The sequence below is a fragment of the Orlajensenia flava genome, from assembly GCF_004801905.1.
Taxonomy (GTDB): Bacteria; Actinomycetota; Actinomycetes; order Actinomycetales; family Microbacteriaceae; genus Orlajensenia; species Orlajensenia flava.
Genome location: NZ_SSSN01000012.1, coordinates 1 through 57,287 on the forward strand (window position 1 = coordinate 1; position 57,287 = coordinate 57,287).

53 protein-coding genes and 2 tRNA genes (1 of these 55 running past the window's edge) are annotated in these 57,287 nt (G+C 68.9%); 40 read left to right on the forward strand and 15 right to left on the reverse strand.

Features of this window, described 5'->3' with window-relative positions; all coding sequences use genetic code 11:
• Positions 1–748 (forward strand): aspartate kinase (locus tag E6C70_RS13885; RefSeq protein WP_136425155.1); only part of this gene is annotated, 748 nt, incomplete at its 5' end.
• A gap of 30 nt (positions 749–778) precedes the next feature.
• Positions 779–1,846 carry an aspartate-semialdehyde dehydrogenase gene (locus E6C70_RS13890; RefSeq protein ID WP_136425156.1) on the forward strand — a complete coding sequence of 356 codons (1,068 nt, stop codon included), beginning with the start codon at positions 779–781 and terminating at the stop codon, positions 1,844–1,846.
• Positions 1,847–2,017: 171 nt separating this feature from the next.
• Here E6C70_RS13890 and phoA read toward each other — a convergent pair whose 3' ends face one another.
• Positions 2,018–3,547, reverse strand: coding sequence for an alkaline phosphatase (phoA, locus tag E6C70_RS13895; RefSeq protein ID WP_136425157.1), 1,530 nt, complete (start codon positions 3,545–3,547; stop codon positions 2,018–2,020).
• Between the two features lie 180 nt (positions 3,548–3,727).
• Here phoA and E6C70_RS13900 point away from each other — a divergent pair, with 180 nt between their 5' ends.
• The gene (locus E6C70_RS13900) at positions 3,728–4,396 is read left to right on the forward strand and encodes an SGNH/GDSL hydrolase family protein (RefSeq protein ID WP_136425158.1); all 669 of its coding nucleotides are present in this window, start codon (positions 3,728–3,730) and stop codon (positions 4,394–4,396) included.
• A 1-nt stretch (position 4,397) separates the two neighbouring features.
• On the opposite strand, the gene E6C70_RS13905 is transcribed toward E6C70_RS13900, so the two are convergent.
• The gene (locus E6C70_RS13905; protein WP_136425159.1) at positions 4,398–5,006 is read right to left on the reverse strand and encodes a MerR family transcriptional regulator; all 609 of its coding nucleotides are present in this window, start codon (positions 5,004–5,006) and stop codon (positions 4,398–4,400) included.
• A gap of 94 nt (positions 5,007–5,100) precedes the next feature.
• Between E6C70_RS13905 and E6C70_RS13910 the strand changes: the two genes are divergently transcribed.
• The 9 genes from E6C70_RS13910 (at position 5,101) to E6C70_RS13950 (ending at position 14,553) form a co-directional block, all read left to right on the forward strand.
• A complete protein-coding gene (locus tag E6C70_RS13910) occupies positions 5,101–5,514 on the forward strand; it encodes a hypothetical protein (protein ID WP_136425160.1) in 414 nt (137 codons plus the stop codon).
• A 70-nt stretch (positions 5,515–5,584) separates the two neighbouring features.
• Positions 5,585–6,025 (forward strand): VOC family protein, encoded by a 441-nt coding sequence (locus tag E6C70_RS13915; protein ID WP_136425161.1) that lies wholly within the window; start codon positions 5,585–5,587, stop codon positions 6,023–6,025.
• Between the two features lie 74 nt (positions 6,026–6,099).
• A complete protein-coding gene (locus E6C70_RS13920; RefSeq protein ID WP_268895967.1) occupies positions 6,100–7,626 on the forward strand; it encodes a malate:quinone oxidoreductase in 1,527 nt (508 codons plus the stop codon).
• A 311-nt stretch (positions 7,627–7,937) separates the two neighbouring features.
• Positions 7,938–9,575: an ABC-F family ATP-binding cassette domain-containing protein gene (locus tag E6C70_RS13925; protein ID WP_136425162.1), complete on the forward strand. Its 1,638-nt coding sequence runs from the start codon at positions 7,938–7,940 to the stop codon at positions 9,573–9,575.
• 57 nt (positions 9,576–9,632) lie between these two features.
• Positions 9,633–10,643 (forward strand): Rv2578c family radical SAM protein, encoded by a 1,011-nt coding sequence (locus E6C70_RS13930; RefSeq protein ID WP_136425163.1) that lies wholly within the window; start codon positions 9,633–9,635, stop codon positions 10,641–10,643.
• A 122-nt stretch (positions 10,644–10,765) separates the two neighbouring features.
• Entirely contained in the window at positions 10,766–12,061 is a 1,296-nt protein-coding gene (locus E6C70_RS13935) for a sensor histidine kinase (RefSeq protein ID WP_136425164.1), read from the forward strand.
• Positions 12,058–13,242: a hypothetical protein gene (locus tag E6C70_RS13940; RefSeq protein WP_136425165.1), complete on the forward strand. Its 1,185-nt coding sequence runs from the start codon at positions 12,058–12,060 to the stop codon at positions 13,240–13,242. Before E6C70_RS13935 ends, E6C70_RS13940 begins: the two co-directional genes overlap by 4 nt.
• On the forward strand, positions 13,229–13,897 hold the full coding sequence (locus E6C70_RS13945) for a response regulator transcription factor (protein WP_136425166.1): 669 nt from the start codon (positions 13,229–13,231) through the stop codon (positions 13,895–13,897). The genes E6C70_RS13940 and E6C70_RS13945 overlap by 14 nt, the downstream gene beginning before the upstream one ends.
• A 47-nt stretch (positions 13,898–13,944) precedes the next feature.
• Positions 13,945–14,553, forward strand: a complete 609-nt coding sequence (locus E6C70_RS13950; RefSeq protein ID WP_136425167.1) for a thymidine kinase — start codon at positions 13,945–13,947, stop codon at positions 14,551–14,553.
• Here E6C70_RS13950 and E6C70_RS13955 read toward each other — a convergent pair.
• Positions 14,489–15,007: a VanZ family protein gene (locus E6C70_RS13955; RefSeq protein WP_168770967.1), complete on the reverse strand. Its 519-nt coding sequence runs from the start codon at positions 15,005–15,007 to the stop codon at positions 14,489–14,491. The genes E6C70_RS13950 and E6C70_RS13955 overlap by 65 nt on opposite strands.
• A gap of 163 nt (positions 15,008–15,170) precedes the next feature.
• Here E6C70_RS13955 and E6C70_RS13960 point away from each other — a divergent pair, with 163 nt between their 5' ends.
• On the forward strand, positions 15,171–16,067 hold the full coding sequence (locus tag E6C70_RS13960; RefSeq protein ID WP_136425169.1) for a hypothetical protein: 897 nt from the start codon (positions 15,171–15,173) through the stop codon (positions 16,065–16,067).
• A 1-nt stretch (position 16,068) separates the two neighbouring features.
• On the opposite strand, the gene E6C70_RS13965 is transcribed toward E6C70_RS13960, so the two are convergent.
• Genes E6C70_RS13965 through E6C70_RS13975 form a run of 3 tightly spaced genes read right to left on the reverse strand, consistent with a single transcriptional unit; the run spans position 16,069 to position 19,220 of the window.
• Entirely contained in the window at positions 16,069–16,734 is a 666-nt protein-coding gene (locus tag E6C70_RS13965) for a hypothetical protein (RefSeq protein ID WP_136425170.1), read from the reverse strand.
• Entirely contained in the window at positions 16,731–17,879 is a 1,149-nt protein-coding gene (locus E6C70_RS13970; protein WP_136425171.1) for an Ig-like domain-containing protein, read from the reverse strand. Before E6C70_RS13970 ends, E6C70_RS13965 begins: the two co-directional genes overlap by 4 nt.
• A gap of 24 nt (positions 17,880–17,903) precedes the next feature.
• Positions 17,904–19,220 carry a UDP-glucose dehydrogenase family protein gene (locus E6C70_RS13975; protein ID WP_136425172.1) on the reverse strand — a complete coding sequence of 439 codons (1,317 nt, stop codon included), beginning with the start codon at positions 19,218–19,220 and terminating at the stop codon, positions 17,904–17,906.
• Positions 19,221–19,430: 210 nt separating this feature from the next.
• Here E6C70_RS13975 and E6C70_RS13980 point away from each other — a divergent pair, with 210 nt between their 5' ends.
• From E6C70_RS13980 to E6C70_RS14030, 11 genes are all read left to right on the forward strand, one after another.
• Positions 19,431–20,489: a glycosyltransferase gene (locus E6C70_RS13980; protein ID WP_136425173.1), complete on the forward strand. Its 1,059-nt coding sequence runs from the start codon at positions 19,431–19,433 to the stop codon at positions 20,487–20,489.
• Entirely contained in the window at positions 20,486–22,021 is a 1,536-nt protein-coding gene (locus E6C70_RS13985) for a lipopolysaccharide biosynthesis protein (RefSeq protein WP_207670150.1), read from the forward strand. The genes E6C70_RS13980 and E6C70_RS13985 overlap by 4 nt, the downstream gene beginning before the upstream one ends.
• The gene (locus E6C70_RS13990; protein ID WP_136425174.1) at positions 22,018–23,286 is read left to right on the forward strand and encodes a polysaccharide pyruvyl transferase family protein; all 1,269 of its coding nucleotides are present in this window, start codon (positions 22,018–22,020) and stop codon (positions 23,284–23,286) included. Before E6C70_RS13985 ends, E6C70_RS13990 begins: the two co-directional genes overlap by 4 nt.
• A complete protein-coding gene (locus tag E6C70_RS13995; protein WP_136425175.1) occupies positions 23,286–23,837 on the forward strand; it encodes an acyltransferase in 552 nt (183 codons plus the stop codon). The genes E6C70_RS13990 and E6C70_RS13995 overlap by 1 nt, the downstream gene beginning before the upstream one ends.
• Positions 23,830–24,948 carry a glycosyltransferase gene (locus E6C70_RS14000; protein ID WP_136425176.1) on the forward strand — a complete coding sequence of 373 codons (1,119 nt, stop codon included), beginning with the start codon at positions 23,830–23,832 and terminating at the stop codon, positions 24,946–24,948. The genes E6C70_RS13995 and E6C70_RS14000 overlap by 8 nt, the downstream gene beginning before the upstream one ends.
• Positions 24,945–25,931 carry a glycosyltransferase family 2 protein gene (locus E6C70_RS14005; protein WP_136425177.1) on the forward strand — a complete coding sequence of 329 codons (987 nt, stop codon included), beginning with the start codon at positions 24,945–24,947 and terminating at the stop codon, positions 25,929–25,931. The genes E6C70_RS14000 and E6C70_RS14005 overlap by 4 nt, the downstream gene beginning before the upstream one ends.
• Positions 25,932–26,155: 224 nt before the next feature.
• On the forward strand, positions 26,156–27,226 hold the full coding sequence (locus tag E6C70_RS14010; RefSeq protein WP_168770968.1) for an acyltransferase family protein: 1,071 nt from the start codon (positions 26,156–26,158) through the stop codon (positions 27,224–27,226).
• Positions 27,227–27,327: 101 nt separating this feature from the next.
• Entirely contained in the window at positions 27,328–28,284 is a 957-nt protein-coding gene (locus tag E6C70_RS14015) for a glycosyltransferase (protein ID WP_168770969.1), read from the forward strand.
• Entirely contained in the window at positions 28,281–29,390 is a 1,110-nt protein-coding gene (locus E6C70_RS14020; protein WP_136425180.1) for a polysaccharide pyruvyl transferase family protein, read from the forward strand. Before E6C70_RS14015 ends, E6C70_RS14020 begins: the two co-directional genes overlap by 4 nt.
• Positions 29,387–30,454 (forward strand): glycosyltransferase family 4 protein, encoded by a 1,068-nt coding sequence (locus E6C70_RS14025; RefSeq protein WP_136425181.1) that lies wholly within the window; start codon positions 29,387–29,389, stop codon positions 30,452–30,454. Before E6C70_RS14020 ends, E6C70_RS14025 begins: the two co-directional genes overlap by 4 nt.
• Positions 30,451–31,002 carry a YdcF family protein gene (locus tag E6C70_RS14030; protein ID WP_136425182.1) on the forward strand — a complete coding sequence of 184 codons (552 nt, stop codon included), beginning with the start codon at positions 30,451–30,453 and terminating at the stop codon, positions 31,000–31,002. Before E6C70_RS14025 ends, E6C70_RS14030 begins: the two co-directional genes overlap by 4 nt.
• Here the strand turns inward: E6C70_RS14030 and E6C70_RS14035 are convergent.
• The 3 genes from E6C70_RS14035 to E6C70_RS14045 are packed head-to-tail and all read right to left on the reverse strand — an operon-like array spanning position 30,957 to position 34,800.
• Positions 30,957–32,501 carry a hypothetical protein gene (locus tag E6C70_RS14035; RefSeq protein ID WP_136425183.1) on the reverse strand — a complete coding sequence of 515 codons (1,545 nt, stop codon included), beginning with the start codon at positions 32,499–32,501 and terminating at the stop codon, positions 30,957–30,959. The genes E6C70_RS14030 and E6C70_RS14035 overlap by 46 nt on opposite strands.
• 1 nt (position 32,502) lies before the next feature.
• A complete protein-coding gene (locus E6C70_RS14040) occupies positions 32,503–33,843 on the reverse strand; it encodes a tyrosine-protein kinase domain-containing protein (protein WP_136425184.1) in 1,341 nt (446 codons plus the stop codon).
• A 39-nt stretch (positions 33,844–33,882) separates the two neighbouring features.
• Positions 33,883–34,800: an alpha/beta hydrolase gene (locus E6C70_RS14045; RefSeq protein ID WP_168770970.1), complete on the reverse strand. Its 918-nt coding sequence runs from the start codon at positions 34,798–34,800 to the stop codon at positions 33,883–33,885.
• Positions 34,801–35,083: 283 nt separating this feature from the next.
• Here E6C70_RS14045 and E6C70_RS14050 point away from each other — a divergent pair, with 283 nt between their 5' ends.
• Together E6C70_RS14050 and E6C70_RS14055 are read left to right on the forward strand one after the other, a co-directional pair.
• Positions 35,084–36,490, forward strand: coding sequence for a sugar transferase (locus tag E6C70_RS14050; protein ID WP_168770971.1), 1,407 nt, complete (start codon positions 35,084–35,086; stop codon positions 36,488–36,490).
• 41 nt (positions 36,491–36,531) lie between these two features.
• Positions 36,532–36,711, forward strand: a complete 180-nt coding sequence (locus E6C70_RS14055) for a hypothetical protein (RefSeq protein ID WP_136425187.1) — start codon at positions 36,532–36,534, stop codon at positions 36,709–36,711.
• A 19-nt stretch (positions 36,712–36,730) separates the two neighbouring features.
• Here E6C70_RS14055 and E6C70_RS14060 read toward each other — a convergent pair.
• From E6C70_RS14060 to E6C70_RS14070, 3 genes are all read right to left on the reverse strand, one after another.
• A tRNA-Pro gene (locus E6C70_RS14060) sits at positions 36,731–36,804 on the reverse strand.
• A gap of 101 nt (positions 36,805–36,905) precedes the next feature.
• Positions 36,906–37,886: a metallophosphoesterase gene (locus tag E6C70_RS14065; protein ID WP_235833514.1), complete on the reverse strand. Its 981-nt coding sequence runs from the start codon at positions 37,884–37,886 to the stop codon at positions 36,906–36,908.
• Positions 37,886–40,438 (reverse strand): transglycosylase domain-containing protein, encoded by a 2,553-nt coding sequence (locus E6C70_RS14070; RefSeq protein ID WP_235833520.1) that lies wholly within the window; start codon positions 40,436–40,438, stop codon positions 37,886–37,888. Before E6C70_RS14070 ends, E6C70_RS14065 begins: the two co-directional genes overlap by 1 nt.
• Before the next feature lie 123 nt (positions 40,439–40,561).
• Here E6C70_RS14070 and sp36 point away from each other — a divergent pair, with 123 nt between their 5' ends.
• Positions 40,562–40,786, forward strand: a complete 225-nt coding sequence (sp36, locus tag E6C70_RS14075) for a Sp36 family protein (RefSeq protein WP_136425188.1) — start codon at positions 40,562–40,564, stop codon at positions 40,784–40,786.
• Entirely contained in the window at positions 40,786–41,256 is a 471-nt protein-coding gene (locus tag E6C70_RS14080) for a RidA family protein (RefSeq protein ID WP_136425189.1), read from the forward strand. Before sp36 ends, E6C70_RS14080 begins: the two co-directional genes overlap by 1 nt.
• Before the next feature lie 142 nt (positions 41,257–41,398).
• Here E6C70_RS14080 and acs read toward each other — a convergent pair whose 3' ends face one another.
• Entirely contained in the window at positions 41,399–43,348 is a 1,950-nt protein-coding gene (gene acs / locus E6C70_RS14085; protein WP_136425190.1) for an acetate--CoA ligase, read from the reverse strand.
• A gap of 454 nt (positions 43,349–43,802) precedes the next feature.
• On the opposite strand from acs, the gene E6C70_RS14090 reads away from it, so the two are divergent.
• The 5 genes from E6C70_RS14090 (at position 43,803) to E6C70_RS14110 (ending at position 46,810) form a co-directional block, all read left to right on the forward strand.
• Positions 43,803–44,954: a TadA family conjugal transfer-associated ATPase gene (locus E6C70_RS14090; protein WP_235833527.1), complete on the forward strand. Its 1,152-nt coding sequence runs from the start codon at positions 43,803–43,805 to the stop codon at positions 44,952–44,954.
• A 35-nt stretch (positions 44,955–44,989) separates the two neighbouring features.
• Positions 44,990–45,865: a type II secretion system F family protein gene (locus E6C70_RS14095; protein ID WP_235833533.1), complete on the forward strand. Its 876-nt coding sequence runs from the start codon at positions 44,990–44,992 to the stop codon at positions 45,863–45,865.
• Positions 45,866–45,970: 105 nt separating this feature from the next.
• Entirely contained in the window at positions 45,971–46,153 is a 183-nt protein-coding gene (locus E6C70_RS14100) for a DUF4244 domain-containing protein (RefSeq protein WP_136425192.1), read from the forward strand.
• Between the two features lie 13 nt (positions 46,154–46,166).
• Positions 46,167–46,481 carry a TadE family type IV pilus minor pilin gene (locus tag E6C70_RS14105; protein WP_136425193.1) on the forward strand — a complete coding sequence of 105 codons (315 nt, stop codon included), beginning with the start codon at positions 46,167–46,169 and terminating at the stop codon, positions 46,479–46,481.
• Entirely contained in the window at positions 46,478–46,810 is a 333-nt protein-coding gene (locus E6C70_RS14110; protein WP_168770972.1) for an Rv3654c family TadE-like protein, read from the forward strand. The genes E6C70_RS14105 and E6C70_RS14110 overlap by 4 nt, the downstream gene beginning before the upstream one ends.
• Before the next feature lie 44 nt (positions 46,811–46,854).
• On the opposite strand, the gene E6C70_RS14115 is transcribed toward E6C70_RS14110, so the two are convergent.
• Complete coding sequence (locus E6C70_RS14115) at positions 46,855–47,091, reverse strand: hypothetical protein (RefSeq protein WP_136425195.1); 237 nt, start codon at positions 47,089–47,091, stop codon at positions 46,855–46,857.
• A gap of 118 nt (positions 47,092–47,209) precedes the next feature.
• Here E6C70_RS14115 and topA point away from each other — a divergent pair, with 118 nt between their 5' ends.
• The 4 genes from topA to E6C70_RS14135 all read left to right on the forward strand — a co-directional run bounded on the left by topA (position 47,210) and on the right by E6C70_RS14135 (position 53,435).
• The gene (gene topA, locus E6C70_RS14120) at positions 47,210–50,014 is read left to right on the forward strand and encodes a type I DNA topoisomerase (protein ID WP_407921041.1); all 2,805 of its coding nucleotides are present in this window, start codon (positions 47,210–47,212) and stop codon (positions 50,012–50,014) included.
• Complete coding sequence (gene tmk, locus E6C70_RS14125; RefSeq protein WP_136425197.1) at positions 50,011–50,631, forward strand: dTMP kinase; 621 nt, start codon at positions 50,011–50,013, stop codon at positions 50,629–50,631. The genes topA and tmk overlap by 4 nt, the downstream gene beginning before the upstream one ends.
• A gap of 93 nt (positions 50,632–50,724) precedes the next feature.
• The gene (locus E6C70_RS14130; RefSeq protein ID WP_136425198.1) at positions 50,725–51,906 is read left to right on the forward strand and encodes a DNA polymerase III subunit delta'; all 1,182 of its coding nucleotides are present in this window, start codon (positions 50,725–50,727) and stop codon (positions 51,904–51,906) included.
• Positions 51,903–53,435, forward strand: coding sequence for an alpha/beta hydrolase (locus E6C70_RS14135; RefSeq protein WP_136425199.1), 1,533 nt, complete (start codon positions 51,903–51,905; stop codon positions 53,433–53,435). Before E6C70_RS14130 ends, E6C70_RS14135 begins: the two co-directional genes overlap by 4 nt.
• Positions 53,436–53,498: 63 nt before the next feature.
• On the opposite strand, the gene E6C70_RS14140 is transcribed toward E6C70_RS14135, so the two are convergent.
• A tRNA-Thr gene (locus E6C70_RS14140) sits at positions 53,499–53,571 on the reverse strand.
• A 93-nt stretch (positions 53,572–53,664) separates the two neighbouring features.
• Here E6C70_RS14140 and E6C70_RS14145 point away from each other — a divergent pair.
• The 3 genes from E6C70_RS14145 to E6C70_RS14155 all read left to right on the forward strand — a co-directional run.
• Positions 53,665–54,648 (forward strand): Gfo/Idh/MocA family protein, encoded by a 984-nt coding sequence (locus tag E6C70_RS14145; RefSeq protein ID WP_136425200.1) that lies wholly within the window; start codon positions 53,665–53,667, stop codon positions 54,646–54,648.
• 62 nt (positions 54,649–54,710) lie between these two features.
• Positions 54,711–56,141 (forward strand): D-alanyl-D-alanine carboxypeptidase/D-alanyl-D-alanine-endopeptidase, encoded by a 1,431-nt coding sequence (locus E6C70_RS14150; RefSeq protein WP_235833534.1) that lies wholly within the window; start codon positions 54,711–54,713, stop codon positions 56,139–56,141.
• Between the two features lie 135 nt (positions 56,142–56,276).
• On the forward strand, positions 56,277–57,287 hold the 5' portion of the coding sequence (locus E6C70_RS14155) for a M20/M25/M40 family metallo-hydrolase (protein WP_235833535.1). 213 nt of this gene lie beyond the right edge of the window; 1,011 of the gene's 1,224 nt are visible here — the first part of the coding sequence; the start codon lies at positions 56,277–56,279; its stop codon lies off the right edge, out of view.

A 57,287-nucleotide genomic window follows, 5' to 3' on the forward strand; every position in this document is an offset into this window, starting at 1 on the left:
CGGCGTCTTCACGGCCGACCCACGAGTGGTGCCGAAGGCCCGCAAGCTCGACCGCATCACGAGCGAAGAGATGCTCGAGCTCGCGGCATCCGGCGCCAAGGTGCTTCATATCCGCGCGGTGGAATATGCCCGCCGTCACGGCGTCACCCTGCACGTGCGCTCGTCGTTCAGCTACACCGAGGGCACCATCGTCTACGACCCCCAAGCGTCCCCCGAGGGAGAAACGTTCATGGAAGAATCCGTCATCGCCGGCGTCGCCGCCGACCTGAGCGAAGCCAAGATCACCGTCGTCGGCGTGCCCGACATCCCGGGCGCCGCGGCCAAGATCTTCAAGATCGTCGCCAACACCAACGCCAACGTCGACATGATCGTGCAGAACGTCTCTGCGGCGGCGACGGGCCGCACCGACATCTCCTTCACCCTTCCGAAGGCCGACGGCGAGAAGGCCATCACCGCACTGCGCAACGCGCAGGAGGGCGTCGGCTTCGAGAACCTGCAGTACGACGACCAGATCGGCAAGCTCGCGATCGTCGGCAACGCGATGCGCAGCGCATCCGGTATCTCGGCGAAGTTGTTCGAGTCGCTCTACGACGCGGGCATCAACATCGAGATGATCTCGACCAGCGAGATCCGCATCTCGGTCGTCACGCGCGCGGCGAGCATCAACGACGCCGTACGCGCCGTGCACACCGCGTTCGGCCTCGACGGCGAGGGCGACGCCGTCGTGCATGGCGGCACCGGACGCTGAGACACTGGTAGCACGAACGAGAGGCAGCACGTGAGCAACGCAGCAGGACTCAACATCGGCGTCGTCGGCGCGACCGGGCAGGTCGGTGCCGTCGTCCGGCGCCTGCTAGACGAGCGAGACTTCCCGGTCGCCAGCATCCGCTACTTCGCCTCCGCGCGCTCCGCCGGCAGCACCCTGCCGTGGAAGGACGAGCACATCGTCGTGGAGGATGCCTCCACCGCTGACCCCACCGGACTCGACGTGGCGATCTTCTCGGCCGGAGCGACCCTCTCACAGGAGCAGGCGCCCCGCTTCGCGGCAGCGGGCGTGACGGTGATCGACAACTCCAGCGGTTGGCGGATGGACCCCGCGGTTCCCCTCGTCGTGAGCGAGGTCAACCCCGAGGCGATCGACATGGCCCGCAAGGGCATCATCGCCAACCCCAATTGCACGACGATGGCCGCCATGCCGGTGCTCAAGGCGCTGCACGACGAAGCCGGTCTGGAGCGTCTCATCGTCTCGACCTACCAAGCCGTGTCGGGTGCCGGTCTCGTGGGCGGCGACGAGCTCCTCGAGCAGGCGCGCGCAGCCGTCGAGCAGGACACCATCCTGCTCGTCCACGACGGCGGCGCCGTCGAGTTTCCCGCGGCCAAGACCTTCCCGCGCACCATCGCATTCGACGTCATCCCGCTCGCCGGCTCCATCGTCGACGACGGCGACTTCGAGACCGACGAGGAGAAGAAGCTGCGCAACGAGAGCCGCAAGATCCTCGACCTGCCCGGTCTGCTGGTGAGCGGCACCTGCGTTCGCGTGCCCGTCTTCACGGGACACTCGCTGTCGGTCAACGCCGAGTTCGCCAACCCGCTCTCGGTCGAGCGCGCCCAGCAACTGCTCTCCGACGCGCCCGGTGTCGCACTCGTGGACGTGCCAACGCCCCTCCAGGCGGCCGGCACCGACCCGAGCTACGTCGGCCGCATCCGTCAGGATCCGGGCGTGCCGGACGGACGCGGGCTCGCCCTGTTCATCTCGAACGACAACCTGCGCAAGGGCGCCGCGCTGAACGCCGTGCAGATCGCCGAGCTCATCGCGGCCAAGCGACTCGCGGTGCAGCCGGCCTGAGCCTGACCTACCCCTGCCTGGCCGAGCTCAGCCTGACCGCGCCTCTCGCTCGCGGGTCTGTCCGCCGCGCAATTCAGGAGCGGAGGCGAGTCGCGGCCCCGGGAAGGCCCCGGGCATCCGCGACACGCGGCTCCGCTCCTGAATAGTGCGCGCGAGGCGCTCAGTGCCCGCTCAGTGACCGGAGCCCTTCCACCCCTTCTGGTTCCACGGCTTGCCCGATCCGGGGCCGTGGAGCACCGGCCAGCCGACCTTCACGCGCGTGTCGAGCTTGAGCGCGTTGGCGATCGTGAAGAAGGTGTCGGTCTGGTCGGTCAGCCCGAGCACTCCGATCGCACTGGGGCCGTAGGCCGCGATGCGCAGCTGGGTTCCGGTGTGCTGCTGCGAACCGCCGGCGGCCGCCGTGCCGTACGAGATGCGCAGCGGCGTTCCATCAGCCGTCGTCAGCGTGGTGCCGAGGCCGGGAGTGGCGCCATCCACGATCTGGCTGGAGTGGGCGTGGTCGGCCGTGGTGATGACGAGCGTGTTCCGGTCGGCCTTCGCGAACGCCAGCGCGGCCTGGACGGCCTCGTCGAAGTCCTGCGTCTCGCCGATCTGGCCGCAGGCGTCTGCCGCGTGGTCGCGCTTGTCGATGGACGCCCCTTCGATCTGGAGGAAGAAGCCCTTCTTGGCCTTCTTGTCGTTGAGCAGCGAGATGGACTTCGAGGTGAGGTCCTTCAGCGTCGCCCCGGCACCGAGGTAGTCGGGGTTGGGCTGGCAGGTCTCGCCGGTCGGAGCACCCGATCCGCCGATGGATGCCGACGAGGCCGCGAACCGGGTGGGCAGGTTGCCGGAGGCGAGCAGCCCCAGCACCGGCTTGTCCTGGTTGGCGATGGTGACGGATGTCAGGGCGGCCTTGTCGGTGACGACCTGGTAGCCCCGGTCGCCGGCTTGGTCGAGCAGCGTCATCCCGTTCCACTCACCGGCCTTCGCCGTCTGGGCGAACGTGGCCGAGCCGCCGCCGATCGCCAGGTCGGGACGGGTGTCGAGCAGCTGCTCGGTGATCGAACCGGCGCCACCGGCCACGAGCGCGTCAGCGCCGCAGGTCGGGCTGTCGGGACCGTAGCAGCTGCGGGCCGCGACATGGGCGAGCTGCACGGCGGGGGTGGCATCCTGGATCTCCGCCGTCGTCACGTCGCCCGTGCGCAGGCCGCTGGCCTTGGCCAGTTCGAGCAGGTTGCTGTGTGCGGCACCGTGGATGTCGACGCCGATCGCGTTGTCATACGTCTTGGTGCCCGTGGCCCAGGCCGTTCCGGTCGAGGCCGAGTCTGGGTCGTAATCGGGCTTGCCGGCGTTGGGGTCGCCGTCCTTGTAGAGCGAGTACGTCGTGTACTGGCCGGTGATGGGGAGGGCGTCGATGCCGGGCAGCGTTCCGCCCGCGCCGTAGAGGTAGTCGCGGGCGATGGTGATCTCGCTGTCGCCCATGCCGTCGCCGATGAGGAGGATGACGTTGCGGGCGGGGATCGGCAGCAGCGACGAGGCGATCGCCTTGGCGTCCTTGAGGCCGAGGTTGACGTTTCGAGCGGCACCGCCCGGCTGGTCGGGGGTGGGCGCGGATGAGCCGCTGGCCGCGAGGCCGGTTCCGGCGACGAGCGCCACGGCCAGGCCGAGGCCGCCGATGATCGCGCCGCCGCGCGCGAGGCGGCGGGAATTTCCGAGTGACATGTCTTCTCCACTGAGCGAGGTCCGCCATAGGGCGTTGCCGTGAGATCCACAGGCGATCCATAGGTCAGCAGCCGCAAGCCAAATCCCCGTGAACGGATGACCGACGCACGATGAATGCACCCCGAATGGGGGGTGCGGGCGTGGGCCATCCGCCTGCGGAGTCGGGTACGAACAGGAGGTATGCGCATCCTCTCCCTCGTCGTCACCGCCCTCGTCACGGTGGGCCTGCTGGCCGGTTGCGCATCCGTCGACCCGGCTGCGCCGAGCAGCGCAGCGCCCTCGGTCGCGGGCGGTCCCGTCGTCGCGTTCTACGGCGACTCGTACACGCTGGGCACGGGAGCGAGCGATCCGGCGAAGCGCTGGTCGAGCATCATCTGCCGCGAGCGGGGGTGGAACGAGGTCAACCCGAGCACCAACGGACTCGGCTTCGTGAACAATCGGAGCCTGCAGAGCGTCGACGAACTCGATACCGTCATCGCGGCGCATCCGAACATCGTCATCGTGACGATGGGGCTGAACGACAACTTCTCCATGCCCGAGCATGCTGCCGACATCCAGAGCGCCATCCGCGTCGACTTCTCGCGGCTCGCGAAAGAGCTACCGAACGCCCGCATCGTCGTGGTCGAGCCGTTCTGGTACACCGACGAGCGGCCGACGTCTCTCGGCGAGATCATCGGCTGGGTTAAGGCCGGTGCCGCCCGCATCGACGCCGACTACCTATCAGGCGCCTCGCATTGGATCGAGGGGCATCCGGAGTGGATGGCCTCCGACGGACTCCATCCGAACGATGCCGGGTACGCGGCGATGGCCGATAAGATGGACGCGGCCCTGGAGACGATCGCGCTCTGAGTCAGCCCAGCGTGCGGGCCGCGACGTCCTGATGGGCCAGTCGTCTCAGTGCGAGGATGATCGGCTCGTAGAGGGCCGTTCCCAGAACCGCGTACTCGATCGAGGACGATGGCGCGCCCTGCGGCATCCGTGCCACATCGAATTCCGCGATCGCCCGCAGGTGCGTGCCGTAGACGTCGATGCGTTCGTCGTCGATGGCCACGCCGGCCTCCTCGGCCGCGCGAAGGGCGTCCTCCAACTGCGCGACGGCGGCGTATCCGGGGTCGTAGAGCTGGCCCAGCCGCTCGAGCACCGCGCGCGCTCGGGGGTGGTCCGTGTGCAGTTCGGGGTCCGGGTAGGGGGGAAGGGCGGCGACCGCTCGGCCGAGGGTGTCGTAGAGGTCGGGTTGCGGCGAGTCGATGATGGCGAGGATCTCGCGCGTTCGGTGCACGCTGAGCCCCGCGGAGCCGGTGAGGGCGCGGATGACCCGGAGCCGGCGCAGGTGCTCCTCGGTGTACGAGGCTCCCGTCGACGACGTGGCCGCGCCGGGCGCCAGGAGGCCCTCCCTCAGGTAGTACTTGATCGTCGCAACGGCGACGCCCGACTCTGAGGCCAGTTCGGAGACGCGCACAGAACTCCCTTGACGCTGGATAGTGAAGCTATCTAATATCTAGATAGTACAACTATCCAACCCGCCTCGCCGCACAACACGGAAAGGATCGGCCATGTCGTCCTCCAGCGTCACGCTCGCCGGAATCCTGCTGCTCGCGCTCGTCACGGTCGAGTCAGGCGGGTACTTCCTCACCAAGGTCGTCCGCGGCCGCGTTCCCGCCAATGCCCTCCAGACCGGCTTCTTCCGCGCCGGTCATGCCCACGCCGCGGTCCTGCTGGTGCTCGGCCTCGCCATCCTCGGGGTGATCGATCAGACGCACCTCACCGGCTTCTGGATGTGGGTCGGGCGCACGGCCGTGCCGATCGCCGCCATCCTCATGCCCGCCGGCTTCTTCCTCTCGGTCATCGGGCGGGACCCGCAGAAGCCGAGCCGCCTCATCGCCCTGCTCTGGGTGGGCGTCGTCGTCCTCACCGTCGGTCTCGTCACGGCCGGCGTGGGTCTCATCATCGCCGGTGCGAGCTCCTGAGCCGGCCGGACTAGGCAGTACAGGCGATCCCGGCTAGCGTCTGTGCAAGCCGTTCACCTCGAGGAGCCCCATGACCATTCCCCAGCGCTATTCTCTCGTCACACTGGGGGTCGCCGACGTCATCGCGTCGACAGCTTTCTACCGGGCGATCGGCTGGGTGCCGTCGAGCCATTCGGCCGAGGGCGACGTGACCTTCTTCACCACGGCCGGCGGGGTGCTGGGGCTCTGGAAGACCGGAGAACTGGCGGCGGAAGCCGGCGTATCGACGATGCACGCCAGCGCGCCGGCCTTCCGCGCGGTCGCGCTGTCCATCAACCTGGAGTCGCGCTCCGCCGTCGACGACGCCTGCGCGGAGTGGCTCGCGGCCGGGGGAGCGGTCAGCAAGGCGCCGACCGAGACCGAATGGGGCGGGTACAGCGGGTACGTCGCGGACCCCGACGGAAACCTCTGGGAGCTCGCCCACAACCCGTTCTGGCCGCTCGACGAGCGCGGCCTCCCGGTTCTCGGATAGCGCGCGCCGCCATCCGTTCTCAGCGTTCGATGCTCCGGCCGAAGGCTCGACGGTGACGGTTTAGACTGGAGACCGTGACTTCTCCCGCCCCCATCGACGTCGTCCTCATCGGTGGCGGCATCATGAGCGCTACGCTCGCGACCATCATCACGCAGGTGCAGCCCGACTGGACGATCCGCGTCTACGAGCGACTCGGCGACGTCGCCCAGGAGTCCTCGAACCCGTGGAATAACGCCGGCACCGGCCATGCCGCCCTGTGCGAGCTCAACTACATGCCCGAGGGAGCTGACGGGTCGGTCGACCCGGCCAAGGCCATCAGCATCAACGAGCAGTTCCAGACCAGTCGCCAGCTCTGGGCGCACCTCGTCTCGATCGGCGCCCTGCCCGACCCGAAGCGCTTCATCAACACGACGCCGCACATGACGTTCGTGCACGGCTCCAGAGACATCGAGTACCTGGAGCGTCGTTACGAGGCGCTCAAGGACCAGCCACTGTTCGAGGGGATGCAGTTCAGCAGCGACCCCGCGAAGATCGCCGAGTGGACGCCGCTGATCGCGAAGCAGCGCGACTCCCGCCAGCGCATCGCAGCCACCCGCATCGACTCTGGCACGGATGTCGACTTCGGCTCGCTCACGCGCCTGCTGTTCTCGGATGTCGAGCGTCACGGCGGAGAGATCCACTTGAACCACCAGGTCACCGGGTTGAAGCGTCAGAAGGATGGCACCTGGCGCGTGAAGGTGCTGCACACGGTCGGTCGCAACAGCGCGACGGTCAACGCGCGGTTCGTCTTCGTCGGAGCCGGCGGCGGGGCGCTCGCGCTGCTGCAGCAGTCCGGCATCGACGAGATCAAAGGGTTCGGCGGTTTCCCGATCAGCGGGCAGTTCTTCAAGACCTCCAACCCCAAGGTTGTCGCCCAGCACCAGGCCAAGGTCTACGGCAAGGCGGCGGTGGGAGCTCCGCCCATGTCGGTGCCGCACCTCGACACCCGCGTGGTCGACGGCGAGGCGTCCCTGCTGTTCGGCCCGTACGCCGGCTTCACCCCGAAGTTCCTGAAATCCTCGACCTGGTTCGACCTGCCGTTCTCCATCCGCTGGCACAACATCTGGCCGATGCTCGCCGTCGCCGGTCACAACTTCGACCTCATCAAGTACCTCGTCGGCGAGCTCCTCGCCGGTCGTCGCAAGAAGATGGCCGCGCTGCGGGCGTTCATGCCGAGCGCGAAAGATGCCGACTGGGAGCTCATCACGGCCGGCCAGCGCGTGCAGGTCATGAAGAAGGACGCGAAGAAGGGCGGCGTGCTGCAGTTCGGCACCGAGGTCATCACCGGAGCGGATGGCACCATCGCCGGGCTCCTCGGCGCGTCCCCGGGAGCCTCGACGGCCGCGCCGATCATGCTCGACGTGCTCCAGCGGTGCTTCCCCGCCGAGTTCCCCGGCTGGGAGCCGAAGCTGCGCGAGATGGTCCCGCACTTCGGCGTGACGCTCAACGACAAGCCGGAGCTGGCCGCTGAATCGCTCGCGCATACCGCATCCGTCCTCGGCCTGCCAGCCCCCGCAGCGGCGATCGGCGCGAACGAGCGGCGCGAGGCCGTCACCGCCTGACGTCTGCCGCTGCTGGACGGCCGGCGACCGGGCGTGCTAGCGTCGGCGTCGCCATGAAGTAGAACCGCCGATCCGTCCCGCGCCCGAGGCGCCGTAGACGTTCGGCCTCCCCCCGGCGGATGCATCGGTCGCCCGCGCATATGCGTATTCAGCGACAATGATCATCCGCGCCGCGTCCCGATCTCGACGCGGCCGTGGGGTGGTGACGAACGATCGCGGCGAGTGCCCGGCGGGATTCACCACCCGCTGTAGCCGAGTTCGCGCGCATCCGCGTCGTCGATCGGCTCGCGGCGGGCCGAAAAGGCGGTCTCATGCGACCCATCCATTCCGATCACCTCCGCGTCGACGGACTCTCGCACTCCTACGGCGACCGCCGCGTGCTCTCCGATGTGGGTCTCGCCGTCGGCGCCACCGAGCGCATCGGGCTCATCGGCGAGAACGGCGCGGGCAAGTCCACCCTCCTGCGCGTGCTGGCGGGCACCGAGACACCGGATCGCGGCATCATCACGCGGCCCCTGCGCACCGGGATGCTCTGGCAGGAGCTCCTCTTCGACCCCGGTGAGACCGTCGGCGCCGTCTTCGAGGACGCGCTCGCCGACATCCGTTCCATCGAGCGCGAGCTCGAGTCGGCGGCATCGGCAATGCACGCCGACGATACGACAGCAGCCGAGCGGTATTCCGCCGCGCTCGAGGCCGCTGAGCGCGCTGATGTCTGGGGGGCGGATGCGCGCCGAGACGCCCTCCGAGATGGTCTCGGGGTGTCGGCGATCGGTCTGCGGCGACGGCTCGGGGAGATCTCGGGCGGGCAGCGCAGCCGGGTGGCGCTCGCCGCGTTGCTGCTGCAGCGACCGGATGCCCTGCTGCTCGACGAGCCGACCAATCACCTGGACGACCAGGCTGCGGCTTTCCTCGAGGTGCAGTTGCGCGCGTGGGTCGGGCCGGTCCTCATCGCGAGTCACGATCGAAGCTTCCTCGATTCGGTTGCGACCGGGCTCGTCGATCTTGATGCCGCACGATCGCTCCACGACGGACGCGGCGCATCCGTCACGGTCTTCGGCGGCGGCTTCAGCGACTACCGTTCGCACAAGGCCGAGGAGCGCGAGCGCTGGCAACGGCAGTACGACGATGAGCAAGAGAGACTGGGCGTGCTGCGGCGGACGGTGGCTGTGACCGCTCGCACGGTGGCGCACGGCCGAGGTCCTCGCGACAACGACAAGTTCATCCAGGGATTCAAGGGAGCCCGCAACGATCAGGCCATCGCGCGGCGGGTGCACAACGCGGAGCAGCGCCTGGCGAGCCTGGAGCGTGACCAGGTCCGCAAGCCGCCCGCCGTGCTGCGCTTCGCCGGCATTCCCACCGGATCCCAGGTGCTCGCCGACGGGGTGCTGCTCCAGCTCGCCGGCGTCGCCGTCGCCGGGCGGCTCGCCGCCGTCTCGCTGCGGGTCGAACCACGCTCCCGGATGCTCGTCACGGGCGCCAACGGGGCCGGAAAGTCGACACTGCTCGGCGTTCTGGCCGCGCGCCTCGAGACGGATGCCGGCACCGTGCATCGACGCAGAGGGTTGCGGGTCGGACTGCTCGAACAGGACGTGCGGTTCCCCGACCCGACCCGCTCAGCGCGGGAGCTGTATGCGACGACGCTCGGTGAGCGGAGGGTCGAGCAGGTCCCGCTGTCGAGTCTGGGGCTTTTGCCGCCTCGGGATGAGAACCGCCCGGTGGGCGCCCTCTCCGTCGGTCAGCAGCGTCGTCTCGCCCTGGCTCTCGTCATCGCCCGGCCCCCGCATGTATTCCTGCTCGACGAGCCGACGAATCATCTCTCGCTCGGACTGGCGACCGAGCTGGAGGAGGCGCTCGAGAGCTATCCCGGTGCGGTCGTCATCGCCAGTCACGATCGGTGGCTGCGGAGGCGCTGGTCAGGGGAGGAGCTCGAGCTGATCGGCTCGTCGTGAAGGCGGACCTGTGGATCGGAATGGCGCAGACATTCGAAACTATGTTCTAATGGAGATATGCGATGGAGTGGTCAGGAACTCGGAGTCGAGAACGACGCGGCACTGCCGGGACTCGTCAAGCTGAACAATCTGGTGCGTTCGGTGCAGACCCCCGAATTCGCCGGCATCACCTTCCACGAGGTGCTCGCGAAGTCAGCCCTCAACAAGGTCCCCGGTCAGATGCGAATTCCGCTGGAGTGGACGGTGAATCCGTATCGAGGATGTTCCCATGCTTGCGCCTATTGCTTCGCGAGGCCGACGCACACCTACCTCGACCTGGACGGGGGCGACGACTTCGATCGGCAGATCATCGTCAAAGTCAATGTCGCCGAGGTGCTGCGCAAGGAGCTCGGGCGTCCGAGTTGGCAGCGGCATCCGGTGGCTCTCGGCACCAATACCGATCCGTACCAGCGTGCGGAGGGTCGCTACTCCCTCATGCCCGGCATCATCGGCGCCCTCGCCGAGAGCGGAACGCCGCTGAGCATCCTCACGAAGGGCACGCTCCTGCGTCGCGATCTGGGCCTACTGGCGGATGCCGCGACTCGGGTTCCCGTCGACATCGCCATGTCGATCGCGGTGTACGACGACGAGCTCCAGCAGTCGGTGGAGCCGGGGACGCCCTCGACGACCGCGCGGCTGGCGACGGTCACGGCCGTGCGCAACGCGGGTCTCGACTGCACGGTGTTCATGATGCCGATCCTGCCGTTCCTCACCGACACGAAAGCGCACCTCGACGAGGCCATGGGCCGGGCGAAGGCGGCGGGCGCCACCGGGGTCGCGCACTCCGCGCTGCACCTCAAGCCGGGGGTGAAGGAGTGGTTCATGCTGTGGCTGGAGCGCGAGCATCCCGAACTGGTGCCGCGTTATCGCGCCATGTACAGAACGACATACGGGCCGAAGGAGTACCGGGAATGGCTGGCCGAACGCGTGCGTCCCATCCAGCGCGCCCACGGACTCGACCGCATCCGCACCTCGCCGGCTACGGGCGGTGTGCTGTCGCAAGCGGATCCCGAACCCACCCTGTTCTGAACCAGCCCCTCTGTGCTCTCGCGACCGACGCGCCCGAAACGTCCCCAATCGGGGTACATTTCGGCGCAGCCGGGGGGCAATCGGGCTCGTCCGGAGTGGAATAGCCGGGGGAGGGGCGAAATATGGCGCTCGGTCTACCGGATCATCTGGCTGACGACACCCTCAATCGCGCCCTGGCCAGGGCGGCTCACCTGTTCGGATCGGTGTGTCTCATCGGGGCTCTCGTAGCAGCCATAGCGCTGAGTGCCGCGCGCCCGACCGAGGCGCTCTGGCCCACGGTCATCGCGCTGGTGCCGATGGGACTCCTGCTGGCGACCCTCGCCACCAATCGCACATCGCTCGCGGCGACCGGCTACCTCGTGATCGGCGGATTGTCTAGCTTCGTCTACACCGTGACGATCTTCGGCGACCGGACGGCCTTCCCCTCCAGCAGCATGTTGATCGTCGCCCTTCCGGCGATGGCGCTCGTGATGGTCGGAGCAACAGGAGTCGGCTCGGCCCGAGGCGTTCTGTGGGCCACCGGCGGACTGCTGGTGGGCGAAGGGGCCATCATCGCAGCGTGCCTCGTGACGGGGCAGACGTATCGCCTCGACTGGTTCGTTCCGCTCACCTACCTCTTCCTCGTGAGCGTGCTGTTCCTCGAGGCGGTCAACCGACGCGTGAATCGTGCGGCGCAACCGTCCATCCTGCGCGCCGCCCGGGACAACAACGCGTTCGCCCTCCGCCGCGATCTCGAGGCCCGCGCCACCTCGCTCATGCATGACACCGTCCTCAGCCACCTCATCAGCATCGCCGCGGCGGAGCCGGGACCGCTCGACCCACGGATGCGCTCGCTCGTCTCACGCGACCTCGACGGGCTGGTCGGCGGAGACTGGCTGGTCAGCCAGGAGGCCGCGTATGCGGCGTCCGCGCAGGAATGGGCCGCGACGCCGTTGGCCGACTCCATCGATGCGGCTCGGCTGGGCGGCCTCCGGGTCGACGTCGCCGGCGACCGGCAGGTCGTCGCCATTCTGCCGTCGGACACCGCCGCCGCGCTCGGGCTGGCCGTGCGCCAGTGTCTCGCCAACGTCGAACGGCATGCCGGCGTCGATCGGGTCGAGATCGCCATCATGGCGACGGATGGCGAGGTCTCCGTCATGGTCGCCGATGCCGGCGCCGGTTTCACGCCCACCGAGCAGACCTCGCACATCGGCCTGCGTCACTCCATCCGCCAGCGCATCGTCGACGTGGGCGGCGAGGTCCAGGTGTGGTCGAGCCCCGGCGAGGGAACCTCGGTCATGCTGACCGTTCCCCGCACCACCGTTCTGCGCACCGGGACCGCATCCGTCGCCGCGATCACCGGCGTCCACCCGGGCGGTGCCGGCTCGATCACCGGCCCGCTCGATGCCGGGGATGCACGACAAGACGTCGGCCTGTGAACCCGTTCACGCGTGTCTCCTACTCCCGTCCGTCCGGGTCGTCCTGGTTGGTCAGCCCGCAACGCCTCGATCCGCTCGGCACGCTCGCGGCGTGGCCGTTCACGGCAGCGGCGAGCGTCGTCGCCGTCGGGTACGCGGTGGTGGCGACCGTCGTGCAGTGGAACCAGGTGGTGGACCCGGCTGCGGCGATCGGCGCGGTGGTGGTCGTCGCCATCACATGGGCGCTCGTGATCGCCGGCGCTCGCCCGGCTGGCGCGCCGATGCTGGCCGGAACCGGCATCGCCGCCGTCATCCTGGCCTTCTGCGCGGCCATCCTCGAGACCGCCAGCCGGTTGGGGCGCAACGAACTGCTGCAGGACGACTTCGGGCCCCTTCTGCTCGGACTCCTGCTCGTCACGCTGTCGCCCTACCGCCCGGCGGCGAGCATCGTGGTCGCCGCCGCGGCGTCGGCCGTGGGACTGAGCCTGCTCGTGTGGCCTCAGGCCGCTTCGCTGGCGGTGCAGGTGCCGTTCGCCGAGTACGTCGTCGTGGTGACGGTGCCGGTGCTCGCCCTCGGCCTGGCCGGGGCGGCGTTCGGCGAGCAGTTCGCCCGCAGCGTGCAGTTGTGGCAGCGAACGGCCACCCGAGCGGTGCTGGCCGCCGACCTGGATGAACGGCGTGGCGTCGCGCGATCCGTCCAGCAGGAGCAGGTGACCCTGCTCTCTCGCGACGCACTGCCGTTCCTGCTGCGGGTCGTCGCTGCGGATGAGGTGAGTACGGCCGACGTCGATCGGGCGCGTGAGCTCTCCCGCGCCCTGCGTGGAACCCTCGTCGAGGAGCTCGATCGCAGTTGGCTCGATGACCTCGTCGAACGCCAACGCTCCCGGCGCTCGCAGGTGCCGCTCGTGACCGATCCTGCCGGTCGCGCGTCGACGATGGGCGCGGAGCAGCGGGCGGCGTTCACCGCGCTCGTGCTCGGCCTGTGCGATCACCCTGATGTCGACGCGGTGTCCGTGTCCATCGATACGACGACGGATGACCGCAGCCGGGTGCGGGTGAACGCGTCCACGGCCCTGCGCGGGCGCGGCATCAATCGCCTGGTGAAGCAGTACGTCAGCGTCATCCGCGTTCTCTTTCTGGGGGTGCGCTGCAACTGGGCCGAAACAGACCTGACGGTACAATTCGACTATGTCGGGTCGTGAGGCGGTCTGGGGAACTCACCCCGTGCGCGTCGGCCTGCTCGACGACCACGAACTGCTGCTCGACTCGATGTCGAGCTGGATCCGTGAGAACGCGCCCGACTTCCGTCTGTCGCTGACCGCCCCGCGATGGGTCGACTTCGTGCGCAGCGAGGCCTTCCCGGTCGACCTCGTCATCATGGATTTCCAGCTCGTCGAGCCGGTCTCGATCGAAGCGCGCATCCGCACCTGTCGTGCGGCCGGCTGCAAGGTGGTGGTCATCAGCGCCCTCGACACCGATGATGCCCGCGAGCGCGCCACCGTTGCGGGAGCGATCGCCTTCGTGGGCAAGAGCGTGCCGATGAAGTCGATGATCGGCACCGTGCGGGCGGCCTTGCGGATGCCGGAGCCGAACGGCGACTCCGTTCAACTCGCTCCCGGTAGTGGACGGGTGAGCCCGGTGAACGGTCCTCACCTGAGTCTCGGCGAGACGCAAGCCCTGCGGCTCTACGTGAGCGGGCTCTCCACGGCGGAGGTGGCCGCGCGGATGCACGTCAAGTACGAGACGGCCAAGACCTACCTCCGCCGGGTGCGGGAGAAGTACCAGAAGGCCGGGAGGCCGGCCAGCCGCAAGGTCGACCTCATCCGACGTGCGGCCGAGGACGGGCACCTGGAGTAGCGTGTTCCGAGCCGCATCCGGCACGGAACCAGGAGAGATCACGCCCCATGGCCAAGCTGTACTTCCGCTACGGGGCGATGAACTCCGGCAAGAGCACCGCCTTGCTGCAGGCGGCGTTCAACTACGAGGAGCGCGGGCACCGGGTGCTTCTGGCCAAGCCCGCCGTCGACACCAGGGGTGACCTCGACATCCTCTCCCGGCTCGGCGTCACGCGCGCCGTCGACTTCGTGCTGGCGCCGCAGACGGATGCCTACGCCGCCTTCCAGCAGCACCGCTCGGCCGTGCTCACCGAATCGGCCCGCGACGTGAGCTGCCTGCTGGTCGACGAGGCGCAGTTCCTCACGTCAGATCAGGTCGACGACCTGCTGCGCATCGCCATCCTCGAGGACGTGCCGGTACTGGCGTACGGCATCCGCACCGACTTCCTCACCGTCGCCTTCCCCGGCAGCCGCCGCCTGCTCGAGATCGCCCACAGCCTCGAGGAGTTGAAGACCATCTGCCGGTGCGGGCGCAAGGCCATCTTCAACGCTCGCAAGGTGGACGGGCGCTTCGTCTTCGATGGAGCCCAAGTGGCCATCGACGGCGTCGACGTCACCTACGAGTCGCTGTGCGCCGCGTGCTACCTCCAGGAGTCGGCTGGCCGGCTCGGGCGCTGAGGTCGCCTGATCGGTTTCTGGACCTGCTCCGGGTCTCGATGATGGTCGCTGTGGTGGCGACGGTCAGCAGCGCACCGATCAGGGTTCCCGTGGAATTGGCCAGGACATCCCATCCACTCGCCGTCCGATCCGCCAGGAAGATCCCTTGGCCGAGTTCGATCAGCGACGAGACGAGGATGCCGATGACGACCGACATCCACCACCGCCGCGAGCCGAGGAGAACCGTGAGGAACACGCCGAGCGGCAGGAAGAGCACGACGTTGGCTGTCCACTCGATGCGGGCGTAGGTGATCGCATCCATGCCGATGGAGTGCGCCCAGGCGATGAACTCCGAGATCCGTCCGTCGACGGGGCGGTCGACAGGGATCGGCCAGAAGGCGATGAACGCGAGGGCGATGAGGTAGACCGCGAATCCGGCGCTTGCCAGGACGACTCGCGGTGTGGTCTGCCTCATCCCCCGAGGATAACCGCGCGCAGGCGGGCGAGAGCGGTGTGACGGTTGTGTAAACACTTGGTCGCATCCCTTCGCGCCCGTTGCGCCGCTTTGTAGAGTCGAGCTGCCGTGGGCCGAGGGCGCCCCATGTCGATCCGCTTCCCCCACCGAGTGGAGTGACACGATGACCGCGACAGAAGACCCGACAACCCCGCTGGTGCGACGCCGCACCATCATCATCGGAGCGGCGGCCGGACTCGTGACCGGCGCGTTGTCGACGACGGTCGCCTTCGCCGCTCCCGTTTACTCTCCCGTTCCCAAACTCCCCTACGAGATCAGCCGCGCGGACACCCGAACAACCCGGCGCGGCAAGCTTTCCTACGAGGCCGTCGACGTGTTGATCGCGGGCGACCGCACCCGTATCTTCGTTCCCCACGCGACTCCTCCCGGCCAGAAGACCGCGGCCGGCGTGCTGTGGCTGTACCACGCCAACGGCAGCGACTACACCTCCATCGACGGCGCCTACAAGTACGGGGCGGAGCTCGCGGTGGATCGCGGGGCGGTCGTCGTCTGCCCGAACTACGGGGGCAGCCTGTGGACCAGCCAGCCGTCGCTGACCGCGCAGGTCAACGCGTCGAAGTACATGTCCGCAGTGTGGAAGATCGGCGTCAGTTTCCTGCGGGCGAACTCGGGCGGCGGCTCGCTGATGACCTACGCCTACGGCCGAAGGATGGTTCCGGCCTTGCGCGGAATGTACCTGGCCAACGCCACCTACGACATGGAGGACCTGTACGACCGCGATCCGCGTGTGCCACCGGTGTACGGGAACAGCCGCAGCGCGATGCTGGCCACGAACCCGGCCGCCCTGCCGCAGTCATCGTGGAGCGGAGCGCGCATGAAGGTGGTGGCCTCGCAGCTGGACGTGCTGGTTCCGCCCGACCGGCACGGCGTCGCGCTCGCCAACAGAGCGCGGCCGGTCGCGAGCGACGTGATCGTCCAGTATCACAACGAGGGTCACACCGTCCCGGGTTGGACCCAGGAGGACATGATCACGACGTTCGCCGGCTGGCTCGACGTCTGAGTCAGGACGCCGCGCGATACGCCGGATAGGCGTAGACGACGTCGCCGTCCCACGGCTGGCCGTACAGCCGCACGAAGGTGCGATCCGGGGGCAGATCACCGGGCACGTCGCCCTCGACGGTGTGGGTGCCCCCCGCTCCGACCGCGTCCACGAATCCCACGTGGTAGACGCTGTCCGGCGTTCCCGCCGTGTAGAAGATGAGGGCGCCCTCGCGCGCCTCGCCCCCCGTCATGCCCGCTGCGGCGAAGCGGTCGTGCAGGGCCTGAGGAGCGAGAGCCGTCGCATCGACGTTGCCGCGGAGCAGCCAGAGCGCGAATGCGGACGCCCAGGCGCCGACGTCACCGACCGGCGACGCCTGCCACGGACTCCCGGCGAACTGCCTGCCGGCGCTGGCCGCGGCATCCGCGCGCACCTCCGCCATCGTGCGGGTCGGTCCGGATGCGGGCGTGGGCGTCGCGGAGGGTGTAACGGCGGCATCCACGGCGACCGGGCGATCGCCGGCGCCGATCGCCAGCGCGCCCGCAACCCCCGCACCGACGATGCCGACGCCCGAGACGATCAGTGCCCGCCGCGAGAGGCCGGAGCGCGCACGCGGCAGGCCGGGGGATGTCGTCCGCGTGACATCCCGGATCTCGCCGTCGCCCGTGCTCTCGCTCCTCCGCGTCATGGTCGCGCCCCGCTCCGATACGAGCCGGGATCCGCTTCTTGGACCGTCTTGGCGATCTTGTGCCCGGTCTGCCACATCGTCACCACGGGAATGCGGCCCGCCACGCGGTAGATCTGCATGTCGGTGCGGAACGCTTCGGAGTCGGCGCGGAAGAGCACCCTCGGCAGCCGCATCGAGCCGTTCACGAACGGCACTTGGCGCACCGCCGTGCCGGTGCCCTGATTGACGTAGGTCTCGATCCAGCCGCGGTCCAGCGATTGGGACACGTGGATGCGGAGCACGACATCCGTCCAGCGTCCCCGTCGATACGGGAGCGAGAGATAGGGGTAGGGATCTCCCGCGTTCAACTCGTTGCCACGGATGACGAACTCGTCCAACGGATCGCTCGGCCCCCAGCGGTTGGCATGGAGGAGGAGAGGCGACCCCTGGTCGTACGGCGGCCCGTAGAACTGGAAGATGGCGATGTAGCCGGTGGCGTCGTGTCCGTTCGGATTGGCCGGATCGTCCTTGGGATAGACGGTGGGGAAGTCGTCCGATGGCATGTAGGCGAACCCGACGCAGAACTCGTCGCCCTCGACGATGTTGCGCCGGCTCGAGGACTGGAACCGCACCGTCGTGCTGGTCGGCTGTTCTTTGTCGTAGCGTGCGCTGTCGGGCACCGAGACCTTGAGCACGCGGCGGGCCTTTCCGAGGACCGGGTCATCGACCAACTGGGCGTACGCCGCGCCCACGACGGCGCCGTGTCCGCTCCTCCATTGGTCGATCGTTCCGCTGTAGTCGGCCGCCCAGCCGAGTTCGCTCCTCCAACCGCCGACGGGCAGCCCCGATCCTGAGCGACGGTTCGCCGTGCCGACGCCGATGTAACCCGACTTGATCACCACGCTGTCCACGACCGCCCTCGCGCGGATCCAGAACACGCTGTCCGAGGGCGTCTGCGACCCGTCAAGGAACTTCTTGCGCGTGTCCCACGTGACGGAGTACACGCCCGGCGATGTCGCGGTGGCCTCGAGGGTGCCGTATTCCGGCACGCCGATGATGATGACGACCTTGCCGATCGACGAGTACCCCGTGATGCGCGCCGACACCGTGACCACGCCGGACACGCGGGCACCGGTGACCGGTGAGATGATCTCGATCTTCGCCATCACGCCCCCCGTTCGGCCACCGAGTCAGGGACGGCCGAGTCCGTGATACTCCCAGCCATCGGCGCGCCAGCCGACGGCGTCGAGGCAGTTTCTCCCGTCGATCACGACCTTACGCTTCACCCGTGCGCCCGCGAAGGCCGGATCCATGTGCCGGTACTCGTTCCACTCCGTCACGAGCACGACGAGGTCGGCCCCCTCCAGCGCGTCGGATACGTCCTCGACGTAGTCCAATTGCGGATGGATGCGCCGGGAGTTGGCGATGGCCTCCGGGTCGGTGGCGACCACCTCGGCGCCGAGTCCCTTGAGGCGCACGGCGACATCGAGGGCCGGAGAATCGCGGATGTCGTCGGAGAACGGTTTGAAGGCGAGGCCGAGCACCGCGACGCGCTTGCCGTACGGCTGGCCGTCGAGAGCCTCGACGGCCAGGTCGACGACACGCTGCCGCCGACGCAGGTTGATCGCGTCGACCTCCTTGAGGAAGGCGACGGATTCCCCGCGCCCGAGCTCCTCCGCGCGCGCCGTGAACGCCCGGATGTCCTTCGGGAGACAGCCGCCGCCGAATCCGGCGCCCGCGCCGAGGAAGCGGCGGCCGATGCGCGCATCGAAGCCGATCGCATCGGCCAGCTGCGTGACGTCCGCGCCGGTCACCTCGGCGATTTCGGCCATCGCGTTGATGAACGAGATCTTCGTGGCGAGGAAGGCGTTGGCCGACACCTTGACGAGCTCGGCCGTCGCGTAGTCCGTGGTCACGAGCGGCGTGCCGGCGGCGAGAGCGGTCGCGTACACCTCGTCGAGCAGCTCGCGGGCGCGCTCGGCCGCTTCGCTCTCGGGTGGGAGGCCGTAGACCAGCCGGTCGGGGGTGATGGTGTCCTTGACCGCGAAGCCCTCGCGCAGGAACTCGGGATTCCAGGCGAGCATCGCGCCCGTGCCACTGCCCGCGATCCGCTCGGCGATTCTCGCCGCGGTGCCGACGGGAACGGTCGACTTGCCGGCCACGAGATCGCCGTCGGCGAGGTGGGGGAGGAGCCCGTCTATGGCAGCGTCGACGAAGCGGAGATCGGCCGCGTACGAGCCGGCGCGCTGCGGGGTGCCGACGGCGACGAAGTGCACGGCCGCACCCGCGGCATCCGCGATGTCGGTGCTGAACCGCAGCCGACCGGATTGGACGCCCGCAACGAGGATCTCCGGCAGGCCCGGCTCGAAGAAGGGAGCGCGCCCCTCCGACAGCGCCCCGACCTTGGCCGGGTCGACGTCGATGCCGATCACCTCATGGCCCAGTTCGGCCATGCTCGCGGCGTGCACGGCGCCGAGGTACCCGCATCCGATGACGGAGATTTTCACAGTAGCCCTTTCGTCGTTCCCAGCTGGCGGTGCGGCTCTGCACGATGCTCCTGTTCAAGTTCTACCAAAGCGCATGATCGCTGTGTTACCCGCCAGTTACGAGTGGGAGTCCATCTGTGAACGTTACCGATTCCCGGCCGCCGAGCCGGATACTCTCGCTTCAGGCTCAGCGTCGTTCCCGCCCAGGACACCTCCCGAGAGGAATGACGCATGGCCCGCACCTCATCCGCCGCCTCCCTGCCACTGCAGCCCGCCGACGCGATCGCACCCGATCGGATCGCGGTGCAGCTCACCCTCAGGCCGCCGGATGGGCGCACCAAGTACGTCGATCAGCTCGTCGACGGCGCGGCGGATGGCGTCGAGTTGCGGTACTTCTCGTGGCGCAGCGCGCTGTCCGGGTCCTACGACGTGTTCCACGCCCACTGGCCGGAGTTGATGATCCGCGGTTCGAGTGCGGCCAAGCGCTTCGCCCAGCGGCGGGCCATGCAAGTGCTGAGACTGAGGCTGCGTCTGCTCCGCGTTCCCATCGTCCGCACCGTGCACAACCTCGCGCCGCACGAGGTCGGCTCGGCTCCCGAGCGGAGGGCCTTGGCCGCCTTCGATCGCTCGACCACGCTGTTCATCGCGCTCAACCCGACGACGAAGGCTCCGACATCCGCTCCGCTCGTCCGCATCCCGCACGGGCACTACCTCCACCGCTTCAGCGACTTTCCGCACGCCGAACCGGTCAGCGGTCGCATCCTGTACTTCGGGATCATCCGCGAGTACAAGGGCGTCGACCGCCTGCTCGACGTGTTCCGCGACGTGTCCGACGACCGGCTCACGCTGCGGGTGGTGGGCAGCCCCAGCCGCGGGCAGGCCGAGATGGTCGCCGATCGCCTCGCGCTCGATCCACGCGCTTCAGCCCGCCTGGCCTATGTCGACGATGAGGAGCTGGTCGACGAGGTGACCCGCGCGGAGCTGGTCGTGCTGCCCTACCGCGAGATGCACAACTCGGGGTCGGTGCTCGTCGCGCTCTCGCTCGGGCGGCCGTCGTTGGTGCCCCGATCACCCACGAACACCGCGCTGAGCGAGGAGGTGGGCGCCGGCTGGATCATCCAGTACGACGGGGAGCTCGAGGCCCGACACATCGTCGATGCCATCGATCAGGTGCGCGCGCTGCCGATCGAGAGCCGTCCCGACCTCGGCGGCCGCGATTGGAGCGTCATCGGCGAGCAGCATCGGGCCGCCTACCGACGAGCGATCCAGATGGTGAGGGGGCGATCGTGACCAAGGTCGCGGACGAGACCCCCAGCGTCGGACTGGCCAGGTCGGCATCCCGCGGAGCGGTCGTCATGATGGGCGGCCAGGGGGCGCGCATCGTCGTCCAGCTCGGCGGCGTCGTGGTGCTCGCGCGGCTCCTCGGCCCGAGCGAGTTCGGTCTCGTGGCCATGGTGACGGCGATCATCGGCGTGGGGGAGGTGTTCCGGGACTTCGGCCTGTCCTCGGCGGCCGTGCAGGCCAAGAACCTCAGCCCGTACCAGAAGGACAACCTGTTCTGGATCAATGCCGGCATCGGCCTCGCGCTCTCGATCGCCACGTTCCTGTTGTCCGGTCCCATCGCCGCCCTGTACGGGGACGACCGTCTCCGGACGCTCACGATGGTGCTCTCGGTCACCTTCCTGATGAACGGGCTGTCGACCCAGTTCCGCGCCGACCTGGGTCGTCATCTCGCGTTCGGCAGGCTCGTCATCGCGGATGCCGTCGGCCAGGTGGTGGGGCTGACGGGCGCCATCACGGTGGCGGTGCTCGGAGGCGGGTACTGGGCGCTCGCCGTGCAGCAGGTGGGGCAGTCGCTCATCACCCTCGTCGTCCTCGTCATCGTGGCTGACTGGTTTCCGGGGCTCATCCACCGGCGCGCGGGGATGGGTCCGCTCATCACCTACGGCTCGACGGTGTTCGCCGCGCAGATCCTCAACTACGTCAGCCGCAACGTCGATTCGGTCATCATCGGCGCCCGGTTCGGCGCGGTCCCCCTCGGTCTCTACAACCGCGCATTCCAGCTCGTGATGCTCCCGCTCCTGCAGCTGCAGGCGCCGGCCACCCGCGTCGCCCTGCCGATCCTGTCCCGCCTGCAGGACACCCGTATACGGTTCAACGCCTTCATCAGCTTCGGCCAGACCGCCCTGCTCACCCTCGTCGGGCTCATGTTCGGCATCCTCGGTGCGCAGGCGTCCGCCGTCGTGCAGGTCATGCTCGGAGACAAGTGGCTGGCCGCCGTCCCGACCTTCCAGATCCTCCTCGTCGCCGGCTACTTCCAGGCCGCCGCCTACGTGACCTACTGGGTGTTCCTCGCCAAGGGGCTCACCCGGGCGAACCTGCTCTCCGCGCTCGTGACCCGCCCCATCACGATCGGTCTCATCGCGCTCGGGTCGCAGTGGGGCGTGCCGGGCGTCGCCGCGGGCTTCGCGCTCGGGCTCGGCATCACCTGGCCGATCTCCCTCCTCTGGATCCGCCGCGTGTCCGACGTCGATAGCCGTGAACTGTTCTTCAACGGGCTGAGGATGATCGTCGTGTTCGGCGTCGCGACGCTGGCGAGCTACGCATCCACGATGGCCATGCCCGCGGATCAGCCGGTGCTGAGACTCGTCGTTGGAACTCTGGCTCTCGCTCTGTCCCTCGTGATCGAGGCGGCTCTCTGGCCGCGATTCCGACGCGATGCCCTGGCGGTCATCGGCGCCCGCAAATACCTCGCCCGGGAGCGCAAGCCCTCGGCCCCCGCCCCCGCCGCTGCACCCGACACCACCGTGGAGGACCGATGATCACCGCGATCCGATCAGAGCTGCGCCGGAGGTGGACGAACCTGCGGTACAACAGCGGGGCCCCCGCTGCAAAGGACAGGCGAGCCGCCCGCGCGACGTCGCCGGCGTCGCTCGCACGGGAGCGCGACGTCCACCTGCTGGTGGCGCCGCCCGGCCAGGGCAACATCGGCGACCAGGCCCTGTTCGAGGCCTTCATCGAGAACGCGCCGGGAAACGTGCTCGCCATCGTCCGCCGAACCGCTGACTTCGACGTTCCCGAGGTACTGAAGCAACGCGTCACCCTGCTGGCCATGCCGGCCCTGATCTACGGCGAGGGGAATGACCACGCGCGCGCGATCGCCGAGCTCTCGTCCCTGCTGCATCGAGCACTGAGCCTGTCGATCATCGGGGCTGACATCATGGACGGCCGGTACAGCCTGCGCGGCTCGGTGCGCCGCTCCGTCATCGCCGAGCTGGGCGCGTTGGCCGGCCTCGACACCCGCATCGTCGGGTTCAGCTGGGCCTCCAACCCCCGGAGCGGCGCAAAGCGGGCTCTCGTCAAGGCCAGCCGCGCCGGCGCCGTGCCGATGCTCCGCGACCCCTTCTCCGCGCAGCGGGCGACGGATGACGGCGTCGAGGGCGCCAGACTGGTCTCCGATCTCGTCTTCGCCGCGACCCTGACGGCGGAGTCTCCGATCACGCCGCCGCGGCCGTACGCCGTCGTCAACGCGAGCGGCCTCATCGGCCGCAGCCTCGACCAGGTGACCGCGTACCGGCGGATCATCGCCCATCTCAGGTCCCGGGGCCTCCACGTCGTGCTCGTTCCGCACGTCATCAAGCCGCTCAGCGACGACCTCCGCGCATCCCTCCGCATCGCCGATGCCGTCGGCGAGAGCGGCGTGACACTCGTCACCCACCTGCTCACACCCGGCCAGATCCGCTCCCTGACGGCGGATGCGCGCATCACGGTCACGGGGCGAATGCACCTCGCGATCATGTCGTTCCTCGGCGGCACCCCGGCCGTGACGATGGCCACGCAGGGCAAGGTCGAGGGTCTCATGGACCTGTTCGGCATCCGTCAGCTGTGCGTGCGACCTGGCCCGTGGATGGCCTCCGGCGTGATCGCCGCGATCGACGACGCCCTGCCGGATCGGTCCGCACCGCGTCGAGCGATCGCGGGCGCCCTGCCCGGCGTGACGCTCATGGCCTTGGAGAACGTCGCCGGCCTCGGTGACGCGCCCCGCCGCGTCGACGTCGTCGATGCCCACGCTGGCGGCCTCCGCTGATGGGCAGACTTCGCGAGATCCTGGCCAACTCGGTCGCTTCGAGCGCGGTCTGGAGTCCCCACGCTCGCGTTCGACTGCTGCGGCTCGCAGGCGCCCGCATCGGAGAGGGGACGCGGGTGCGCGCGGGCATCCACTTCATCGGGCGCGTCGACCTCATCACCATCGGTCGCTCGTGCTTCATCAACGCCGGCGCGATGATCGGCTCCAACGCGCCCATCTCGATCGGCGACCACGTGTCCATCGGCCCGCGCGTGCAGCTGCTCCCGACCACGCACGAGATCGGACCGAGCTCGGCGCGCGCCGGAACGTCCCGCAGCGCGCCGATCACCATCGGCGATGGCAGTTGGCTCGGCGCCGGCGTGATCGTCCTGGGCGGCGTCGAGATCGGCCCAGGCTGTGTGATCGCCGCCGGTGCCGTGGTGACGGCGTCGTGCGAGCCCGACACGGTCTACGCCGGCGTTCCGGCGCGCGCCGTTCGCACCCTCGATCCATCGACTCCCGCACGGCCGAATGTGCCGACGCCCGACGCGAGGATGAGTGCCGATGCCTGAGCCGGCGACCAACCCGCTACGGGTGATGTTCGTCGTGCCCTCCCTCCACGGGGGCGGCGCCGAGTTCGTGGCGCGCACCTGGATGGGGTGGCTGGTCAGTCGCGGCCACACCGTCACCGTCGTCACGACGTCCGCGAAGGCGACGGATGACCACCTCCCCGACGGGGTCGTCCGCATCAGCGTCGCGAGCGCCAGCGGTCAGCTCGGCAAGGCACGCGCGGTTCGTGCCGCGTTCGAGCGTTTCCGTCCCGACATCGCCGTGAGCCTCCAGGCGCACGCCAACCTCATCCTGCTGACGGCTAAGGCGATCACGCCTCGGTCGAGACGGCCCGCGATCGTGATCAGCGAGCGCAACCTCGTTTCGCTCGGACTTCCGACGGCGGATCGTGCACACCGATTCAAGATGGCCATCGCCCGGAGGATGTACCGGACGGCCGATCACGTGATCGCCATCTCCCACCCGGTGGCCGGTGAGCTGGTCAGCGCGTTCGGCGTGCCGGGCGACCGCTGCACGGTGGTGCCCAACCCTGCCACGGCGAAGGTCGTCGACGGTCCGCAGGTCGGGCGGGAGCCCGGAACGGTGAACGGCCTGCAGATCGTGCTCGCCTGCCGACTGGTGGGACAGAAGCGACCGGCGCTGGCCATCCGCACGGCCGCGGAACTCAACCGGCGCGGGATCTCGACGACCGTCATCTCCTTCGGCGGAGGACCGCTCCTCGGTGCCGTGACGGCGGAGGCCGAGCGCCTCGGCGTCCCGTTCGAGGACAAGGGCTGGGTCGAGGACTGGTTCGCTCACTTCCAGCCGAACTCCGTGGTGCTGCTGCCGTCCGACCGGGAGGGATTCGGCAACGTGCTCGTCGAGGCGGCCGCTGCCGGAGTCCCGTCCGTCGCTGTGTCGGGTGCCCTCGGCGTGGCGGACGCCATCGTGCCGGGCATCACGGGAGAGCTCGCCCTCGGTCCGAGCCCTGAGCAGCTCGCGGACGCCGTGACGCGGGCCAGCGCCATCGAGATCGTCGGAGTGGATGCCTGGCTCGACCGGTTCTCGGTCTCGGCGAGCGGTCGCGATCTTGAGAGCGTGCTGCAGTCCGTGACGGACGGGGTGGCCGCGTGAGAGGCGGCCCGGTCGCCGTCAGCGTGGTCGTCCCGGCATTCAACGCGGAGTCCTTCCTCGCGGATGCCGTGACGCGGCTCCTCGCGCAGACCGAGCCGGTCGAGATCGTCCTCGTCGACGACGGCTCGATCGATGGGACGCCCTCGATCGCCCGTGCGCTGGCCGAGGGGCACGAGTCGGTCACCTTCATCGGGCTGGGCACGAACGGCGGGGTGGCGGCAGCGCGCCGTGCCGGCGTCGCCGCGGCATCAGGGAGGTACATCTGGTTCGTCGACGCCGACGACGACTGGTCGACGTCCGCCGTCGAGGTGATGCTCGCGGCGGCAGAGGCAGCGGATGCCGACGTGGTCTGCGCCGGTGCCGAGTACCGGGGAGCCGACGGATCGACTCGGCCGGTGCCGCATCCTGCTGCCGGCACGACGCTCGGCGGCGAAGGCGCATTCCGAGCCCTCCTGATGGGGCGCATCACCGGACACCTCTGGAACAAGCTGTTCTCCGCGCGCCTGTTCCCGTCGATCGACTTCACCGCTGCGCGGGTGCACTCGGACCAGGCGATGGTGGCGCAGCTGCTGGCGACTGCCGCATCCGTCGTCTCGATCGACGACGTGGTCTACAGCTACCGGCTGCGCTCCGGCTCGATCATCCGCTCGGGAACCCGGCGTGCCGAGTCGCTCGAGACGGTCGCCGCCGTCGTGCGCGCGAGCGCCGAGAAGCTGGGTCCGCAAGTTGTGGAGAGCGAGGAGTTCGCCTACTACACGGCCCGCTTCTCGCTTCTCTCGCGGGTGAAGGACGCCACCTCCGGCGCCTACACGACGGCGGAGAGTCGGCAGCTGGTGCGTCGGGCCCGCAGCGAGATGAGCCCGGCGGTGGTCCTGTCCCTGGCCCGGGCGCGGGACGCCCGGCGATTCGTGCTGTTGTGCGCGGCACGGACGAGCACGCCGGTGTACCAGCTCATCATGCGCACGCGCGGTGCGCGCGAGTGAGGACCCGCATCCGCCGCGTCACGTGAACGTAACGCAGCGGGCGTCAGAGTTAACCTCCTCGACGCCTTCTGCTGACCCTTCCTCATTACCGTGAGAAGTGCGAGGTCGCGTCGGAAGATCGCCCGAACGGAAGGGCCGGCGGTCGGAGTCGACCCTGCCAACCCGACGGAGGGTGTGCGTCCGCCGGGTTTCGCGCGGGCACATCCCATGAGAATGGACGGCCCGTGCAGAGTTCGCGATGGATCGAGGTCGAGCAACGGCCGCGCGCGTGGGTGAACTTCGCCAAGGGCGTCGCGATCGTGCTCGTCGTTCTCTACCACGTCACGCTCTACCTGCAGCACGAGGGCATCCTGGGGCTGCCGAACCGCATCAAGCTCGTGCTCGAGCTCTTCCCGATGCCGGTGTTCTTCCTTATCGCGGGTCTCTTCGGCGCGCGTGCCATGACCTGGAGCCTGCGCAACCTCTGGATGCGCCGACTCTGGCCGGTGCTCTACCTCTATCTCGTCTGGTCGGTCATCCGGTTCCTGTTCTACCTCGTCGTGCCCGGGCTCTCCGGTGAGATCGGCGAGCTGCCCGCCAGTCATCCGTTGAGCCTCGCGCTGGTACTGGTCTGGCCCAGCAGCAGCTACTGGTTCATCTACGCCCTCGCCGTGTTCGCCTTCGCGGCCTGGGCGATGCGCGCCCTTCCGGGGTGGCTGCACGTGCTGATCGCGGCCACCATCTCCACCGCCTTCACGGCCGGTCTGCTCAACACGCACAACGTCGGCTGGAATCGGGTGGGGGCGCTGTACGTCTTCTATGTCTTCGGTGCGCTCTACGCGCGGCAGGTGTTCGGCGCCGTATCGCGTGTCTCGGTGCCGCGAACGTTCGCGACGGCGGCCGTGCTGGTGGCCGTGTCGGCGGTGCTCCTGCTCCTCCCGGCGCGTTGGCTGCCGTTCCTCGTGCTCGTGGGCCAGGCATCCGCCGTCGTTCTCGGCGTGCTGCTCTCGGCCTATCTCGTCAAGCTGCGACCGCTGCGGTTCGTGTCGACGCTCGGCGCGGAGAGCCTGCAGATCTACCTCCTGCACCTGTTCATCATCGTTCCGTCGGCCGCGCTCCTCGGCCTCGCGGTCGGTGGGGTGTCCCGTCCCGTCGGTGTCGCCATGCAGTTCGCACTCGTCGCCGCGGCAATCGCACTCTCGCTGCTTCTCTCCCGGCTGACCACTCGGGTGCGCTGGTTGTACGTGCCGCCGACGCGTCTGCCGAGGCGTCGGCGTCAGCCCGATGAACCGAAGGCGGTGCCCCAGGTGCAGTGAACCGCCGTCCCTCGCATCCCGCGTCAGCGTCGACTCGAACCGAATGATCCCGTCCCGAACCCACGGAACCACCGAACGACTCGAATATGAAGGAGCAGCGCATGTCGGACACCGCCAGCACCACCACATCGGAGGGACGGTTCCTCCTAGCCGCATCGACGGGGGGCCATCTCGCCCAGCTGGTCCGGCTCGCGCCGGGCCTCGGCGCGAGCGACGACTCCGTGTGGGTGACGTTCCGCAGCCCGCAGAGCGAATCGCTCCTGAAGGGCCGGGACGTCCGCTACGTGCCGTACATCCGCCCGCGTGACGCGGGCAGCGTGATGCGGGCGTTCCAGATGCTTCGAGCGACCGTGCGCGACGAGCAGCTCGACGGTGCGGTGAGCACGGGAGCCGCCCTGGCTCTCGCCGCCCTGCCCGCAGCACGCCTGGCCGGTGTGCCGACGCTCTACATCGAGAGCGTGTCACGCGTCGATGGTCCATCGCTGTCCGGCCGGATCCTCGAGCGCCTCCACGTCTCGGAACTCCGCACGCAGCATGCCCAGTGGTCGACGGCTCGCTGGGGAGTCCACCCGAGCGTCCTGGCGACCTACCGGAACACGTCGCGCACCGTCTCGCAGCGCCCACTCAAGCTCTTCGTGACGCTCGGGACCATCGAGGGATATGGATTCGACGCGCTGGTCGAGCGCATCGTCGGCCTCGGGATAGCTGGACCGGACACCGTCTGGCAGCTCGGCTCGACGATCTCGCCCGGCGACCTCCCGGGCACGACCTACGCCCAGATGCCGGCCGAGCTGTTCGAGCGTACGGCCAGGGAGGCAGACGTCGTGATCACGCACGCCGGAGTGGGTACGGTGCTCGGCCTGCTCGAGATGGGCATCGCCCCCGTGACCGTCGTGCGCCGGAAGGAGCGCGGCGAGCACGTCGACAACCACCAGGAGCAGATCGCCCGGCTCATGTCCGAGCTCGGCATCGGATTCCCGACCGAGGTCGACGACCTCGACGCGGACCTGCTCCTGACTGCTGCTGCGACGGCGATCCAGACGGAACTCGCGGCGTGAGCCCGGAGCAGGCTGCCGGGGTCCCGGGCGATCGACGGGAGATCTTCGTCCCGGGCATCGGGCAGTACGACAACATCGGCGACATCATCCTTCGCCGCCAGCTGATGAGCTGGTTGCGGCCCCACGGACGGCTGCACGTCTTCGTCGGGGGGTCGCCGTCGGGGTACGCGGAATCGCTGGGCATCGGTGAGGACGACGTCGTCTACCGCTCGTTCGCGCAGTGGTACCGGGCCGGCCTGCGGGCGGCATGGCGCGGCCACGCGCACTACCTGTTCAAGCCGGGCGAGATCCAACTGACCGTGGGAGGGATGAAGGAGCACGTCGTCGTCCTGCCGCTGCTGGCCGTCATCCGTGCCCGAGGGGGCAAGGTCGCCCGGGTGGGCGCCGGATCCCGCAACTTCGCCGCGGTGCCGCGCCTGCTCATGCGCCCGTCCATGGCGATGTGCGACCTCGCAGCGTGGCGCGATGCGGCAACGGCCGACTACCTCGGTGGAGAGGTCATGCCCGATCTCGCGTTCGGCGAGGGTGGACGCACCGACCCGTCCGATGACCGTGACGGGTTGGTGGTGTCGATGAGGAGCGACCGAGTCGAGCCGTCCGACGCGTGGTTCGACGGCATCCGCGAATACGCCGCTCGGAGCGGCCTCCATATCAGCGTGGTCACGCAGGTGCTGCGGGACCGCGACTGGTCGCGCATGATCGCCCGGCGTCTGGGTGCCGAGCTGGTCGACTGGGACGGCACGGAGCACGGTGCGCAGGAGGAGCGACTCAGGGACCTGTACCGGCGCAGCGTACTCGCGGTCAGCGACCGCCTGCACGTGCTCATCACCGCTGCGACCGAGGGGGCAATCCCCATCGCCCTGCTGGTGGACGGATCCGACAAGATCGAGCGCCACTTCGAGGCGGCGGGACTCGACGGTGTCGGCGTGCGCGCGGCCGGAATGAGCAGCGCCGAGATCGTCTCGGCTCTCGAGGCCGCGGCGCTCCGGGGAGATGAGACGCGTTCGGCGCTCGCCTCCGCGCGGGAGGAGCTCGACGACGTGCGCAGCCGACTCGGGGGACTGCTTGCGGCCGGAGTCGACGACCGCGCGATGGTGAGCGCATGAGCCTCGACATCGATGGGCTCCGCACGTCGACCGGCACGGCGTTCACGGCGTGGCACGTCGGGCGCCGCGGCGAGGTGGCGGGCGGCATGACCCAGGTGCTCAACGGGTACCTCGAGTGGCCGTTCGCCGATTGCCGCGTGGACGTGATCATCTCGCGGGACGGATCATCCGGCCTCCGCGCGATGCGGCTGTTCGCGGCGGCGGCGGCCCGCCTCCTCTCTCTCCGCGACCCCCGCACCAACGCGGTCGTCGTCCACCTCTCCCAGGGCGGCTCCTTCGTGCGTGAGGGACTGCTCCTGCGGCTCGCGGCCGCGCGCGGATTCGGCACCATCGCCCACCTGCACGGCAGCAGTTTCGTTGATTTCGCGCACGCCGATCCGGAACGGGTGCGCGCCGTGCTGCGCCGCGCCGATCGTGTGTTCGCCCTCAGCGACGAGACGGCGGATGCGGTTCGCGCGCTGGTGCCGGATGCCGTGATCGACCTCGTTCCCAATGCCGTGCCCGGCGGAGGTGGGAGTTCGGGGACGCACCGTGTCGTCTTCGGGGGCGCCGTCTCCCGTCGGAAGGGCGTCGACGTGCTCGTCGAGGCGTGGAGGAGTGTCGAGCATCACGGGTGGACGCTCGACATCGTGGGGCCGACCGCCGATGAGGACGTCATCGTCGACGACCTTGCCGACGCGACCTTCCACGGGGCCCTTCCGCACGATCAGCTCATGGCACTCCTCGACGATGCCGCGATCGCGGTCCTCCCGTCGCGCGACGAGGCGATGCCCATGTTCATCCTCGAGGCGCTCGCCCGCGGGTGCGCCGTCATCGCGACCCGCGTCGGGGGCGTTCCCGAGGTGCTCGTCGGCGGTGCCGGACTGCTCGTCGAGCCGGCCGACACCCGAGCACTCACGGGGGCGCTGCAGTCGCTCATCGACGATGCGGGCGCCCTCTCCACGATGCAGGCGGCGGGGCGCCAGCGCTTCGCCGAGGCGTTCTCTGCATCCGCCGTCTACCCGCGCGTCGCCGACCTCTGGCGGGGGGTGCTCACGCGGCCGGCCGGAGCGACGCGCGCGTGACGCGCCCGCTCCTGATCGCGGCGGCATCCATCGTCGGGGTGGCGCTCGTTGCGCTCGCCGGCCTCCCCGTCTACGTGTTCCCGACCGTCGAGTCGACTCCTGCTCACGCCGACGTCATCCTCGTGCTCGGACCGCCGACCAGTCAGCGCATGAGCGCCGCGCGGGACCTGGTAACCGCCGGCGTCAGCGACCGCATCCTCGTGTCAGTGCCTCCGAGTGTGTACGTGTCGGGGACGCGTGACCACGAGAAGTTCGCTGCATGCACGCGCGACGACCCGGTGGTGCACTGTTTCCAGCCGGACCCGACGACCACGCGTGGCGAGGCTCGTGAACTCGGGCGGCTCGCCGAACGGAGCGGATGGCGAAGCGCCATCGCCATCACCATGACTCCGCACATCGCCCGCGCGCGCATGATCATCCAGCGCTGCTTCAGCGGGACCCTGGCCATGCATGCAGCCGACGAGCCGCTCAGCGTGGGGGACTGGATCTACCAGTACGGCTATCAGACCGCCGGTTTCGTCCGCGCCGGACTCGAGCCGGGATGCTGAGGGTCCGGCAGCCGTGACCCCGACGCACGGGGAGCGAGCGCGTCCGGTTGCCGAGCCTCGTCGCGAGCGCTCGTCCGCAGCGAAGCAACCATGCCCGCCGCCGCGAAGACGAACGGGAACGACGGAGCCGAGACGAACACGGGGGCAGCGCTCGACTCGATCATCAGGAGGATCAACCATCCGGCACCGGTGATGCGCAACCAGCGGGTCAGGACGGGCTCGTCGGGTCCCACGGGGCGGAGCAGGAAGACGAGGATGACGAGCGATCCGGCTGCGAAGCAGATCGCCCCGAGCCAACCCGACTCCCCGACGATCGCGGGCCACTGGGTGTCGTTCAGGAACATGCCCTTGTCGCCCGGCCCCAGGCCGTACACGTGGTCGAAGCCGAGGGCGTAGTACTCGGGGCTGTACGAGACGCCTGCGGGATAGCTGCCGTACCGACCGAACCCCGCTCCGAGCGGAAAGTAGGTGCTGGCCACGTGCAGCGAGCCGAGCGTGAGGGTGGAGCGCGCCGAGTCCTGCAGGATGTACGTCTCGATCGCGCCTCCGATGAGGGCGGAGAGCGGAGGGATGGCGACGGCCGCGATGACCGGTCCGATGCAGAGCGCCGCGAACAGCAGCACAGGGCGGCTGAATCGCACCACGATGAGCCCCGCCGACACGATGAGCCCGACGATCGACTTGACCTCGAACGTCAGCATCGCCAGGAATCCGGCCACGCCGATCATGATGAGGTTGCCGATCGACGTGCGCACGACGCAGGCGTAGCTCACCGCGGCGACCGCGAGAACGGAGCAGAACCGTCCGAACGCCGCCGGATGCTGGAACAGTCCCTGCAGCACCGGGATGCCGGCGACGTGCGGGCCGACGCCCCCGGACCCGCGAGCGACCAGGCTGCTCCAGAAGGCCGGGAAGACCAGGTTGAGCAGGCCGGTCAACGCCATCATGGCGATGGCGACGATGCCGGCGACGACGAGGATGCGGATGTCCCGTTGCGTCCAGCGCAGCTGAGCGAGGGCGAAGGCGAACAGCAGGCCCTTGGCGATGAGGATCGCCGATTCGGCCATGGTCGAGTACGAGGCGTGCTGGGCGATGGTGCTCGCGACGCCGAACGCGAAGAAGCCCAGGAACCAGAACGTTCCGGGCAGGAGCACGAGGCGGTGTTCCGTCACCAGTCGGCGCGCGCAGAACGCGATCACCGATAGGGCGATGACCGCCTCGTCGGCCGATGACGCCACCGTCCCCACCGTGTTCTGCAGCACGTTCGACAGGACGATCACCGTGACGGCAACGAGGGCGAACGCCTTCGGCAGGAACGCGGCGAGGTAGACGCAGACGAGGCCCGCGATCGTCGCCCCGAGCACGGCCGGGGCGACGTACAGCGACGCGATGACGAGAGCCGCCGCGACGATCGCGCCCACCACGGCCCAGACCGCCTCCGTTCTGACGGCGGGCCGCGCCGAGGACCGGTATGCCGGACGTGTCGTGGTGACGGTCATCTCAGTCCCGGGCGTCCGCCCCGCGCGTGGGCGCGTCCGTGAGGACCACGCCGTAGACACGGGCACCGACGTCCCGAACCGCGGTGACAGCCGACTTCACCTCGTCGATCCGGGAGCGTCCGGCCCGGGCCACGATGACGTAGCCCGTGGACGATCCGCTGAGTTCGAGAGCGTCCGACGGGCGCAGGACGGATCCCGCGTCGATGACGACGACGTCGGACCCGGCTCGGATGGCGGCGAGCAGATCCGAGGCGCGCGCCGACGCCAGCCGCTCGCCGGCGCGGTCGGCCGGGGCCGAGACGATGACCTGCAGCGATTCCGACGGCGAGGTCATCGCGAGGTCGGTGGCCGGGATGCCGCCGCCGAGCGCGTCGGAGAAGCCCTTCTCGGTGCCGGTGCCGAAGTAGGCGGCGAGGACGGGCGCACGAAGGTTGGCATCGACGAGCGACGTGCGCAGCCCGGTCTCCGCCAAGGCGGTGGCGAGGTTCGCCGCGACGACGCTCTTCCCCTCCTGGGTCGTCGGCGAACTCACGACGAACACGGGAGCGCCTTCTCCCTCGGCGCTCGCGACGAGCTTCGCCCTGATCGAGCGGAGGTCGTCGATGAACGCGCTCGGCGGGCCGTCGAGGTCGGCGACGGGGGCTCGGCGGAGTCGCCGGTCGCGCGCCAGGCGGCCCAGGTAGCCGGCATCCGTCGCGCTGAGGAGGTCCCGTGCACGGCGCACGCGCGTGTTGAGCACCTCGGCCAGGACGACGACGATGAACGCCACCGCCACGCCGCCCAGCAACCCGACCAGCACGCTCAGCACGAGGTTCGGCGAGGAGGGCGAGGTGGGAGCCACCGGCCGCTCCACCAGCGTCGCAGAGATCGTCACGGGCGACTGCGCGGTGGTCGTCAGCGTCTTGACCTGGGTGCTCAGCTGCGACGCGACGGAGTTGGCGAGCGACGCGGCGCCTTCGGCCGTGGCCGCCGTCGCCTGGACGGCGATGAACGCCGACGCCCCCACCGCCGAGACGCTCACGCTCCTCGCGAGCGTCGCCGGGGTCTCGTCGAGCCCGAGCTCGTCGATCACAGGCTGCAGCACGGTGGGCGTCGAAGCGAGCTGGACATACGTACCGACCTGCTGGATGACGAGGTTGTTGCCGGCGACGAGGTCGGCGGGACTCTGCGTGACCCCCGGTACGACCGCCGCGACCGGGGTCAGCAGCAGCCTGCCGTCCGACGTGAACTGCGCGGGCGCCACGGCGACGAACACGGCGGCCGCGGCGAGGCCGGCCAGCACGATCACGACGATCACGACGGCGTGGCGACGGATCGCGCGGATGCATTCGATGAAGTCCAAGCGTCTACCTCCGGGTGGTGGATGGTCGGGAACGGTCGATCACGAGAGCCTCGCCGTGAAGAACTGGATGATGCGTTTGCGGGTGTCGGGACCGAGCAGTTGGACGCCGTGCTTGGATCCGTCCTGAATGCTCAGCTGAACGGGGACACCAGCGGCCTTGAGCGCCTTGGCCATCGAGGTCGCCTGCTCCGCCGGAACGAGTTCGTGAGATCCGTTGACGAGGATCATCGGCGGGTCGGAGGAGTCCACCGCGAGTTCCGGCGACGCCTCGGCCGCTTGGGGGCAGACGTCGGCCGCGGGGCTGGGGCAGCCGAGGTAGGCGAGGATCAGGGCAGCCGCCTGGGGTGTGGGCGACCCGAGGGTCAGTGCATCCTCCGTCATGAGCGATACGCCGGAGAGGGAGACCGCCGCCTTGACCCTGGTGCCCTTCTCGAGGGAGCCGCTCCCGCTCGTCGCCACCGTCTGAGCCAGGATCGCGCCCGCCGAGCTGCCCAGGATGCCGATGGAGGTCGGCCTGATGTTGAACCGGGCGGCGTGCTGGTCGTCGCGAATCCAGGTGATGGCTGCGTCGACGTCCTCCAGCGGTGCCGGGTAGCCGTTGCCCGCGCCGAGCCGGTAGTCCAGCGAGAACGCCGCCAGTCCGTTGTCAGCGAAGTATTCGCACAGCGCTCGCATCCCGCCGCTCGCGCGATCTCCCTCGGTGAACCCACCGCCGTGCACAAGGACGACTGCCGGCGTCGGCTTGGTCGCGCCTTTCGGGGTGCAGGCGTCCAGTTCGAGGTCGGTGCCCTTCGGCGAGGAGTACACCAGCCCGGCATCGATGCTCACGCCGTGCGTGGCCGACGAAGCGGCGGGCGTCGCGGTACAGGCTGCCAGGGAGAGCGCCATCGCGGCGGCGAGGAGAGCTGTCGCGCCCGGCCGTGTCGACCCGCTGCGTGCCGAGGTGCGTGCGCTCATGCGTGTCCGGGTTCCCGTCGTTCGGGCCGAACGCCATACGCGTGAGCGCATCCGCCCGGCCGATTCGCCGCGTCCTCGCGCTGTCAGGTCTCCATTCCACCCACGCCCCGACACCAGCCGGTGTCGCGGATATGTCGGTCCTGTTAACTCTCGGCACCCCCGTCCACCGCCTGGCGGGGTCTGGTTACAGTGAAAGCGACTCGACGGGGATGAACTCTTGACTCAAGCCATTGCTACCCAGATGGCGACGGACTCGAGGGTGACGCGGCATTCGGACTGGGCTTTGAGCTACAGCCGTCTGCTCCTCGCCTCGGACCTCGTCGCCGCGACGGCCTGCGTGCTCGTCGCCCACCTCCTCGGAGGCCTGCCCGAACAGGTGTGGGGCATCCGTCACGTGGGCAGCGTGCCGACGCCGATCGTGATCATGGCGGTGACCGTCGTGGCGATCGTGCTGATGCTCACCATCTCCGGCTCGCGCGCCCAGCGTTACGTGGGCGTCGGCGTGACCGAGTACCGCAGGGTCATCAACTCCACTCTCGTGCTCTTCGGGGCCGGAGGGCTCACGGCCTACGCGCTCTCCATCGTCGGCATGCAGCGGTTCCTCATCGCGGCGCTGGCGCTCAGCCTGGTCGGCCTGGTCACTGAACGGTGGCTGTGCCGGCGCTGGCTCGCGGCGAGAAGGCGTGAGGGACGGATGAGCCATCGGGTGCTGCTGGTCGGCTCGGACGACTCCGTCGCGGTCATGGAGAAGGCGCTCCGCCGCACACCGACGGCGGGCCTGAAGGTCGTCGGCGCCTGCACGGCGAGCGGAGCGACGGGTGGATTCATCGAGGGAACCGACATCCCGATGTCCGGATCCATCGCCAACCTGCCGGCCGCGCTGGACGCCGTAGAGGCGGACACCGTCGTCGTCACGAGCGCCAACGAGATGTCGTCGGCTCTCGTGCGCGAGTTGAGTTGGAAACTCGAACCCGGCCACCAGCACCTCGTCGTCGCGCCGAGCCTGACCGACATCGGCGGACCGCGTCTGCACACCCGGCCCGTCGCCGGCCTGCCTCTCATCCACGTGGAGACGCCCCGATACGACGGGGGAAAGCTCTACGCCAAGCGGCTCCTCGACGTTCTGGGGTCGGCCATCCTCATCGCGGTCCTCTCGCCCGTCCTCCTGGTCACCGCCCTACTCGTTCGCGCCACGACACCGGGCGGGGTCTTCTTCCGGCAGGAACGCATCGGCCTTCGCGGCGACCGATTCGCCATGCTCAAGTTCCGATCGATGTACACCGATGCCGAGGCGCGCTTGCACGAGTTGGCCGATCGCAGCGAGGGCAACGGCGTCATGTTCAAGATGAAGGATGATCCTCGCGTCACCGTGATCGGGGCGTTCCTCCGTCGGTTCAGTCTCGACGAGTTGCCGCAGCTGTTCAACGTGTTCCGGGGATCGATGTCCATCGTCGGGCCGCGCCCGCCGCTCGCCAGTGAGGTGCAGCAATACGACACCCACGTGCACCGCCGCTTCCTCGTCAAGCCGGGCATCACGGGACTGTGGCAGGTGAGCGGCCGCTCGGATCTCGACTGGGAGGAGACGGTTCGGCTCGACCTCTACTACGTCGAGAACTGGACCATGGCCGGCGACCTCATGATCCTGTGGCGCACGGCGAAGGCCGTCCTGGGCAAGGACGGCGCCTACTGAGACGACGCACCTTCGCCAGCGGCCAACGGAAGGGTACGGATGTGATCTACGACGGGGAGTGCCCGTCGTCGTTGACGTGCTTCGCCGACGGCGCCGTCTCGATGACTCTCGTTCTCGTCGTCGCTCCGGCGCTCGTCCTCCTGGCCACGGCCGCGCGGCTGATCGAGGACGCGATCCCCGTCCAGCCGCATCCGGAATCGACGAAGGGCCCCGCTCACTGAGCGGGGCCCTCCGATGGTGTCGGGGTAGCGGGATTCGAACCCACGACCTCCTCGTCCCGAACGAGGCGCGCTACCAAGCTGCGCCACACCCCGAGTGGCCCGAAGGCCTCCATCAGGATAGCCGATATCCAGCGACGTCTCGACCAGCGTCATCCGTCACCGGCCGGGCGGAACGCCGAGAAGCCGGCCCCGACTCAGCGGTCGTTCTCGGGAACCAGCGTCAGCAGCGTCGCCTCGGGCGGGCAGGCGAACCGCACCGGCGCGTAGATCGACGTGCCGAGGCCCGCCGACACGTTGAGGTAGGCGTTTCGCACGCCGTGCCACCAGAGTGAGAGTCCCTTGACCTGCTTGCGCGGGATGTCGCAGTTGGTGACGAGGGCTCCGAATCCGGGCACGCACACCTGCCCGCCGTGGGTGTGGCCCGCGAAGATCAGCTGAGCGCCGTGAGTCACGAACGAGTTGAGCACGCGCTGGTAGGGAGCGTGGACAACGCCGATCGTGACGGTGGGGCGTGGGTTGGATGCGCCTCGATCCGGCCAGGTCTCCTCGCCGAGGGGATCGTTGGCCCGCAGTTCGTCGATGGCGCCGGTGATGAGCTCGGGTCGATCGAGGTGCTTGTGCGGGTCGTCGACGCCGAAGAACTCGAAGTGGGTCCCGGCGATGTCGAGGCTTCCGGCCGCGTTGTTGAGGTCGACCCAATCGAGGTCGTCGAAGAGCCGCAGCAGGGCATCCGTGTCGAGGCGTTCGGCCTTGCCCGTGTGCTTCGACGACGGCCCCTGGAAGTACCGCAGGGGGTTCTTCACGACCGGCCCGTAGTAGTCGTTCGATCCGTTGACGAAGACGCCCGGGATCCCGCGGAACCGCTCGAAGGCGTACTCGACGCCCTGTACTCCGTCACGGTGGCCGAGGTTGTCGCCCGTGTCGACGATGAGGTCGGGGTTGAGGTCGGCGAGCGAGCGGATCCACTCCTGCTTCTCGCGCTGCCACGGTGCCATGTGCAGGTCGCTGAGGTGCAGGACGCGGATGGGCGTCGCGCCGACCGGCAGGACGGGCACCCGCACCTCGCGCAGCGTCCACATGGTTCGCTCGATGAGGGTGCCCCAGATGAGTGCCGCCAGACCAGCCGCCGCCGTCAGGGTGACGGCGGCGGCTGCGCTGGTTCGCTTGCGCGGCACTACTTCTTGAGCTTCCCGACCGTGATCGTCACCTGGGACCCGGGTTTCGTCGCGGCCCCGGCGGCCGGATCGGTCGCGATGACCTTGCCGTCCTGGTTGGGGTCCGTCACGTCGCCGTCCTGCTTCTTGATCTGGAACTGGTTGAGGGTGCCGCGCGCGGTGCCCTCGTCCTGACCGACGGCATTCGGCAGGAGCACGAGACTACCGTTCGAGGTGTACACCGTGACCACCGAGCCCTTGGCCGCGTTGCCCGACGGGTTGGTCCCCGAGACCTGTCCGGCGGGAAGCTCGGAATCCTGCTGGCCGCCGTCGGCGAAGCCGAAGCCGGCTCCCTCGATGATGCTTTGGGCGTCCTGGATGGACTTGCCACGCACGTCGGGGATGGTGGCCGACACGCTCTTCAGGCTTGACGAGTCGACTTGCGGGAAGGCATCCCCGCCGTACTTCGCGTTGGCCACGGACATGATCTTCGGCCAGATCACGTGTCGGATGACGGCTGCCTGCGTCCCGTTGATGTACGTGTTGCGGAGGTTGGTGTGGCCGCTGGCGTTGTAGACGCCTACGACCGTCGCGACCTTCGTGCTCGCCCCGCTCATCCAGGTCGCCTCGTTGTTGTCGGTCGTTCCCGTCTTGCCGATCATCGGCACCTTCGGACTCGTGCGTCCGTAGGACGCCGTGGCGGTACCGGCTGTCATCACCCGCTGCATGGCGTATTGCATGCCGGCGGTGATCTTGGGGTCCACGCTCTGTGCGCAGTCCGCGGACGGCGGGGTGATCGTGGTGCCGTCCTGCTTCGTTATCTTGTCGATGACGATCGGCTTGCAGACCATGCCGCTCGCCGCCATCCCCGCGAACGCCGCAGCCATGGTCACGGGAGCGATCTCGTTGGTACCGAGGATGGATGCCGGTCCCTGCTGCAGGGGGTTGCCGTCCGCGCGGTGAACGCCGAAAGACTGCGCCGTCTTGCGGATGCCGCAGAGGTCGAGCTGCTTGGCCATGGCCACGAATCCGGTGTTCTCGGAGTTCTGCGTGGCGTAGAGCGCGGTCCATACTCCGCCGCCGCCGCCCTCATCGTTCTTGGGGCTCCAGCCAGGCGTCGCCTGAGGTCCGTTGCAGCTGTCCTGGAACGTTCCCCAGTTCGACCGGACGCGGGCGTCCAAGGTTTCGTTGAGCGAATGGCCCTCTTTCAGCCACTCGGCGAGGGTGAACGTCTTGTACGTCGAGCCCGGCTGGAATCCGCTCGATCCGCCGTAGTCGAAGTCGGTGTTGTAGTTGACGGCGCTGAATTGACCACCGGATGCGAGGACGGTCTCGTCCTGGCTGTAGGTCTTGTTCTGCGCCATCGCCAGCACTCGGCCGGTGCCGGGCTGAACCGAGACGGCACTCGAACCGACGTCGAAGCGCGGATCCACCTGCGGGACGTTGTCGTTGATCGCGCCCTCTGCCGCAGCCTGCAGGTCGAGGTCGAGGGTGGTGTAGACGTCGAGGCCGCCGCGCTTGAGGGTGGTGAGCCGGTCATCCTGGTTCTTACCGAAGGCGGGGTCGTTGAGGATGGTCCAATACACGTAGTCGCAGAAGTAGGCCGAGCCCCCAGCGGTCGAGCAGCCCGTCGAGGGCTGATGGATCGCCGGCGCGATGGGAGCGGCGATCGACGCGTCGTGCTGCTCCTTGGTGATCTTCTTGTACTTGTACATCTGGTCGATGATGTAATCGCGCCGCTCTTTCGTCGCGGCGTACGGCACTGGTGCACCCTTGACGACCGTCGCAGCGCCGTTCGTCTTGCTGTCCGGCTGGTCGAGACGGAACTTCTCCGGGTTGTTCACGATGGCGAGCAACGCCGCGGACTGCTCGATGTTCAGATCCTTGGCATTAACGCCGAAGTAGTACTGCGCGGCAGCCTGGATGCCGTACACGCGGCCGCCGAAGCCCGCGATGTTGAGGTAGCCCTGCAGGATCTGATTCTTGGAGTACTTCTTCTCCAGCCCGATCGCGAAGCGCATCTCCTTGAGCTTGCGGTCGGCTGTGGTCTCCGTCGCCTTGTCGTAGGCCGCTGTCTTCTCCGCCTCGGTCTTCGCCGACAGCTCGGCCTTCTGCACCAGCACGTTCTTCACGTACTGCTGAGTGATCGACGAACCACCCTGCGTGGTCTTGCCGAGCGCAGTGAACAGCGCACCCCGCACCGTGCCCTGAATGTCGACCCCGCCGTGCTCGTAGAACCGGGGGTCCTCACCGGCAACTGCAGCATCCTTTGTGAACTGGGAGATGCTGTCCCAGCCCACCTCCTCGCGATCCTGCTCGTAGAAGGACGCGAGCAGGAGCGGGCTCCCGTCGTTGTTCACCGCGTAGATGTTCGTCTTCTGCGCGAGGTCGCCGATCTCGAGGTAGCTCGGCAGGTTCTCGAACAGGTTGATGCTGTTCGTGGTGGCCATACCCGTGACGGCGATGGCGGGGGTGACGGCAGCCGTCACCAGCACGCCGGCGGCCACGCTCATGCCGAGGAAGGCGAGGAGACCTCCGAGCACGCCGCTCGTCGTTCGTTTTTGGGCAGACATATAGTGGAGGCTAGCGGTAGAAGCTGAAAAACCGCCCTGTCGCTGCGCGCTTGTCGCACCTGCGTGACAGGGACCGATTGCCGCCCCGACGGGGGGAACCCGACGCCGACAACAAGGAGCGCCATGCCTGCCTGGGAATACGTCACGACGCCACTGATGGTGCATAGCACCGCAGCCATCCTCAACAACTGGGGATCCGACGGGTGGGAGCTCGTCCAGGTGGTCACCGGTCCCGAGGGCGGTCTCGTCGCCTATTTCAAACGCCCCAGCGGCGGCGGAGACTCCGCCGCGGCCTCAGCGGGAGCGGCAGCGTCGGCATCCGCCGCCACTGCTTTCGAGGACCGCTGATGGGAGCCATCACCGATCGACTCCGCGAGCTCGGCATCGAATTGCCGGCGGTGGCGACTCCCGCCGGTGCATATGTCCCAGCCGTCGTGACCGGCAACCTCGTCTACACCGCGGGGCAGCTGCCCTACGCATCGGGCGCGCTCGCCGCCACCGGCAAGGTCGGCGACGGCGACGCTTTAGTGTCTCCGACGGATGCCCAGGCCCACGCGCGGACGTGCGCCCTCAACGCGCTCGCGGCGGCGGCAGGCGCGATCGGTTCACTCGATCGTGTGACCCAGGTCGTGAAGGTGACAGGCTTCGTGTCGTCGGACCCGTCCTTCACCGGACAGCCCGGCGTGATCAACGGCGCGTCCGAACTGCTGGGCGAGGTCTTCGGAGACGCAGGACGCCACGCGCGCTCCGCTGTCGGTGTGGCCGTGCTTCCCCTCGATGCGCCCGTCGAGGTGGAGCTCATCCTCGCGTTCGCCTGACCAGCGGTGCGATAACGCGCATCCCGTCGAGGGGATGCGCGTTATTGCACAGATGCGTGGCGTCAGGGGCGAATCCCGGAGGCCCAGCAGGCGACGAAGCCCGCCGGCCCGGCGACGCCGCACGCCACCGTGCGCGTCCGCCTCAGCGCACCTGCTCCATGATGGACGTCATCACACTCGTCTCGGCGAGCGTCGTGGTGTCGCCGATCTCCCGGCCTTCCGCGAGGTCGCGCAGGAGGCGGCGCATGATCTTGCCTGAGCGCGTCTTCGGCAGTTCCGGCACGATGAACACCTGACGGGGCCGCGCGATCGCGCCGATCTGCTTCGAGACGTGGGTGCGCAGCAGCTCGCTGGCCTCCTCGTTCGTCATGACCCCCTGCTGACGTTCCTTGAGAATGACGAAGGCCACGACGGCCTGCCCGGTCGTCTCGTCTGCTGCCCCCACGACGGCGGCCTCCGCGGTGAGGTCGTGCGCCACCAGCGACGATTCGATCTCCGCCGTGGAGAGTCGGTGCCCCGAGACGTTCATGACGTCGTCGACACGGCCCAACAACCAGATGTCGCCATCCGTGTCGCGTCGAGCACCATCGCCGGCGAAGTACTTGTCGCCGAACTTCTCCCAGTAGGTCTCCGTGAAACGCTCCGGGTCTCCCCAGATGCCGCGCAGCATGGACGGCCACGGCTCCGTGACGACGAGCAGTCCGCCATCCGTCCCCGTCACGGGCTCCCCGTCGTCGGACAGGATGTCGATCGAGACACCGGGAATCGCCACCTGCGCCGACCCCGGCTTGAGGTCGGTGATGCCGGGCAGCGCCGAGATCATGATCGCGCCGGTCTCCGTCTGCCACCACGTGTCGACGACCGGGATCGATCCGCCGCCGATGACGTGCCGGTACCAGATCCACGCCTCGGGATTGATCGGTTCTCCGACGGAGCCGAGCAGGCGGAGGGATCGCAGGTCGAACTGCTGCGGAATCTGCCGGCCCATCTTCATGAACGAACGGATGGCGGTGGGCGCCGTGTAGAGGATGGACACCCGGTACTTCTCGATGATCTGCCACCAGCGCCCTGGAATAGGAGTGTCGGGCGTGCCTTCGTAGAGCACCTGCGTCGCGCCGTTGGTGAGCGGCCCGTAGACGACGTAGCTGTGTCCGGTGATCCATCCGACGTCCGCCGTGCACCAGTACACATCGGTCTCGGGATGCAGATCGAAGACGTTGCGGTGCGTGAACGCCGTCTGGGTCAGGTAGCCGCCGGAGGTGTGCAGGATGCCCTTGGGCTTGCCCGTCGTGCCCGAGGTGTAGAGGATGAACAGCGGCTGCTCGGCGGGGAACGCCTTCGCCTCGTGATCGGCGTCGACGAGGGCGATCTCGTCGTCCCACCAGAGGTCGCGGCCCTCCGTCCAGGCGACGTCCTCACCAGTGCGCTTGACGACGAGCACGTGCTCGACGGTCGTCTCGCTCTTCTCGAGTGCGGCGTCGACCGTCTCCTTGAGCGGGAACGGACGACCCTTGCGGTATCCGCCATCCGACGTGATGACGAGCTTCGCCTCAGCGTCCACGATGCGCGAGTGCAGACTGTCGGGGCTGAACCCGCCGAAGACGACGGAGTGGATGGCGCCGATGCGCGCGACGGCGAGCATCGACACGACCGCCTCGGGGATCATCGGGAGGTAGATGGCCACCCGGTCGCCCGCGCTGACGCCCAGGGAGGTGAGGAGGTTCGCCGCCTTCTTGACCTCGGCGGTGAGCTGAGCGTAGGTGATGTCGCGGCTGTCGCCGGGCTCACCCTCCCAGTGGATCGCGATGCGCTCGCCGTTGCCCGCCAGGACGTGCCGGTCGAGGCAGTTGTACGCGACGTTGAGTTCGCCGTCCTCGAACCAGGTGGCGAACGGCGGATTCGACCAGTCCAGCGTCTTCGTGAACGGCGTGTGCCAGTGCAGGAGGTCGCGGGCTTGCTCGCCCCAGAAGCCCACCCGGTCGGCAGCGGCATCCGTGTAGAGATCGGGCTTGGCGATCGCGCCCGCCGCGAATTCGGGGCTCGGCCGGAACCGGCGGATCTCTTCGAGATTGTGGTCGATCTGCACGTTCATGAGGGGTGTTCGCTCCCTTGCGAGAATGGGTGATGGGCGATGCACGCGCCCGGATGCGACGATACCGTCTCAGGACTTTCATCGACGCTCCGTGACGTCATGGGCGGGCTTGCCAGCTGACCGAGAGATCGGGCGGATGCGCAGCGCCGACCTGCCGCCGTGCGCATACGCGCAGGAATCCTGCGTGTCCACCGAAATGAGGACATTGCGACTTGCGCTCACGGCGTGGTGTCGTAGACTTCTCATGCGCCTGAATGAAAACTTCGGGCATGTGGCGCGTCGCGATTCCCCCCAATCTCCGCGCCACCGAGGCGGCACCTGTTCCCCCCAATGGGTGCCGCCCCTTCTTGTTAACGGATGTCCCGTCTCCTCCCGAACCGACCGTTGTGGCCCGGAATTCCACGGATCTTGATGTACCCCGGTCGCGCAGAGCTCGTACCCTAGTGTCGACGTCGTGTCCCTCGTCATCGAGCCGTACCTGCCGACTCCGCTGTTGCAGCGCGGGGAGGTGACCGCTGCGACCTCCGCAAGGTCGACCAAGGGATCGGGGTACACGCCAGTACCCGATGGCCTTTCGCCGAACGACGCCATCATCGCCGAAGCCGGCGATCGAGACAGGCCGCGCGATGCCCGGCCCGCGCGCCACCGGCTCGGCAGGCAACGGGTCGTTGCGGCGGCGTCGACCATCGAAACGGCTCCGCTCGGCCCACTCGCCGCTTTCGTCACGGAGAAGACCACCGATCTGCTCGTGAATGGGGCGGCTGGCCTCTGGGTCGATGACGGGCATGGACCGACCCGCGCGTCAGGTTGGTCACTCGACGAGGCCGCCGTGCGTGAACTCGCCATCCGACTCATCGCGATCGGCGGGCGGCACGTGGACGAGGCGCATCCGTGCGTCGACGTCCGCATCGGGGCGGGGGTGCGCGTGCACGTCGTCCTGCCTCCCGTTTCGACGAGCGGGACGCTGCTCTCGGTGCGCATCCCCCGGCTCTCGACCTCTCGCCTCACCGACCTGCGCGCCGCAGGCATGCTCACCGGCGACGAGGCGCAGCGGCTCGCGAGCGTCGTCGAAGCCCGCGAGAATCTGCTCATCACCGGCGCGGCGGGCGTCGGGAAGACCACGCTGTTGGCCGCCCTCCTCGCGGAGGCCGATGGCGGCGAGCGCATCGTGACGGTGGAGGACGTGGCCGAACTGCGGGTCGACCACCCCCACGTTGTCGGCCTCGAGGCGCGTCAGTCGAACCTGGAGGGGGCCGGAGGAGTCGGACTCGACCAGTTGGTGCGCGAGGCCCTGCGGATGCGCCCCGATCGTCTGGTCGTCGGCGAATGTCGCGGAGCCGAACTGCGAGAGCTACTGACCGCCCTGAACACCGGCCACGACGGCGGGGCGGGCACGCTCCACGCGAACTCCATCGACGACGTTCCCGCCCGCTTGGAAGCTCTGGGCGCCCTTGCAGGGATGACGGACGTTGGCGTCGCCCGTCAGGCGGTCAGCGCCATCGGACTCGTCCTCCACCTCGAGCGTGTCGGCGGGGTCAGAAGGCTCGCGCGACTCGGTCGATTCCACCTCGATGCCCACGCACGACTCGCCATCGGACCGGCATGAGACACCGGCATCCGCCTCCACCACCGATCGAGCGGGTGGCGACGGTCGCGCAACGACTGGCCGTCCTGCTCGGAGCAGGCGTCGCACCATCGTCGGCCTTGGCCCACGTGCGAGAGACAGACGACGATGCCGTCCTCGAAGCGGCGGTCGCAGCAGCCGAAGCCGGCGGCGACGTCGCCGTGGCCATTTGCCGGGCCGCGGCCTCCGAGCCCGCGGCGGACGCGTGGCAGGCGGTTGCCGCAGCCTGGTCGGTGTCGTCGGCCGTCGGAGCTCCGCTCGCGTCCACCTTGCGCACGATGGCGGAGTCGTTCCGCGAGGTCGGGCGTCTGCAGCGCGAACTCGTCGTGGCGCTGGCCGGTCCGCGGGCCACCGCCCGGCTCGTGGCCCTGCTGCCCGTCGTCGCTGTCGGGTTCGGCGTGCTCCTCGGGTTCGATACCCTGCGCGTGCTGTTCGCGACACCGATCGGCATCGGCTGCCTCGTGTCTGGTGTGATCCTCCTCCTCGCCGGTTCGCGCTGGAGCGCGGTGATGGTGGCTAGAGCGTCCCGACAGCCGGCGCTGCCCGGCCTCGCCCTCGATCTGACGGCCATCGCCCTTGCGGGCGGGACGTCCATTCCTCGCGCACGGGCGGCGGTCGACGCCTCGGGCATCGTCGCCGGCACGCTCGACGGCACGCGCATCGACGCCGTCCTCGAGCTGGCCGGTCGGGCGGGGATTCCCGCGGGGGAGCTGTTGCGGTCGGAGGCGGACCAGCAGCGGCTCGAGGCGCGAAGCGCCGGACAGGAACGTGCCGCCCGGCTCGGCGTGACGCTGATGGTGCCTCTCGCGTTGTGCGTGCTTCCGGCCTTCATGCTGCTCGGCGTCGCGCCCATGCTCATCTCGGTCGTCTCCTCCACGCGGCTCGAGTTCTGAGTCGATGGCACAGATTTCCGGGCGCTGCGGGAGGTCGGGTTCGGCCTCGAGAGAATCGAGGAGGTTCGTGCCCGACGGCGTCTTCGACGCGAAAGGAGAGTCATCATGGGGTTCATCGAACGGGCTCGTTGCCGGCTTCGAGGCGAGGAGGGATCGGCGACCGCGGAGTACGCGGTGGCAACCATGGCCGCCGTGGGATTCGCGGGACTGCTGGTCGTGATCCTTCGGGGCGACGAGGTGCGCGGCATCCTCACCGATCTCGTGCGTCATGCGCTCACGGTCGGGTGAGGAGCGCGGCAGTGTGACGGCCGAGTTAGCGGTGGTGTTCCCGGCCGTGGCGCTCGTCCTGGGTCTGGCTCTGGGGGCGGTGCAGGTCGTCGCCGTTCAGGTGCGGGTGACGGATGCCGCCGCCGCCGCCGCGCGGGTGCTCTCGCGCGGCGATGGAGCGGGTCGTGCGGCTGCACTCGTCGGTCAGGCCGTGCCGGGCGCCGTCGTCGCGGCGGAGCGCTCCGGCGACCTGGTCTGCGCGCGGGTGGTCGCGGACGCCGGGTCCGGGCCCATGCTGTCGGCGCTCACGGTCTCGGCTCGCTCATGCGCATTGGATGGCGGCCGGTGAGGGACGAACGCGGCTCGGGAACAGTGCTCGGGGTCGGCGTCATCGCCGCAATCCTGACCGTGACTGCGGCGGCTGTCCCAGCGCTCGGACTCCTGGTCGCCCGAGGTCAGGCCGCCGGGGCTGCCGATGCGGCAGCGCTCGCCGGAGCCGACGTGGCGTCGGGCGCGATCGCCGGGTCGATCTGCGATGCGGCGCGTTCCGTCGCGTCGGCCAACCTCGCCACCCTGGGGGACTGCGTCGTCGATGGGCAGAGCATCACGGTCTCCGCCACCGTCGACTGGCTGGGAGTGGGCATCGTCGCCCGATCGCGCGCCGGGCCCCCGCAGTGACGGAGGAATCCGAGCCCCGCGACCGCTGGCCGCTCCGCCGACCGTTACCCGAAGAGTGCTTCGAGGAAGCGGTAGTCGACGGCCGTCGGCCGCTCGTCCCCCTCGGCGTCGAACTCGCGTCCGGCGCCCCGGACATAGAGGTAGCGCTTGTCGGCGGTTCCCGTCGGAATCTCGATCCTGGGCTGCGGCTCGCCCGCTTCCGAGAATCGGGTCGCGATCGTGCGACCCTCGAGCGGCCCATCCATCAGCTTCGCCGTGTACGTGCGCGATGTCGTTTCCATGCATCGATTCTCCTCCCGTGGCGCCGAGAAACAAGGGACTTCGCTCCGACCATCGGCTCACGCCAAGCAATGGTCGCCGCGTGGTGTGTATGGTGTGCCGTTGAGGGGTCGGCACGAAATGCACATTCGCGCGCCAATCCGATTCGAACGTATAAAGAGGAGTCAGGTGCCGGGCAAGAAGCTGGTCATCGTCGAGTCGCCCACGAAGATGAAGTCCATCGCGGGCTATCTCGGCGACGGATACGAAGTGCTCTCGAGCGTGGGGCACATCCGCGACCTCATCGAGCCGAAGAACCTCCCGCCCGAGCTGAAGAAGGGGTCGATCGGAAAGTTCTCGGTCGACGTCGACAACGGCTTCGAGCCTTACTACGTGGTCTCGACGGCGAAGAAGAAGACCGTCGCCGAGCTCAAGCGGGCCCTCAAGGATGCCGACGAACTCCTGCTCGCCACGGATGAGGACCGCGAAGGGGAGGCCATCGCCTGGCATCTCCTCCAAGAGCTCAAGCCCAAGGTCCCGGTCAGGCGCATGGTCTTCCACGAGATCACCAAGGACGCCATCCTCGCCGCCAAGGACAACACGCGGGAGCTGGATACCGCGCTCGTGGACGCACAGGAGACGCGTCGCATCCTCGACCGCCTGTACGGGTACGAGGTCTCGCCCGTGCTGTGGCGCAAGGTGGGGCCGGGCCTCTCAGCCGGCCGCGTTCAGTCCGCAGCCACTCGGATGGTGGTCGATCGCGAACGGGAGCGCCTCGCCTTCGTCGCGGCCGGCTACTGGGATCTCGCCGCCGTGCTCAGCGCCGCGCTCGACGGGTCCGGCACGGATGCCGAGAGCTTCGACGCGCGCCTCGCTCGGGTCGGAGGCCGTCCCGTCGCTTCCGGCAAGGACTTCGACGACCGCGGGCAGCTGACCAGCAAGGCTGTCGTGCTCGACGAGGCGGGCGCTCGCTCGCTTGCCGACGCCCTGCAGGCGGGCGTCGACTTCACCGTGTCCAAGGTCGAGTCCAAGCCGTACTCGCGTCGCCCGTCCGCTCCGTTCACCACGAGCACTCTCCAGCAGGAGGCCGCCCGCAAGCTGCGCTTCTCCGCCCGCCAGACCATGAGCGTGGCGCAGTCGCTGTACGAGAACGGGTACATCACCTATATGCGCACCGACTCGGTGTCGCTCTCGCAGCAGGCCATCGCGGCCGCCCGCAAGCAGGCCGTGAGCCTGTACGGGCCGGACAGCGTTCCCGATAAGCCGCGCGTCTACACCGGCAAATCCAAGAACGCGCAGGAGGCGCACGAGGCGATCCGGCCATCCGGTGACACTTTCCGCACGCCGTCCTCCCTTGCGTCGAGCCTGCACGGCAACGACTTCAAGCTCTACGACCTCATCTGGAAGCGCACGGTCGCCTCGCAGATGGCGGATGTGAAGGGCGTCACGGCATCCGTCACCATCACCGCAGGCCCGACGGCCCCCGCAGCCGAACCGGTGGCCAGTGAGACCATGGCCGAATTCCAGGCGAGCGGCACGGTCATCACGTCGCCCGGATTCCGCGCCGCCTATGAGGAGAGCCGCGACGAGGACCGTCACGCCAGTACCGAGGCGGCCGAGTCCAAGCTTCCGCTGCTCGTCGAGGGCCAGAAGCTCGCGGTCCTACAGATCGATGCCAACGGCCACCAGACCACGCCTCCTCCCCGGTACACCGAGGCCAGCCTCGTGAAGGAGCTCGAAGCCAAGGGCATCGGCCGTCCCTCGACGTTCGCCTCGATCCTCGACACCATCTCGAATCGCGGGTACGTCGAGCACCGCGGGCAGTCGCTCGTGCCCGGGTGGATCGCGTTCCCCGTCGTTCAGCTCTTGGAGGACCATTTCGGCGACCTCGTCGAATACGACTTCACGGCCGAGATGGAGGACGACCTCGACCTGATCGCGAGCGGGAAGGCCGATCGCGTCGACTGGCTCACCCAGTTCTATTTCGGAGACGAGCGTCACAAGGGTCTGCGACAGGTCATCGACAACCTCGGCGAGATCGACCCCCGTGCGGTCAACAGCGCGCCCATCAGCGAGAACATCACCCTGCGGTTCGGTCGCTACGGTCCCTACCTGGAGGTGACCGATCCCGACGCCTCACCGGATGCCAAGCCGCGCATCGTCAACATCCCGCCGCAGCTCGCGCCCGACGAGCTCACCCCCGAGCGCGCGCAGCAGCTCATCGACGCCCCGGTGGTGACCGACCGCGTCATCGGTGTCAACCCCTCCAACGGCAAGCAGGTGGTGGCGAAGGACGGTCGCTTCGGCCCGTACATCACCGAGCTCGAGGCCCCGGCCGACCCGGTCGTCGATCAGCAGACCGGCGAGGTGTCGGACGATCCCGCTCCGAAGAAGGCGAAGAAGACGGCCAAGGCTCCGGTGGACAAGCCGCGCACGGCGTCCATCTTCAAGACCATGGACCTCGCCACGGTCGACCTCGACACCGCCCTACGGCTGCTCGACCTGCCGCGCGTCGTGGGCGCCGACCCCGAGTCGGGCGCCGAGATCACCGCCCAGAACGGCAAGTACGGGCCCTATCTGAAGAAGGGCACCGACTCCCGCTCCCTCACCAGTGAGGAGCAGATCTTCGACGTCGACCTGCCCGCCGCACTGGAGATCTTCGCCCAGCCCAAATACGGCGCCCGCCGCGGCGCATCGAGTTCGCTCAAGGAGTTCGAGGCCGATCCGGTCAGCGGCAAGCCGATCAAGCTGAAGGACGGTCGCTTCGGCGCCTATGTCACCGATGGCGAGACCAACGCCACGATTCCCAAGGGCGAATCGATCGACGACCTCGAGTTCGATCGCGCCGTCCAGCTCCTCGCCGACAAGCGCGCCAAGGGCCCGGCGGGGCCGAAGCGGGCGCCGGCCCGCAAGCCCGCAGTTCGCAAGGCGGCGCCGAAGAAGTGAGCGAGGGACTCTTCATCACTCTCGAGGGGGGCGACGGGTCGGGCAAGTCGACTCAGACCGCCCTGCTCGAGAGGTGGTTGACGGATGCCGGCCGCACGGTGCTCCGCACCCGCGAGCCGGGCGGAACGGACGTCGGCCACGAGCTTCGGGAGATCGTGCTGCATCACCCCGGGGAGATCGCACCGCGCACCGAGGCACTGCTCTACGCTGCCGACCGTGCCCAGCACATCGCCACCCGGGTGCGCCCAGCGCTCGCACGCGGGGAGGTGGTCGTGCAGGACCGCTACCTGGACTCCTCGATCGCCTATCAGGGCGCCGGACGGGTGCTGGGGGCGGGAGAGGTGCGCGAGCTGTCGCTGTGGGCGGCTGACGGTCTTCTTCCGGACTTGACCGTCCTGCTCGACCTCGACGAGGGGGTCGCCCGAGGCAGGCTCGACGCCGCCCGCACGCGCTACGACCGCCTGGAGGCGGAGAAGGCGGAGTTCCATGCCCGAGTGCGAGCCGCCTACCTGGAGCTGGCGACGGCCGAACCCGAGCGCTTCATCGTGATCGATGCGGCGCTCGGCGTCGACGACATCGCGGAGCGCATCCGCGCCCGCGTCGAACCGCTGATCTGACGGGTGCGGCGTGGCGGCTGCGAGCTACCCGGTCCCGCCTATGGCGCCCTGGGGCGCCACGGTGACGTCGGCCGTATCGCATAGCCTTGTCGCATGAGCGTGTGGACCGAGCTGAGCGGGCAACCGGCGGCCATCGAGCTCTTCCGGTCGGCGGCGACGGCGGCGTCCCACCGTGCCGGTTCGGGTGACGCGCCCACCGATTCCGCCATGTCGCACGCCTGGCTCATCACCGGGCCGCCGGGCTCGGGTCGTTCCAACATCGCATACGCCTTCGCGGCCGCGCTCATCTCGGGCGATCCCGACGGCGATGCCGTAACGGCCGCCCAGGTCGAGGCGCGCAGTCATCCCGACCTCGCGGTTCTGAGTACAGAGGGCGTGTCGATCAAGGTCGACGACGTGCGCCAGATCGTCCGGTCGTCGGCCTACTCGCCATCCGTCGGGCGCTATCGCGTCATGGTCATCGAAGACGCGGACCGCATGCCGGAGCGCACGTCCAATGTTCTGCTCAAGGCGCTCGAGGAGCCGCCGGAGCGCACCGTCTGGATCCTCTGCGCTCCGAGCGAGGCCGACCTCATCCCCACCATCCGGTCCCGCGTGCGCAGCGTACGGTTGCGCGTTCCGAGCGTCGATGACGTGGCGGCCCTGCTCATCGCCCGCGACGACGTGCCACCCCCCCTCGCCGAGCAGGCGGCGCGCCACGCGCAGAGTCACATCGGCATGGCCCGACGATTGGCCACCAGCAGGGAGGCGAGAGACCGACGGGACGAGACGCTGGTCGCTGCTCTCGGCATCCGCACCGTGACGGATGCGGTCATGGCCGCTGCGCGCCTGCTCGAGATAGCGGGTGACGACGCGAAGGCCATCACCGCCGAACGGGACGCGGAGGAGCGGCAGAAGGCGCTCCATTCTCTCGGCGTCGAACCCGGCGCGACGGTGCCCGCCGCCCTGCGCGGCCAGCTGAAGGCGCTCGAGGACGATCAGAAGCGTCGGGCCACCCGCAGCCTGCGCGATGGCATCGACCGCATCCTGGTCGACCTGTCCTCCCTCTTCCGCGACGTGCTCATGCGACAGCTCGGACGGCAGGACTCGACCATCAACGTCGAGCTGTCCGACGGGCTCGCCGCAGCCGCATCCCTCTCGACCCCCGCGCAGACCCTGGCCTCGCTCGACGCCATCACCGCCGCGCGCACGCGGATCGAGGGGAACGTCGCCCCGTTGCTCGCCCTCGAGGCGATGCTCATCGCCTTCCGTCGCAGAGAGGAATCCGTCTCATGACGCGTACCGTCCCCCGTTGGACCGCAGCGCTGGCCGCCCTGGCGGTTGCCGCGATCGTCCTCACCGGGTGCGTGCCATCCGCGAGCCGGACCTCGCCGACGTCGACGCCGACCGGCGAGACGGTCCCGGCGCAACTACAGCCCTTCTACGATCAGTCGATCACCTGGACGTCGTGCGGAGGCGGGATGCAGTGCGCGAAGGCCAAGGCGCCCCTCGACTATCGTGACCCCACGACCGGAGAGGTGGAGCTCGCCCTCGTCCGCCACCCGGCGACCGGGGAGAGGATCGGCTCCCTCCTGGTCAATCCGGGCGGTCCGGGCGGCTCGGGCTACGACTTCGTCAAGGACTCGCTCGACTACGCGGTCGACAAGAAGCTGCAGGAGCACTACGACATCGTCGGCTTCGATCCGCGCGGCGTCGCCCGCTCCGACGGAGTCACCTGCCTGGACGCCTCCGCGATGGACCACTACCTCTACGACATCCCGGCTGGCACGCGCGGAAGCGACCAGTGGATAGCCGAGCAGGATGCGACGGCCAAGGCGTTCGCGGCAGCATGCAACGCCAAGACCGGCCCCCTCCTCGACAACGTCGACACCGAGAGCGCGGCGCGCGACCTCGACGTCCTGCGCGCGGCACTCGGCGACAAGAAGCTCAGCTATCTCGGCTACTCCTACGGCACGTTCCTCGGTGCGACCTACGCGGGGCTGTTCCCCGACAAGGCCGGACGGATGGTGCTCGACGGCGCCCTCGACCCGGCAACGAACAACTTCGACGTGACGAAGGAGCAGGCCAAGGGATTCGAGAGTGCCCTGCGCGCCTATCTCGCCGACTGCCTCGGCGACTCCTCGTCCTGTCCGTTCTCCGGATCGGTCGACGGCGCGATGCAGACCATCTCCAAGCTGCTCGCGTCGGTGGAGGCGGGCCCGATCCGAGGCGGCGACGGACGGATGCTCGGTGCCAACACGCTGACGACGGCCATCATCTACCCGCTCTACTCGAAGGAGGGCTGGCCGGCCCTCAGCAAGATGTTCGACTCCGTGCTCGCCGGTGATGCCGACACGGCGTTCTACTACGCGGACCAGTACAACGGACGGCAGGACGACGGCAGCTACAAGGACAATTCGACCGAGGCGTTCATGGCCGTGAACTGCATGGACTACAGCTACAACGACGACCCGAACGCGATGCGCGCGCAGGCCACTGAGCTCGCCGCCGCCGCGCCCGTCATCGGACCGTACTTCGGCTACGGCGACATCGCCTGCGCCAACTGGCCGTATGCGACCCGCGCCGAGCGCACGGAGATCCACGCGAAGGGCGCGCCGCCGATCCTGGTCGTCGGGACAACCAACGACCCCGCGACCCCGTACGTGTGGGCGCAGGCGCTCGCGAAGCAACTCGATTCCGGCGTGCTGGTCACCTACAAGGGCGAGGGCCACACGGCTTACAACAAGTCGAACAGCTGCGTGAACGATGCCGTCGACACGTTCCTGCTCACCGGGAAACCGCCGGCGTCCGACCCGAACTGCTGAGCGAGCGCAGGAGCGCAACCGCAGACGAGAGAAGCCCCGGCGTGATGCCGGGGCTTATGCAAGGGCCGCCTCCGGGAATCGAACCCGGGACCTATTCATTACGAGTGAATCGCTCTGCCGACTGAGCTAAGGCGGCGTCGTGCTCTCACGGCTCACGCCGGATTGCACAGTAGGAAAGCATACCGGGTTCGCGCGACGGCCTCGAACCGGGCCCCGCTACGCTCGAGACATGACGGATGCGCTGCGCTGGGGAATTCTTGCAACGGGCGGAATCGCCCACATGTTCACGAGCGACCTGGTGGCGAACGGCTTCACCGTGCAGGCCGTCGGCTCTCGGAGCCAGGAGTCGGCCGACGCGTTCGCCGCGGAGTTCGACATCCCCCATGCGCATGCCGATTACGCAGCCCTGGCCGCGGACCCCGAGGTAGACATCATCTACGTGTCGACACCGCATCCGTTCCATGCCGAGCACGCGACACTCGCGCTGAACGCCGGCAAGCACGTTCTGGTCGAGAAGCCGTTCACCATCAACGCCGAGGAGGCCGAGGCCGTCATCCGGCTCGCCCGAGAGAAGAACCTGCTGGTCCTGGAGGCCATGTGGACGCGCTGGCTTCCGCACATGGTGCGCATCCGCGAGATCATCGCCGCCGGAACGCTCGGCGATGTCCGCACCCTCATCGCCGACCACACGCAGGACCTGCCCGACGACCCGGGCCACCGCCTCAACGACCTCGCCCTCGGAGGCGGCGCCCTGCTCGACCTCGGCATCTACCCCATCTCGTTCTCCTTCGACCTGTTCGGCGAGCCCGAGACCGTGCAAGCGGTGGCCACGTTCAAGGAGACGGGGGCGGATGCCCAGGTCGCCACCCTGTTCCGTTACTCGGGCGATCAGGTCGCGTCGACCCTCTCGGCCAGCGACACCGCCGGACCGAACGCCGCGATGGTGCTGGGAACGGATGCGCGCATCGAGATCGACGGCGTCTGGTACAGCCCGACGACCTTCCGTGTGGTGAAGCCGGACGGCGAGGTCCTCGAGAGCTTCACGGCGGAGGTGACCGGCCGTGGCATGCAGTTCCAGGCAGCCGAGGCCGAGCGGCTGATCGCCGCGGGGCGCATCTCAGGCGACATCCTCTCGACCGACGAGACGCTCGCCATCATGCGCACCCTCGACACGATCCGCGACCAGATCGGCCTGCGCTACCCGGGCGAGTGAGGCCGCGAGCAATGCTCGTGTTCCGAGGATTCCCAGAGTCGGCCGCGTAGGCTACCGCGGTCATGACCGAACCCGAGCCAACGTCCGAACGTCCGGGCATCAGTCGACTCTTCCGCGAGCACCGCCGTGCGTGGGTCGTCGCCGGCGTCGCCGCGGTGTTCGCGCTCCTGGCGGGTGGAGCAATCGCCGCGGGAGCAGCGACGGTGCCGCCCCCCGGAGTCGCCGCAGCCGCCTCGACGACAGGGACGACTGCACCGACGGCGACCGCGAGACCCGTCGCCGCCAACCCCACCGTCAGCAGGCTGCGCACGTGCTCCGTATCCGCTCAGGCGGCGGATGGCCGGCTCGCCCAGATGCAGGCGCAGGTGCGCAACGCCACCACGGGCGAGTTGCTCTTCGACCGCGGTGGCAGCACCCCGTCGCGCGCGGCGAGCGTCATGAAGGTGCTCACGTCGGCCGCAGCACTCGACGTCCTCGGCCCGGACTACCGCGCTACCACGACGGTCGTGAAGGGCTCGAGTCCCGGTTCGGTCGTACTCGTCGGGGGCGGTGACCTCACCCTCTCCCGACTGCCGGGCGGACAGCACTCCACCTACGACGGCGTGGCGCACCTCGACGACCTGGCGCGACAGGTGAAGGCGGCGTGGAGCGCCGACCCGTCCAATCCTCCGCTGACGACGCTCGTGCTGGATTCCTCGTTCTTCAGCGGTCCGGAGTGGCAACCGAGTTGGAACACCAAGGAGCAGGGTGACGGCTACATGCCGCACATCGCGGCTCTCGAGGTCGACGGGGACCGCGACAACCCCGCGCGAGCGACATCCCCCCGGAGTGACGACCCCGTCGGGCGCGCCGGTCAGGCCTTCGCCGACGAGCTCGGCGTGAGCGACGTTCAACGCGGACCGGCGCCAGCGGGAGCCGCTCAGCTGGGATTCGTGCAGTCTCCGACGGTCGCCTCGCTCATTCAGCAGGCGCTCATCGTCTCGGACAACACGATCGCCGAGATGCTCGGACGCCTGACAGCCATCAAGGCAGGAACCGGCAGCGACTTCGGGTCCATCAACGCCGCCGTCGTGGCCGCCCTCGGCTCGTACGGCATCGACACGACCGGCATCCACGTCGCCGACGGATCGGGTCTCTCCGACGACAACGCCATTCCGCCGAACTACCTGACGCAGCTCTTCGTCAAGATCAACGCCCGCACGGGCGACCTCGGCGTCATCTTCGACGGCCTGCCGATCGCCGGCAAGACGGGATCGCTCTCCTACAGCGACCGCTTCACCGGCGACGCGGCGGTCGCGGATGGATCCGTCTTCGCCAAGACCGGATGGATCGACACCGGCTACACCCTCTCGGGCGTCATCCACTCCTCCGACGGCACCCCGCTCACGTTCGCCGTCTATGCCCTCGGAGACGTCGGCGATGACGCCAAGACCGCCATCGACCTGCTCACGGCGGCGTTCTACCGATGCGGTGACGACCTCTCGAACAACTGACGGTGCCCTGGGCCTTCCAGGAGGCCGGAGTGACGGGGACCTGGTGAACGTGAATCAGGCGATCGCCGTGGAGTCAGGCGGAAATGGCCCATTTCGGCCTGACGCGCGGCCGTTCTCCTGCGCCAGAATCGAGCCATGGACATCGAGGGCGGCCCGCTGAACCGTGCGATGGACGACGGCGTCGCGGATGACGGTGCAATCGCCGCCGACGTGGTCGATCTGCTCGCGGCGCTCGTGCGCATCGACTCGGGCAACGTCCGCCTCGGCGGCCCGGGCAACAGCGTCCTGGCCGAGCTCCTCGCCTGCCGCCTCGAGGAGAGCGGATTCGACGTCCGGACGATCGGCGAGGATGCGCTGCAGCCCAGCGTGATCGCGATCCGGCGCGGAACCGGCGGCGGCCGGACCCTGCTCATCAACGGCCATCTCGACACCGTGCCCGTATCCGGGTCCGCCGGCGACGGGCTCGAGCCCCGGGTCGAGGCGGGTCGTCTCCACGGCCGCGGAAGCTACGACATGAAGAGCGGGATCGCGGCGGCGGTGGTCGCTGCCGAACGCGCAGAGTCGACGGCCGGCGACGTCATCCTGACCCTCGTGGCGGACGAGGAGTTCGGCTCGACGGGCACGGAGGACGTCCTCAGGGCGCTCCGTCACGAGGCGATCGATGGTGGGGTGGTCGTCGAGCCCACCGACCTGCAGCTGACCGTCGCCCATCGCGGGTTCGCCTGGTTCCGGTTGGAGGTGCAGGGCCGTGCGGCTCACGGCTCGCAGCCCGAGCTCGGCGTCGACGCCATTGCGGGTACCGTGCACCTGCTCGACGCGGTGCGCGCCCTCGGCGACACCCTCGCCGGGCGGTCGGCGCATCCGCTGCTCGGCTTCTCGACCGTGCGCGTCTCGACGATCGAGGGAGGAACGGATGCGGCGACCATCGCCGATCACTGCACCGTCACGCTCGAGCGGCGCACCCTGCCGGGTGAGACGCCGCACGCCGTGCGCGCCGAGCTCGAGAGCGTCCTCGCGTCCGCAGCCGAGCGGCTCGGCGTGACCTGGCTGCTCGAGGAGCTCGTCTCGCGTTCCGCCCTCGACACGGCGCCGGGCCCTCTCGAGGATGCCGTGAGCCGGGCGTTCACCGCCGTCATGGGCGAGGCC

Bases quoted from the DNA above. Each gene is read 5' to 3' on its own strand.
- E6C70_RS13930 (WP_136425163.1), top strand. From the start codon at position 9,633: ATGCGATGGAGTGGTCAGGAACTCGGAGTCGAGAACGACGCGGCACTG.
- E6C70_RS13955 (WP_168770967.1), bottom strand. From the start codon at position 15,007: ATGAGGCAGACCACACCGCGAGTCGTCCTGGCAAGCGCCGGATTCGCG.
- E6C70_RS14035 (WP_136425183.1), bottom strand. From the start codon at position 32,501: ATGACCGTCACCACGACACGTCCGGCATACCGGTCCTCGGCGCGGCCC.
- E6C70_RS13925 (WP_136425162.1), top strand. From the start codon at position 7,938: ATGCGACCCATCCATTCCGATCACCTCCGCGTCGACGGACTCTCGCAC.
- E6C70_RS13980 (WP_136425173.1), top strand. From the start codon at position 19,431: ATGGCCCGCACCTCATCCGCCGCCTCCCTGCCACTGCAGCCCGCCGAC.
- E6C70_RS14135 (WP_136425199.1), top strand. From the start codon at position 51,903: ATGACGCGTACCGTCCCCCGTTGGACCGCAGCGCTGGCCGCCCTGGCG.
- sp36 (WP_136425188.1), top strand. From the start codon at position 40,562: ATGCCTGCCTGGGAATACGTCACGACGCCACTGATGGTGCATAGCACC.
- E6C70_RS13910 (WP_136425160.1), top strand. From the start codon at position 5,101: ATGTCGTCCTCCAGCGTCACGCTCGCCGGAATCCTGCTGCTCGCGCTC.
- E6C70_RS14115 (WP_136425195.1), bottom strand. From the start codon at position 47,091: ATGGAAACGACATCGCGCACGTACACGGCGAAGCTGATGGATGGGCCG.
- E6C70_RS14100 (WP_136425192.1), top strand. From the start codon at position 45,971: ATGGGGTTCATCGAACGGGCTCGTTGCCGGCTTCGAGGCGAGGAGGGA.
- acs (WP_136425190.1), bottom strand. From the start codon at position 43,348: ATGAACGTGCAGATCGACCACAATCTCGAAGAGATCCGCCGGTTCCGG.
- E6C70_RS13945 (WP_136425166.1), top strand. From the start codon at position 13,229: ATGTCGGGTCGTGAGGCGGTCTGGGGAACTCACCCCGTGCGCGTCGGC.
- E6C70_RS14080 (WP_136425189.1), top strand. From the start codon at position 40,786: ATGGGAGCCATCACCGATCGACTCCGCGAGCTCGGCATCGAATTGCCG.
- E6C70_RS14025 (WP_136425181.1), top strand. From the start codon at position 29,387: ATGAGCCTCGACATCGATGGGCTCCGCACGTCGACCGGCACGGCGTTC.
- phoA (WP_136425157.1), bottom strand. From the start codon at position 3,547: ATGTCACTCGGAAATTCCCGCCGCCTCGCGCGCGGCGGCGCGATCATC.
- E6C70_RS14045 (WP_168770970.1), bottom strand. From the start codon at position 34,800: ATGAGCGCACGCACCTCGGCACGCAGCGGGTCGACACGGCCGGGCGCG.
- E6C70_RS13970 (WP_136425171.1), bottom strand. From the start codon at position 17,879: ATGGCGAAGATCGAGATCATCTCACCGGTCACCGGTGCCCGCGTGTCC.
- E6C70_RS14000 (WP_136425176.1), top strand. From the start codon at position 23,830: ATGCCTGAGCCGGCGACCAACCCGCTACGGGTGATGTTCGTCGTGCCC.
- E6C70_RS13915 (WP_136425161.1), top strand. From the start codon at position 5,585: ATGACCATTCCCCAGCGCTATTCTCTCGTCACACTGGGGGTCGCCGAC.
- E6C70_RS13960 (WP_136425169.1), top strand. From the start codon at position 15,171: ATGACCGCGACAGAAGACCCGACAACCCCGCTGGTGCGACGCCGCACC.
- E6C70_RS13965 (WP_136425170.1), bottom strand. From the start codon at position 16,734: ATGACGCGGAGGAGCGAGAGCACGGGCGACGGCGAGATCCGGGATGTC.
- topA (WP_407921041.1), top strand. From the start codon at position 47,210: ATGCACATTCGCGCGCCAATCCGATTCGAACGTATAAAGAGGAGTCAG.
- E6C70_RS14145 (WP_136425200.1), top strand. From the start codon at position 53,665: ATGACGGATGCGCTGCGCTGGGGAATTCTTGCAACGGGCGGAATCGCC.
- E6C70_RS13990 (WP_136425174.1), top strand. From the start codon at position 22,018: ATGATCACCGCGATCCGATCAGAGCTGCGCCGGAGGTGGACGAACCTG.
- E6C70_RS13950 (WP_136425167.1), top strand. From the start codon at position 13,945: ATGGCCAAGCTGTACTTCCGCTACGGGGCGATGAACTCCGGCAAGAGC.
- E6C70_RS13935 (WP_136425164.1), top strand. From the start codon at position 10,766: ATGGCGCTCGGTCTACCGGATCATCTGGCTGACGACACCCTCAATCGC.
- E6C70_RS13995 (WP_136425175.1), top strand. From the start codon at position 23,286: ATGGGCAGACTTCGCGAGATCCTGGCCAACTCGGTCGCTTCGAGCGCG.
- E6C70_RS13900 (WP_136425158.1), top strand. From the start codon at position 3,728: ATGCGCATCCTCTCCCTCGTCGTCACCGCCCTCGTCACGGTGGGCCTG.
- E6C70_RS14070 (WP_235833520.1), bottom strand. From the start codon at position 40,438: ATGTCTGCCCAAAAACGAACGACGAGCGGCGTGCTCGGAGGTCTCCTC.
- E6C70_RS14150 (WP_235833534.1), top strand. From the start codon at position 54,711: ATGACCGAACCCGAGCCAACGTCCGAACGTCCGGGCATCAGTCGACTC.
- E6C70_RS14015 (WP_168770969.1), top strand. From the start codon at position 27,328: ATGTCGGACACCGCCAGCACCACCACATCGGAGGGACGGTTCCTCCTA.
- E6C70_RS14130 (WP_136425198.1), top strand. From the start codon at position 50,725: ATGAGCGTGTGGACCGAGCTGAGCGGGCAACCGGCGGCCATCGAGCTC.